This window comes from Acaryochloris thomasi RCC1774, assembly GCF_003231495.1.
Classification (GTDB): domain Bacteria; phylum Cyanobacteriota; class Cyanobacteriia; order Thermosynechococcales; family Thermosynechococcaceae; genus RCC1774.
The window spans coordinates 173,015-215,313 of the sequence record NZ_PQWO01000009.1 but is presented as its reverse complement, the minus strand read 5'-3'; the positions used below and the strand labels follow the sequence as shown (position 1 = coordinate 215,313).

Here is a 42,299-nt window from a genome sequence, read left to right as displayed (position 1 = left end):
TTGTAGAGCCGTTGCATTTGCTGCTCAATATTCACTGTGTAAGGATTCATCTCAAACCAAATAGGGGAGGATGCTCAGACTATCATTCTTCCATTGAGGTTCTGGATATTATTTATTCCTCGATCCTTATGGGGGTTAATAGTGACACCGACAGGAAATAATTGTGAGGTAGCCATCATCAACTGCGTAAACCAGGCGATTTGCTTCATCAATCCGTCGTGCCCAAAAGCCAGAGAGTCTCTCTGAGAGGTTCAGGCTTTCCGATCCCATCGAAGGGTAGGCTTTTGGTTGCCTGAATTAATTTGTTGATGCGCTTCAAGGTCTTCTTATCCTGACTTTGCCAGTGCAGATAGTCTTTCCACGCTTCGTCGGTCCATACTAGCTTTCGGCTATTCATCAAGTAGATCGTGCTCAGCGATCTTCCCTTCCCGATATTGGGCAATGGAATGCTCTAGATGAATGGCGTTGGCTGAAGACTTCAGCAGGTGAACTCTTTCCTGCAGGCTATTGAAGGTGCTAAGGGACATGAGTAATGAGTACTGTATCATCAGCATCACGGCGAGTAATGATGGTGTAGTCTGCATCATTCACCACGCGATCTAAAACGGCTTTCAGCTTGCTGCGAGCTTCGCTGAAGGTGATGATATTTTTGGAACTTGTACTGTTAGCGGTACAAGTATAGCTCGTCATTCAGAGGGAGGCGGTTTGATCGTGCAATCATCTCGGATTAGAACAGGTATCAAAGTTTCTCGATTGTGGTAGCTTGCTCCCTGCCAACACACACTGTAGAGATATGCCGCATCAAGAATTTTAGGGCAAGTGCGATCGCAATCTAGCACAGGATTCATCTGGAGCTTTGTCACCTTAGTTGTCGCTCTATTTTCTGTGTACGCTCCAATGAAAATTTGATCTCGTGAACCTTCAAGCTCCCATGCCTGAATAATGCTTCAATCCCTTCCTCCACAGCCAGCGATTTGCAACCAACCATACTAAACACCAGCCTACCATCACCATAAAACCCTGAATAACATTCACCGATCGCCCAAGCAATAAACTGGCTGGAAAGTAGATTAGGTAGGGAAATGGAGTCCACTGCACGACTGCCTGCACTCCTTCTGGGAACAGATCCAATGGCGCAATCATGCCTGACAAAAATAAATAGAACAGATACCAAAACTGTTCAATAGCCGTGGCTCGCTCAGTCCAGAAGGCGCACATGGCAAAGGTGTACTGCATGATAAAGCGTAGGGCAAATGCGATCGCAACCCCCAATATTGCCAACACAAGCCGCCCTAAGCTCGGTACCCAAAACGCCTGCGGATACAGCAGGAAGAAGAATCCCACCAACGCCAGCGTAAACGGCAGTCTCGCCACCCGCTCAGATAGATGGCCTGCGACGTGATGCCACACCGGATCAATGGGCTGCAGCAAACGCGGTGAAAGCTTACCCTCAACCACCTCGCGCTCAAAATCCCAAATGACCCAAACGATGGTGAACTGGCGGACTAGAAAGACGCTAATAAAGTAGCGGGCAAAGTCCAACGGCCCAAAATCGAATTGCCCTGTTTGCGAGGCCTGAGTCCAAACGCCCATCATGATGATCGGTAGCGAGTTGGCTAACACCCACAGCAGTAGCTCCGCGCGGTACTCCACCATGTAGGCGTAGTAAACCGATAGAAAAGTTCCGACTCGCCTGAGGGTCTGGCTCATGCGACCTGTCCTGCCGAAAAGACGCGCCCGATGATTTCTTCGACGGGCGGATCGGTGATGGTCAAATCTAGAACGGGGAGGTCAGAAAGGATGGTTGCGATTGCATCCGTCAATTTCTCTCGTCGCACCAGCAGTCGCACTTCACGTCCTTGTATAGATTCCACCTCGCCATATATACACAGTTGTTCTGTTGTCCGAGGTTGCTCTAGCTCAATTTTCACCTCACGGAACGGCGCAAAGCGCTCCAGTAGGCCGTCTAGGGCACCGTCGTATATGAGCTGGCCTTCGTGGATTAAGAGGACGCGATCGCACAGCGCTGTGATATCAGCCATGTAGTGGCTGGTGAGCAAAATCGTCGCGCCGTATTCTTGATTGTAGTCCCGCAAAAAATCTCGGACTCCCACTTGGGCATTCACGTCTAATCCCAGCGTCGGCTCGTCTAGGAACAAAACCTGGGGCTGATGCAAGAGCGCCGCCAACAGCTCTGCCTTCATGCGCTCACCCAACGAGAGCTTTCGCACTGGCTGCGTGAGTTTACCCTCTAGAGCCAGCATTTCAGTGAGTTGACCAATCCGTCGTTGAGATTCGCGTTCTGAAAGACCGTAGACCGCCGCATTAATCCTTAGGGAATCTAGGGCCGGTAAATCCCAGAGAAGCTGCTGCTTTTGTCCCATAACTAAGGTGATTTTTTCTAAAAACGGCTTGCGGCGATTGAACGGCGTATGCCCCGCCACTCGCACCTGCCCGCTTGAGGGATGAATGAGACCCGTGAGCATTTTCAGCGTTGTAGTTTTTCCGGCCCCATTCGGTCCTAGAAATCCAACAATCTCTCCTGGTTGAATCTGGAAAGAAACGTCCTGCACGGCCTTGATCAGGCGGTGCTTGCGGCGCAGAAAATGGGAGACCGTTCCCTTTAATCCTGGCTCTTTTATGGCAACGGGATAGTTCTTACCCAGTTGATCAACGGTAATCATAGTCATATCTATAGAGTAGCGAGGTTTAGAAAAACTCAGCATCCCTTTATGAATAGAGTTCTCGTAAACGGCTAGGATACACAACTGTAGTTCAAGTGATGATAGTAGCCAATTAAGAGGAGCTGTAAGTCTCGTTCCAACGATCGCACAGCGGGCCAGCTTCTGTAATTCGCAACTCCCGAATTCTGAGCAGCAAGAGCCAGCAGCTTCAGATTCCTAAGAGAGAATAAAACCTTACTGAAAAATGCGGGCTACGGGGAGCTCAAACTCAGGCAGCAGCGGCGAGGTGAGCGTATCTTCTAGCAGCAATGTAGCGACAAGCTGGAGCCGAGTCTCTTGGCGGCGATAGACCTCTACCGTTTTTTGCTGCCAGCTCACAATCCAGTATTCTCGGACACCACGCAGCGAGTAGAGCTTAAACTTGGCTTTTTTATCGCGTTGCTCATTGCGCTCACCAGCAGATAAAACCTCGATCATTAATTCAGGGGCAACCGTCAAATGTCCTGCGTCATCGACGCCACTGGCAAGACACTCATTGCTCACCCACACTACATCCGGGATAACAGCATCGTGAGGGGTAAAAATAACGCCGGGTGTTTGAATAGGTCTGCCGAGTTGGTTTTGTCTAGACTAAAGGGCCAACTCTACATGAAGGTTACCGCCTGCATCTTAATGGCTAATATGAGAAGCGCGGGTCACAAACAATTCCCCATCAATGATTTCGTAGCGCTTCCAGCCCCAATCATCGGGCATGACCTCTAGGTCTTGAGTGGTCCAGCGAACCGCATTGGCAACCATTGAATATACCGTTGAGCAATGTATTTCTAGTGTAGTCGATGGCGCAAAACCGTTAAAAACCTAGCCACCGTTGGAGAGATGAGATCGCACCTCCATTGCAACCTGCATTTGACTAACTTTGCCTTGAGCATTGCGAGGGATCTGTTCTACCGCAATCCACCGCTTTGGATACTTGAGTTTGCTGAGCGTGTTTTGCAGTGCGGCTTGTATTTCTAGAACTGACCTGCTCGGTGTGATGGGGACGTAAAGTGCGATCGCAACTTCTCCCCATTCAGAATCAGGAGCGCCTGTTACATAAACATCCTTGACTAGTCCCGTGGCTCGAATCGCTGCCTCCACCTCCTCCGGGAAAATATTCTCACCTCCAGAGATAATCTTGCGGCTGTCGCGGCCAACAACATGTAAATGTGGAGTCTTCCCGGAGATGTGAGCGTCCTGCTCTTGCCTACAGGCTGAAGGTTGCTCATCGCAAAGATATCCAAGGTCGTCCGTTACAAAGGTTTCAGGATTTGCAAACCGTTCAGGATAATACCCCAAGCAAAGGGACTGAGATTGGATCGCGATTCTGCCCGTTTGATTCCGAGGAAGGAACCTCTGATCATCATCCTGAGCCAAGACTTGAGCGTGGGGCAAAACTTGTCCACTACTGTAATGACCTGCAAGAAAATCATCCGGCTTTAGCGTCGCGACCTGAGATGCTGTCTCGGTCATGCCATAGGTCGGTGCCAACCGAACTTTATGCTTTCTGGCCGCATTGAGAAGCTCAGGCCATGCAGGGGCACCCCCTAGCAGCACAGTCTGAAAACGAGCTAGCCAAGGAAGGCGTTCTGGTCTTTGCAGCAATCGCTGAAGCTGCGTAGGAACAAGAGATAGAAAGAACGCTTGCACTTCTTGGGATTGACTGTCAAGAAAAGCTGCGAGAGCTGGATTGGAGCTAACGCCGTTCAAAAAATCATCGAAAGGAAGAATCGCCAGCCGACCGCCAGTCGTAAAGGAGCGCAGAAACTGCATCAGCCCACTAACGTGGTGTAAAGGCAGCGTACAGCAAGAGTTGATGGTGGGTGACTCAAAGTATTGTTGGCAGCCTTGCACAGAGGCCATTAGAGTTGACCATGTGTGAATTGCAAATCGAATTTTCCCAGACGAGCCGCCCGTTGGGACCATGATCCAGCTTTTTTGATGGGGGGTAAACGGATTTTCTGTGAACGTTTGCCCTGCTGCATCCCAGATAATGTGGGGCTGAGATAAGGCGATGACTTGTTCCCAGTCTGCTCGACTCCAGCTCGGATTGCCCAGAAAGACAGGAGATTCAGTTATGCACGCAGCCATGAAGGCGGCAAGAAACTCTAATGGGTCCTGCAGGTTCAATAGAATTCTTGGATGAGTGCCAGCTTGCGTCAAGGAAGAAAGCTGATGGAGTCTTGCTTGGGTCCGAACGGTCCAGCCATCAATACCCAATAGCCACTGCTCATGCAGGCGCTTCTGAAAGTAGTCAGTTGCTGATGAATGCTCCACCCAGTCGTTCTCACCGCGACAAGTTCATAAAATATTATGAGCTACGGCGTTACAGACGAAGTTCGGATGCTATCTTAGTATCCACCTCTTGCGGGTGTAGTTCAGTGGTAGAACGTCAGCTTCCCAAGCTGAATGTCGTCGGTTCGAGTCCGATCATCCGCTCTTGTTTGTCTATTCCCTTTGTTTGAGATCAGCGGCGCTGCTATATCAACGATCGGGCGCCCAATGACTAACAGACGCTTTGATTTTGCTCCGCCACGGTTATATAATTCGTGACCTGGGATCGCTTTGTGCTCCAGAGAAAAATTTTAGTGTAAGAATCTATGGTAATTCCGACCCAGTACCCAATTATGGTTATTGGTGGAGCAGAAGATAAGGTCAATGAGTGCAGTATATTAACCGCCTTTTTCGAGAGTGCAGGCGGAAAGCTAGCAACCATCGGCATTATTCCCTGCGCTTCACAAGAACCCAGTGCGGTCGGCGATCGCTATTACCAGATCTTCAAGAGAATGGGGGCGCACCGGGTTGAGGTTCTTGATATTCGGCGACCCCATGAGTGTGATGAGCTGCGCTGGCTCGATATCTTAGATGACTGTACGGGTGTCTTTGTGACAGGTGGCGATCAGGTTCGTCTTTTCCACTTCATCAACGATAGTAAATTTATTGCAGCTATCAGAAAGCGGCTTCATCTGGGCTCGCTTGTCCTTGCTGGAACCAGCGCTGGCGCTGCCATTATGGGCGAAAAAATGATCTCGGGGGGCAGCAGTGGTGAATCTCCCAACCGCTCACTCGTCGATTTGATGGATGGGTTAGGAATTATTCCTGAAGTGTTGGTGGATCAGCACTTCCATAATCGCAATCGGATGGCTCGATTACTCAGTGCGATCGCAACGTATCCTGAGAAGCTAGGGATGGGCATTGACGAAGATACCTGTGCTGCCTTCAGAGGGGATGGGAGCTTTGAAATATTGGGTAAGGGGTCGATCACCGTCATCGATCCAGGGGAATTGGCCTATACGAATCACCCAGAGTCAGACGAAACGTCTCCCCTCAGTTTGCACAATCTAACCGTGCACATTCTAAACCGGGGCGATCTCTACCACTATCAGCATCGGACTGTTTTGCCGTCTTAGCGCAGCTTTTTAAGCGTCCCAGAATTAGAGCGAGATTTGTAATCATGGGAAATTGCTCGATGCGGTTAATCTGATAGTCCTGTACGAATGGCCAAAACCCGCAAAGCCACTTATATAGGATTGAAATAGTCTGATTTATCGGCTATTTCAGCATGTTACGATACCTCAAGCCCTGAATGGATTTGAGTGCTTCAAAGCAGACCTAAGAAAGCCTGAGACTACTAATCTACTACGCACATATGTAGCTAAAACTACAGAACTTGGGGTTAACAAATAATAGCGTTCGTAAACAAATTAATCTTGAGTTGAGTCCTTAACAACGCCTATTTAAACGCTCAAGACTGTCATTAAACTGCTGGAATCGGCTCAAGCACTCTCCATAACCTATGAAAATTCTCCAAACCCAAACGCTTCGAGGCCCTAACTACTGGAGTATTCGTCGGGCAAAGTTGATTCTCATTCGGCTGGACCTGGAGGACTTGGCTAACCGTCCGTCTGATACGATTCCAGGGTTCTACAACGGATTAATCTCGGTTTTACCTAGCCTAGAAGAGCATCACTGCTCGCCAGGGTGTCGGGGTGGGTTTCTCAGCCGGGTCCAGGAAGGCACCATGGTGGGGCATATCCTAGAGCATGTGGCGCTAGAACTCCAGGTTTTAGCGGGCATGGAGGTGGGGTTTGGTCGTACCCGCGAGACGGTAACCCCCGGCGTTTATCAAGTTGCAATTGAATATCAAAATGAAGCCGCCGGTCGCTATGCCACCCGAGCTGCCCACCGTTTATGTAAGAGCTTGGCTGAAACAGGCACCTACCCTGAAGCTGAACTGCAAACGGATTTAGAAGATTTGGTTGAGCTGCGTACTGAAGCCGCCCTAGGGGCGAGCACCGAGGCGCTGATCCGCGAGGCAGAAGCCCTCAATATCCCGTGGATGGAGCTAGAGAATTGCGATCTCCATCAGCTTGGATACGGCAAATACCAAAAGCGACTACAGGCAGCACTCACCTCCCATAGCAACGTTTTGGGGGTCGAATTAGCCTGCGATAAGGAACGGACTAAAGAAATTCTGACGCGTATGGGTGCGCCGGTTCCATTGGGTAAAGTGATTTATGCCTTTAGCGAATTAGATAACGCGATTGAAGACTTGGGTGGCTATCCGATTGTGATAAAGCCCTTAGATGGAAATCACGGTCGCGGGATCACCATTGATATTCAGTCAAAAGAACAGGTAGAAATTGCCTACGACCGAGCCAAGGATATTTCTACAGGCGTGATTGTCGAACATTTCTATCAGGGCCGAGATCATCGCATTCTGGTCGTTAACCACAAAGTTGTCGCGGTTGCAGAGCGCGTCCCGGCTCACGTAGTTGGCAATGGTAAAGACACAATTGCAGCCCTTGTTGAACAAGAGAATCGAGATCATCGTCGGGGCGCGGGGCACGACAACATCCTCACCCATATTCAACTGGACGACGCCACTGATGCCATGCTGAGCCGTCAAGGGTTCACCGTTGACACTGTTTTGCAGCCCAATCAAATTGGTTACCTGCGCGCAACAGCCAACCTCAGTACGGGCGGCATTGCCATTGACCGCACCGATGAGATTCATCCAGAAACTGTTTGGTTAGCGGAACGGGTATCTCGCATTATTGACCTCGATATTGCAGGGATTGATGTGATTACAACTGATATCACTCAACCCCTGAGCCAGGCAGATGGCGTGATTGTTGAGGTTAACGCAGCACCCGGGTTACGGATGCACATTGCACCTAGTGAAGGCCGCGCTCGTAATGTGGCAGCACCCATCATTAAGATGCTGTTTCCGCCGGGGACGCCGACTCGGGTGCCCATTGTGGCGGTGACGGGTACCAATGGCAAAACCACCACCACGCGACTCATTGCCCATATTTGCCGTCAGGTTTATGATGCTGTGGGCTTTACGACCACCGACGGCATCTATATCGGCGATCGCCTCGTCGAGAAGGGAGACACCACAGGCCCCCTGAGTGCACAAATGGTTCTGCAGGATCCGACGGTGGATATTGCGGTTCTTGAAACAGCTCGGGGCGGTATTTTGCGTTCGGGCTTGGCCTTTTCACAGTGTGATGTGGGAGTCGTTCTGAACGTGGCGGCGGACCATTTGGGGCTAGGAGATATTAATACCGTTGATCAGTTGGCCAGGGTCAAAGGAGTGATCGCTGAGACGGTGCATCCCGATGGCTATGCTGTTCTTAATGCTGATGATCCGCGAGTCGCGGCAATGGCGGCGCAGGTGCCCGGAAAAGTGGCCTATTTTTCGATGGATCCTGAAAATGAAGTGTTGCGATCGCACCTCAAGCAGGGTGGAATCGCTGCCGTCTACGACCAAGGCTACCTAACCATTGTGCAGCAGGATCAGGTTCACCGTATTGAGCACGTTAAACAAGTTCCGGTAACGCTGGGTGGAATGGCTCCGTTCATGATTGCTAATGCTCTGGCGGCAAGTCTAGCTGCCTATGTCCAAGGCGTGACCGTCAAGCAGATTCAGGCGGCTCTGCACAGTTTTAAAGCCTCAGAACAGCAGACGCCGGGACGTATGAATCTCTTCAACCTCGGCCAATTTCACGTACTGGTGGACTATGCCCATAACCCAGCCGGATATAAAGCGGTAGGGGGCTTTGTCAAAAACTGGACTGGCCCTGCCATTGGCGTGGTCGGGGGACCGGGTGATCGCCGCGATCAAGATTTAATTGATCTCGGCAAACTCTCGGCGACGTTCTTCGATCAGATTATTGTTAAAGAAGATGATGATGGGCGGGGTCGCGCTCCCGGTAATGCCGCAGAGCTAATTGTTCAGGGCATCTGTCAGGGCGGGGCTGAGTCGGCAGCCTCCCACTCTGTTCGCCTAGACGAAGCAGAGGCCATTATATGGGCACTAGATAATGCCCCTAAAGAGTCGCTTGTCGTTGTTTTTCCTGATAATGTTAGTCGAACAATCTCATTGATTAAGGCTCGAAATCCAATTGTTGAAAAGCCAGAGGAGGCACGATCAGCCGATTTTAAAAATGCAGATATCTGCCTGGATGGAATCAAGACTTAAGAAGCGAAAGTCTATAGGATTGAATAGTACGTTCTAGTTGGTGCAGCAATCAATTTAGACTTTGAGGTGACGGATATTCGTAGATGAAAAAGGTAGGCATGCCTCTATTGCTGCACGGGGAAGTAACCGATCAAGATATGGATGTCTTCGATCATGAGAAGATCTTGGTCGAGAAATATATGATCCCTCTCAATTGTCACAACCCCCGATCACTGCACGGGCGTGAGCAGAATAAAAAATGTCCAACGAGAAGTGTGTTTCAAGCATCCTTTGCACGGTGCTGTTGGGTGCTGGCCCAACACGTTATGTCTCCCAAGTAGCATTTTGTAAGACGATACGGTATCCATCTGGATCTTCAAAGGTTACTCCACTTCTATCCCAATAAGGGTTATAAGACTGTATAGGCTTATATCCACTCACTTTTATTTGATCAACGGCACATTGCCACTCTTGTTGATCTGGAAAGTAAAAAACAATCAGGTTGTCTTGCGTTGGAGCACGACCAACACTGTGTTCTTGCTGCTGTGTAAACTCAAAATGGTAAGGTTCTCCTGGTATTCCAAGCATTACACCATCAAATCCTTCATGATTCTCAAAATGATCGAGAATTTGAAACCCTAGACCTTCTGTGTAGAATTTGACGACTTCCTCTAATTGGTCAGTTGGGCGAGCAACACGCACAATTTTACCTTGAAGCATGAAAACTCCTCTGAAGATCTATGTAGTGCTTACACGTAGCTAGACTGCAAATATTCAACGCACACTATAACCCGACTCTGCTCCACCATAACTAGCTTTCAGACTGTCCTCCCGACGATTAAAGTAGCCTAACGCTTAGCTCAGCGTGCAAGGGTCCGTTGCAGCGACTTTTTAGGCATATATTTTCAACTTCGGCCACGTTTGCAGCCACTTCTTTGAACGGACTCGCTCATAAAATTCTTTTGGCTTTCTGCGCTTATCGTTAATGGTAACGGTACTTGAAAACAGCGATGAAAGTCCGAATGGTGCAACAAGTTCCAGACCGTCCGTAGGGCTTAACCTGACTCCAATTGCAGTTTCCACCTCAACCCAATAACTCATTGCATCTTCCGTCGATGTATATGACGCATCTTTATTTCTTAGATGCATTCGCGCTTGGTTTTTCACAGACCAAGGCTTGTTCAATTTAGTCTTAAGAATGGATTCCAAGTCCTGGTCGGTTTCCAACGAAGATTCTTCACGATTGAAGTAGATTAAATCGATGTCATTGAGCGGTGTTGGGAAATGGCGATCATGGAGTTTATCCCAAACCATGTTTCTTACGAACCCCGCAGCCAGACACCAATCGTTGAGTTTAAGTTCGGAGGCTATCTCTAGAGCATGAATTCTTGAGCTGTCCTCAGAAACCCATTTTTCGATCTGCGTTTCGAAATTCATGGCATATGCCTAACGGCTACCCCATCAGGGGCGCGAGAATTAATTTAAAGCGTTGAGTAATAGGGTATTTCGAGCGTCCCGCTGTATGGTCTAGTTAAACCATAGCTCAGAAAGTATGGATTTTGTGATAATCGAAAAAAACTCTCAAATTAGATCTGTCGGCTCGATAAGCTTACATAAATTATCAACCACTTCTTCAATTATCTCTTCATCTGATTGATTGTTGTCATATAGGTGAGAATATCCAGTTGAAATGATAGTGTCAACAGCAATTCTTAACCCCATCTCTCCATCACCATCTTTGTGTCTATATGAAATATCTCCTGGTATCGGATCTTCATAAAATGTCAGTTGGTGCCCACGTTTATTAAGCTCATCAATGATTTTATTCATCGTCGGCATTAGAACACTATGAATCTCTTGCAATGCAGCTTCCTCAAGTTCATCTGCTAGCTTACGAGAAGAAGTACTGTTAAGACCTCGCCTTTGAAACTCACTAATTGAAAATTTATCAAAATCCATGATGTCAATATCAAAGGTCTGACTATATTTAGTCTGCAGTTCGCGGACTAAAAAGCTTGCTTATTTAGAGTCATTAACTGCTAAAGTCTAAATTTGGCAGCTTTTGTAGAAGAGTAACACCTGAGTCTTCACGAATACATATCTTGTAAGGTTTAAATATAGAAACCAATCCTGAAATCGCTATATGCATCATTCCATAGGAGTTTTAGAAGCTTTTGCCTAGGAAGTGGTAGCGATTTAGACTGCATTCATCTATATAAATTTCCTCCCATAGCTATTATCCAGCTCATATGGAAGAACTCACCAAGCCCAGAAAGCTGCTTGATCAGGTGCGCGATGCACTGCGAGTCAAGCACTATGCCCATCGCACAGAAAAAACTTATGTTTGGTGGATCCGGCGCTTTATTCTGTTTCACCATAAACGGCATCCCCAAGAAATGGGCGAGGCCGAAGTAAAGGCATTCTTCACCCATTTAGCCGTTAACGGAGATGTGGCAGCATCCACCCAAAATCAAGCGCTCAGTGCCTTGCTGGTTCTCTATCGGCAGGTACTGAAACAGCCTTTAGCCGAATCTATTGATGTAGTTCGGGCCAGACAGTCCAAGCATTTACCTACAGTGTTGACGGCCGATGAGTTTCAGCGTTTATTGCAGGCACTAGAGGGGATTCAACAGCTCTTGGCTAAGCTGAGATGCGGGTCAAAGAAGGGCTACGCCTAGCGAGTGAAAGATCTTGATTTTGGTCAGTCTCAAGTGATGGTGCGGAATGCCAAAGGTAATAAAGACCGAATCACCGTTCTTCCACAAAGTCTCATTGAACTCCTACAGGCCCATCTCGTCTACGTTAAGCAACTGCAGCAAGATGAGCTAGCTCAAGGATATAGCACCGTTACCCCACGCCCTTGATCGCAAATATCCCAACGCAGAACAAGAATGGATTTGGCAATATGTTTTTCCGGCTCAACGGCGCAGCACCGATCCTCGCAGTGGTAGAGAACAGCGACATCGTTTAGGCGATGGTTTTCTGCAGCACTCGCTCAAGAAAGCAGCCCACCAAGCTCAAATAGCTAAGAAAGTAAGCTGTCACACGCTTCGCCATAGCTTTGCGACTCATTTGCGGCAAAACGGCTATGACATTCGTACCGTTCAGGAGCTAAGTGGCGAGGCAGAATCAAGTTAAAGATCAGATATTAGCAAATGCTCTACATGGCCCTCACCCCCAGCCCCCCTCTCCCAACATTGGGAGAGGGGGGCTGGGGGTGAGGGCCAATGCAACGATATTGAAATTAATCAGGAATCTTCAAGTCAATTGAGCCTATCTACTTATTAGGGCACAAAGACGTAAAAACCACGATGATTTATACCCATGTTCTCAATCAAGGTACTTTGAGCGTTCGTAGCCCCCTAGATATTTAATCAGCAGACACGGCGTGACTGAGTGCGGGATACCTTTTCAGTTATTAAGATTGATATGAAGCTGGAGGGGCACTCCAGTTCTAAAACACCAATTAAATATCGACCTGTTTGTCGAAGATTGTCTAGGTTTGTATGAAGCAGGTTGTTTGATGACTGTGAATCCGTCTCGTTCTGAACTTACGACTCCGCCTCTCTATGAAGAAAAGACCCAGGCCATTGCGCGGGAGCTGTTGGCGCAGACCGCAGAAAAGCGATCGCTCCTCGCTAAAATACAAGACCAATTCCGGTGGGACGATAAGCTGCTCAATTGGACAATGGACAACCCCAGTTTGCGGGTGCAGCTCTTTCGTCTGATCGATTGTTTGCCGTCTTTGACCACCAAAGCTGAAATGGCCCGTCATCTTCAGGAGTATCTGAGCGTTCCTGATGTAGAACTACCGGAAGCGTTGAAACGGCTGCTTAACTTCACGGCTTCCGATTCAATACCGGGACAAGTTGCGGCGACGACTCTGTCCACCTCAGTTGCAACCCTGGCACAAAAATATATCGCAGGCGAAACGCTGAAGCAGGTTCTCAAGACCATTAATCGTCTCCGTAAACAATCGATGACCTTCGCTATCGATGTTTTAGGCGAGGCAGTGATCACGGAAAAAGAAGCTCAGTCTTATCTCGATCAATATCTAGCGTTAATGGGACAGCTTACAGAGGTTTCTCGGCGGTGGTCTTCGGTACCCCAGATTGACGCTGCTGACGGGGATGATTTAGCTAAGGTCCAGGTGACGTTAAAGTTGACAGCGTTTTACTCTCAGTTTGATCCGTTAGATGTAGAGGGGTCTCAGACAACGGTGTGCGATCGCATCCGCATTCTCCTCCGTCGAGCGCAGGAAGTGGGTGCCGATGTTCATTTTGATATGGAACAGTACCGCTATAAAGATGCCACGCTAGCGACGTTAAAGTCTTTGTTAATGGAGGAAGAGTTTTGCGATCGCAACAACATCGGCATCACACTCCAAGCCTATCTCCGGGATAGCTACGGTGATTTGAAGGATCTGATTGAATGGGCGAAACAGCGGGGCAAACCGATCACGGTGCGGCTGATCAAAGGAGCCTACTGGGATCAAGAGACCATCATTGCTCGCCAGAATCATTGGCCCACGCCCGTCTATAATCACAAGTCTTCCACGGACGCCAATTTTGAGCGCATGACACAGTTGCTCTTAGAAAATCATGAGCATCTGTACGCCGCCATCGGTAGCCACAATGTTCGGTCTCAGGCCCATGCGATCTCAATTGCTCAAACCCTCAATATTCCGCAGCGACACATTGAATTTCAAGTCTTGTACGGTATGGCCGACAACCTAGCAGCAGCGTTAGCAAAACAGGGGCATCGAGTACGAGTCTACTGTCCCTACGGCGCTTTGATTCCAGGGATGGCCTATCTGATTCGACGATTGCTAGAGAACACTGCCAATAGCTCTTTTCTGCGGCAAAGTTTAACCGAGACTCCGATTGAAGAACTGTTAGCAGCGCCTCAGTGGAGAGAGGGCGATCAGGACGGTAGCGAAGTGGAACCGACGCCTATGCCCGTGACGACGACCGCGACTCAGATTGATCCTTCTGCAGATACTAATTTTGCGATCGCAACCCACCGAACCCAAGCCGAATCTGCCCTCACTGCCGTCAAACAACAGTTAGGTCAACAATATTGGCCGCTAATTGATGGAGAACGGGTGCAGACAGAGAAGAAGGTTCAATCCGTTAATCCATCTAATCCGACAGAAATTGTGGGGACTGTCGGGCAGATTAATATTGCTCAGGCAGAGGATGCGATCGCAGCCGCAAAAGCCGCTTTCCAAACTTGGAAACGCACATCAGCGAAAGAGCGGGCCGACATCCTGCGACGGGCCGCAAATCTACTTGAAGCGCGTCGTCATGAACTCAATGCCTGGATGGTGTTTGAAGCAGGCAAGCCTCTCCAGCAAGCCGATGTAGAAGTCTCAGAGGCTGTAGATTTCTGTCGATACTACGCAGCAGAGATGGAGCGTTTGGATCCTAAGATTATCTACGATGTGGCCGGGGAGAGCGATCGCTACTTCTACCGTCCCAAGGGCATTGTGCTGGTGATTTCCCCCTGGAACTTTCCGCTTGCGATCCCTACAGGGATGACGGTTGCGGCCCTAGTCACCGGAAACTGTGTTTTGCTAAAGCCTGCCGCTGTAACCTCTGTGATCGCGGCTAAACTTAGCGAAATTCTTGTGGAAGCCGGGATACCTAAAGGGGTATTTCAATACGTTCCAGGTAGCGGTTCCACCGTAGGCGCTCACCTCGTCAAACATCCCGCAGTCCAGATGATTGTGTTTACGGGTTCTCAAGAAGTGGGGTGCGAAATCTACGCCAACGCTGCTGTTCTGCAGCCCGGTCAAAGGCATTTGAAGCGTGTGGTAGCTGAAATGGGGGGTAAAAACGCCATAATCGTTGATGAAAGTGCTGATTTAGACCAGGCGGTCCAGGGAGTTGTGTATTCCGCCTTTGGCTATAGCGGCCAAAAGTGTTCAGCTTGCTCTCGGGTAGTCGTTCTAGCATCCGTCTACGACGCGTTTGTGGCGCGGCTAGTTGAAGCGACAAAATCGCTGAATGTTGGCATTGCCGCCGATCCGGGGACCAAGGTTGGCCCCGTGATTGATGAAGCAGCCCAGCAGCGAATTCGTGAAACGATTGATAAGGGTAAGACGGAAGCTAATCTGGCTTTGCAATTGCCTGCGCCTGAGACGGGTTACTTTGTGGGGCCAGTGATTTTTACTGAGGTTGATCCGCACAGTTCGCTGGCTCAGGAAGAAATTTTTGGTCCGGTTCTGTCAGTGATTAAGGCGCAGAGTTTTGAAGAGGGAGTTGCGATCGCAAACAACACGAACTTCGCGCTCACGGGTGGACTGTACTCTCGCACCCCATCCCATATTGAACAAGCCAAAACGGAGTTTGAAGTAGGGAATTTATACATCAATCGCAGCATTACAGGTGCGATCGTCGCTCGGCAACCCTTTGGGGGATATAAGCTTTCAGGGGTTGGCTCTAAAGCTGGGGGGCCAGATTATTTACTACAGTTTCTTGATCCCCGTACTGTTACAGAGAATATTCAGCGACAGGGCTTTGCTCCGATTGAGGGCATAGAGTAGATAGCTTCACTGATCTGAAATGAGTTTGGAGCCTTTCCCGGTTTTGTTCGCTTCGTTCAGGGTTAGTCTCATTTGCGATCGCAAACAGCAGCAATCACTCATAAAGATGTCATAAAAACGACATAATTGTTGAGTTTTGTATCCCGGTGAACTTCAGGGTTCAAATCTTTCAGCCTATATTGAAGTCCTGTCGGTTTATCAAAGCCCAGGCTTGAACGGCCTATGTAGCATCATTAGAAACTCATCTATCACTATGAAAATCCTTCAAACTCAGACGCTTCGAGGTCCAAACTATTGGAGCGTTAGCTGCTCAAAGCTCATCGTTGTGCTGCTGGATTTGGAGGATGTTTCCGATGGTCCCTCTAATACTCTTCCAGGCTTTTTGGATGGTCTCACGCAGACTTTACCCAGCCTGAAACAAAAACTTTATGCCCCAGAATATCGAGGAGCATCTCTAGATCAGGAACTACAAGGCTCCATGATGGGGCATATTTTGAAGCACGTCGCTTTAGAACTTCAGGTATTGGCCGATATGCCAGTGGCGTTTGGCTGTACTTGCGAGACAGCTTCTCCTGACGCTTATCAGGTTGCCATTGAGTACCAAAATGAAGACGCCGGACGCTATGCAACCCGAGCTGCGCTGCGTTTATGCCAAAGTATCCTTGATAAGGGCGTTTATCCCAAATCTGAACTACAAATAGATCTAGATGATCTGAGAAATTTACGGAGTGAAGCCGCTCAGGGAGCAAGTACTGAGGCATTGATTCAAGAAGCAGAAAACCGAGGCATTCCCTGGACACACCTAGAGACCTGTGATCTGTTTCAGTTTGGTTCCGGCAAGCATCAGAAGCGGATTCAGGCAGCGCTAACATCTCACAGCAACGTTCTGGGTGTGGAGCTGGCCTGTGATAAGGAAAGAACCAAAGAAATTTTGACGAGCATGGGCGCTCCCGTTCCATTAGGGAAGGTCATTTATGCCTTTCGCGATCTAGAAGAGGCCATTGATGACCTGGGCGGCTATCCCATTGTGGTTAAGCCTCTAGACGGGAACCAAGGTCGCGGGATCACAATTGATATTCGCTCTTGGCGGCAGGCAGAGTTTGCCTATGACCGAGCTAAGGATATCTCTGATGGCGTGATTGTTGAGCATTTCTATCAGGGCCGAGATCATCGAATTTTAGTTGTTAATCACAAGGTTGTCGCGGTAGCCGAGCGGGTCCCTGCCCATATCGTTGGTAATGGCCAAAGCACAATTTTTGACTTGGTTGAACTAGAGAATAAAGATGCTCGTCGGGGCGAAGGCCACGATACGCCGCTCACTAAAATAAAGCTCGATAACGCTACCGATGAAATGCTGAGCCGTCAAGGGTTTACCCTTGATACCGTTTTACAGCCGGACCAAATTTGCTACCTGCGGGCAAATGCCAATCTGAGTACGGGCGGGACTGCAATTGACCGGACTGATGAGATCCATCCAGATACGCTGTGGCTGGCAGAGCGGGCTTCACGGATCATCGATCTCGATATTGTTGGCATAGATGTGATTACGACCGATATTACCCAGCCGTTAAAAGACGTGGATGGCGTGATTGTGGAGGTCAATGCGGCTCCTGGGCTGCGCATGCATATGGCCCCCAGCGAAGGTGTGGCCCGAAATGTTGCAGCTCCAATTCTCGACATGCTGTTCCCAGCCGGCGCGCCGACTCAGATTCCGGTGGTGGCGGTGGCAGAAACGGGGGGCTCAGAAACGCCTACGCCTCTGATCTCGCATATCTTAGGTCAAGTGAAGGACTCTGTGGGCTATACAACGGCAGATGGTGCTTTTATTGGTCAGTATCCTGTCAAAAAGGGCCGTGCGACCGACGCTCAAAGCGCTCAGATAATTTTGCAAGATCCGACGGTGGATATGGCTGTTTTGGAGACTTCCCACAGCAGCATTTTGCGATCGGGGCTAGGCTTCTCGCACTGTGATGTGGGGGTGGTCCTGAATGTGCCATCGGATCAAAGTCCCTGTACGCTTGACCACAGGGCGAGAGCGCTATCTGTGATTTCTGGCGCTGTCCATGCAGATGGCTATGCTGTGCTGAATGCTGATGACGAGCGGGTTGTCACGATGGCGGAGCAGGTTCAGGGCCAGGTTGCCTACTTCTCGATGGATCCTGAGAATTTGGTGTTGCGATCTCATCTCCAGCAGGGTGGAATCGCTGCCGTCTATGAACAGGGCTACCTCTCGATTCTGCAGCAAGACGAAGTAAAGCGGATTGAAAAAGTTGCACATCTGCCGCTGACAGTCCGTGGCTGTTCGCCGGCTGCCATTGCCTCTGCCTTAGCCGCAAGCCTGACTGCTTATGTGCAAGGAGTAACAGTAGAGCAGATCCGGGCAGCGTTGCAGACCTATCGCAGCTTCGATCAGAAACCGTCAGAGCCAGCGGACTTTTTCGATGATGATAGTCAGCCGAATGTGCCTAAGCGATATATAAACTTAAAAGACGTGGTGCTAACGACGTCTAAAGAGCCATTGCCGCTGCTTTGCGATGCGTCGGCAGCGCAACAAGTTAGAGAGCTATGTCAAGAGTATCCAGCGTTCCGGTATGCCCCATCCAATCCACAGCTCCTAGTACAAGTGCAGAAGCCTACACAACTCAACGGCTTCAAATTCTGGGGGACTTTCACGGCCACAGATTCTCTTGCGGTAGAACCGAGGGCATCAGATGCAGAGTCTAGGACTGAAATCGTCTCTGAGAAGGAGCAACAAAGAAAGGAATCTGCCATCGCTCACGAAAATCTAGATCTTGAAAGTGACTTAAGTACAGAAGATTCACAGTTGTCCGATCAAAATGATCCGACGAATCTGTGGGTCCAATTCAAGAATGGTCTTAAGCCACAGACTGTTTTGCAGAACTATATTTCCCAGGCCTCTGCAGTTGTTGCTGCGCCTGAAAGAACGACCGTTGCTCCTGCTCTCGCTGTGTCTGAAGAACTCGATTCTCCAGAAGCGCAAACAAATTTGGAGCAGAAGAAGAGCAGTCTGATCCGCACTCAGATCGAGACAATACAGTCTGAAGTCAGTGCGGCGGAGAAGACGGCTGAACGAGCACGTCAGGAATTGGCTGCGTTGTCTGAGGCTATTAAGCAGCACGATATCAAAGCGTGGGAGGCTCAGCAAGAGGTCAAGATCAGGCGCTGGACTAAAGAAAAAGCACCCGTTGCGAAGCAGGTTGCTGAACAGGTTCTTGATATTGGAGGGACAGTAGTTGCGATCTCATTTGTCTTTACTCGCATCGCAGCCAAGATGACCTTCGAAATGGGCAGAGAATTAGGTGCGATCGCCCGAGAGAAGCCTGAGAAAACCGTGCCATCAGTTGATTCCAACACTCTCGATCCTGCGCTGAAAGATGTGATCAATATACTGGGTAAAAACGGACGATTTGAAGGCGAAGTGTTTATTTTTCAACAGACGAACAGAGGCGTTGATGTTCATCTCAAAAATGGAACACCTGTTTACACTAATAGGAAGCTCAATCCTGACGTGAAAACTCGCTTTGTCCATCGCCTGAGCAAGATTCATAAGCGCGTCGTTCGGGTCAGAGCCGATATTGAGCAGAAACTGACGGTCCAAGACTATCAAAAACGGTTGATTGAGAATTAGGGCTGTGTCGCAAATCATCCGTCTAGGTGGAAGAATCCCCTGACCAGTTTAGGTCCTAAGCCGCCCCTCCGAAGAGTTCATTGAAAAAAGAGAGCTGTCCTATGGCATCTGCTTTCTTCACACCCTTGACTTGTTCTGTATGAATCTGACCTTGTCTCGATAGTCAGCAAGGCCAACCCCATCACCGTTTCCAAATGGCCTTGTAACTGCGCTACTGGCACGGTCGCCCCCTGGGAGTAAGGAGACGAATATTGCCGCCATCTAAGCTGTGTGACCTCTTTCTCCTCAGGCGATGGACCGAAGATTTGTCGATGAACCAAACGTTGCTACGTTTCTGAGCTGACTTTGATACCCGTCAAGACCACAAAATCCGCCGCAGCATGAGTATAAGAGACATTTTCCTCTCAAAAAGGCGACATGCTCCCTCGTGCTACTGTAGCCACTCAATACTCCTCGATGAGTGGCCAATAAATCAAGAGACTAACTAAGAATCATCATTTGTACATCCCACTCATAAATAAATCCTAAGAATTCTTCACCTCAAGCTCAGATTAAATTAATTTTCTAATCTTCTGTATAGATAATGCTGTTATTGCATGTATGAATTGCAGGTACCTCATGCTGGCAACCACAAAGATGCGCTGACTTTCTTTAAGCCATTAGTAGCTGAGAAAGTAAAACTCCATCACGATAACTACACCACTAGTGCAAGATATCGTTTTTCAAAAAATGCAATCCAAAACTCCATAGAGAGAGGAAAATTTAGATATGCTTAAATCATTACTTTTAGCCGGTACAATCCTTGCTTTCTCGCCAACCGTTATTCAAGCGGCTGATGTCTTGGAAGGAGCAAGTTTGATTCAATCCTCCAGTTTCACTGGGGAAAACGATCATACCGTCAGCGGCAAAGTTGAGATTGTCAAACAAGGTGATATCTACTATCTAATATTGGGCGAGGACTTCTCATTTGATGGCGCCCCTGACCCTCGCCTGGGCTTTTCAAACAATGATTCGTTTGCGAGTGCTAGTACGTTCTCAGGACTTAACCTTGACAGCGGCAAGCAAATTTATCGTTTGCCTGCAACTCTAGATGTAGGCAACTACGATGAACTCACAATTTGGTGTGAGAAATTTGGTGTTCCTTTAGCCGAGGCTAAATTTTAGCTCAATACATCGATACTCTGTAATCCTCTTCTTTAGCTCAATATGCTCTAGAGGCATGGTATCTGTGCACAAAATTCAGCTCAATTAGCACTAGTCATCGAAAGGGTACTACTTATGGCACACTTGCAAAATCTCAATGAAACAGGGGTTGCAATTCAAGGATATGACCCTGTTTCTTACTTCGAGAATCAACCCGTTGAGGGAAGCACCGAAATCTCCTCAACGCATAACGGTGCAATTTACTACTTCAGTAGCCAAGCTAATAAGACAACATTTGATGCTGCACCTTCGCAATATGCCCCGCAGTACGGTGGTTTTTGTGCTGTAGCGGTTTCAGAAGGCAAAACCTTTCCCGTTGATCCCAAGAGTTACATTGTCGAAAATGACAAGCTGTACCTTTTTTATAACGGTCGGCTAGGCGACACGAAACCTCAATGGGAGGCGGAGGGGCAAACTCGTAAAGCCAATGCCGATACTCATTGGGAAAATGATGATCTGACAGTGGTTTACCCTACTGTAAATTACTAAGCTAGTTCTGCTGTCACAAGTGGTAACGATTGAAAAAACGGCACATATTCTGAGTAATGGAACTGAAATTCTTTACAGATACGGGCCTGGAAATACCTTCGGTGACGGCGGAGCAAATGATTGAAGTCGACCGTGTGGCAACAGAGGAGACTGGCCCCAATCTATTTCAGATGATGGAAAATGCAGGACGCAATTTAGCGCTGCAGGCGATCTCAACTCTCAACGGCCAGTGGCAGCAGGCCAACATCATTGTCTTGGCTGGAAGCGGTGGCAATGGGGGCGGTGGCATTTGTGCCGCCAGACATTTAGCCAACCGAGGAGCCAACGTAAAGCTGTGTCTATCCTCCGTTGAGCGGCTCAAAGAAGTTCCTGCTTGGCAGCGACGGATTTTTCAAGCCACAAATGGTCAAGAGATTGCCATTGAGGATCTTCTCGCGACTGATGAACCGATCGATCTAATTCTTGATGCCTTGATTGGCTACAGTCTCCGAGCGGCTCCCCGAGGTAATGCTTTAGATTTAATTGAGTGGGCCAATCGTTTAGATGCGTCCATTTTATCGCTTGATATCCCTTCTGGGGTTGATTCTACGACTGGAGACACGCCGGGAGCCTTTATTCATGCCCAGGGGACGATGACGCTGGCCCTACCGAAAACAGGTCTTTTGCCTGAGAGAACAGGAGAACTCACTCTGGCGGATATCGGTATTCCTGCAGGAGCCTATGCCTGGAAAACGCTGCAGCTTGATTATCTGCCTCCTTTCGGAGATCGCTATCGCATTCCCCTGACGGCTCGAGATCACTAAACAATTAGAAAACACGCAATGGATAACCAATACGACATCATCATCATTGGCACGGGCGCAGGCGGCGGCACAATGGCTAGAGCGCTAGCTCCTACCGGAAAAAGTATTTTAATTCTAGAAAAAGGAGGTTTTATCCCTCGTGAGATGGACAACTTTGACCCTCATGTGAACTGGGTGGAAAAGCGATACACTCCCGACGTTACCTGGTATCACGAGGGGGAACCCTTCCGCCCTAGCCACCCCCACTACTACGTGGGCGGCAATACCAAGTTCTACGGATCAGCCCTCTTCCGTCTGCGGGAAAAAGACTTTGAAGAAGTTGAACACCATGACGGCATTTCCCCAGCTTGGCCCATCTCCTACACAGATCTAGAGCCTTACTACGCGATCAGTGAAAAATGGTATTACGTTCACGGTGAAGACGGAGCCGATCCCACTGAACCGAAGCGCAGTTCTCCCTATCCCTATGAACCGCTGCAGCATGAGCCTCGCATTCAGCGACTCAATGATGATTTAGCGAACAAGGGACTGCATCCGTTCCCCATTCCGATGGGAATGCGAATGGGCCATGACGGAGAAGATGGAGCCACCAGTAGCTTAGATTTATGGCCGCAATTTGATGGCTACCCTGATCCCTATGAGATCAAGGCAGACTCTCACATTGTCGGGATTCGCCCTGCGCTGCAGCACGACAACGTGACTCTGAAAACCAATAGCCCTGTGGAGCGTCTTGAAGTCGATGCCTCTGGTCGAAAGGTGGAGACAGTGGTGGTGAAAACTGAGGCGGGGGAAACGATTGAATATAAGGCAGACCTAGTGATTGTGGCGGCGGGAGCTTTGGGGTCGGCACTTTTGTTTTTGCGATCGCAACATCCCAAACACCCCAACGGTCTCGCCAACGCCACGGGCCTAGTGGGGCGCAACTTTATGGGACACAACAACGCGACGTTGATCGCCATTAGCAAAACACCCAATGATGCCACCTTTGAAAAAACGCTAGCCCTGGCCGATTACTACTGGGGGGATGACGAATTTAAATATCCAATGGGCCTGATTCAAATGCTGGGTAACTTTAACGAAGCCCTAATGAAATTAGAGTCTCCAGAACCCCTAAATGGGATGACCCATGCCGAAATGGCGTCCCACTCTTTAGACTTTTGGCTCCAAAGTGAAGATTTGCCCCGAATCGAAAACGGGATCTCTTACGACAGCTCAGGTCAGGTGGTCTTTGACTACCAAGCCAATAATGTAGAACCTGCGACTCAGCTCAAAAAACGACTCACTGACTTCCTGGACTGCATTGGTTGTCACCCCGGCACTCACAATGTTGATTTGTACTTAGGCAGCATGGTGGGCGTCCCACTCGGACACACGATGGGCACGATGAAAATGGGAACAGATGCGAGTCAGTCTGTCTTGGATCCTTACTGTAAACCCCATGAACTAGATAATGTCTTTGTCACAGATGGCAGCTTTTTTGTCTCTGCAGGTGCTGTTAATCCTACACTCACCATCATTGCCCAAACCCTAAGAGTGGCTGAGCACATCAAAAGCCAAAGGCTCTAGCAATTCGTTGATTGCAGAGCATAAGTCTTGTGGGGAAAGTGCTGAATCGTCAACACTCTCCAGTAAATTCGTGAAAGCACGATCAACATCCGATCAAAATCTAGAGGCAATGCATCATGGAAGGCCCCGGTCTTTATTTAGCGATTGGCTTAGCGTTGATGCATGCCTTCATCTCGAAACTGAATGTTGTCAACGTTATCCCTGAACATCGCTGGATGTCCTTTGCCGGCGGCGTTTCCATTGGCTATGTCTTTCTAGAAATCTTTCCAGAACTCAGTCATGCCCAGGAAGAGCTAGAACATTCCGCCTTGCCCTTCGTGGCCTACCTAGAAAATCACGTTTATATCTTGGCCCTCCTTGGACTGCTTGTGTTTTACGGCCTAGATATTCTGGCCCTCACTTCTCGACGGCAAAATCGCTTTGAAAACGATGTTGATACTACCAGCCCCGCTGTATTTTGGATTCATATCTCAGCCTTTGCGGTACTGAACATCATTTTCGGTTACCTGCTCCAAGATATCGCTGACCACACCTTGCTGCAGTGCGCTCTGTATTTCATCGCGGTGGCTCTGCACTTTTTCATCATTGATCACAGCTTGCGGGAGCACCACAAAAAGCCCTATGACAAACTAGGTCGCTGGCTCTTAACAGCTGCAATTATGGTAGGTGCGATCGCAGGTCAAGCCACTCGCTTTGATGAAGCAGCCGTTTCGATTGTCTGGTCCTTTTTGGCCGGGAGCCTCATTCTCAACATATTGGCGCGAGAATTGCCGGACGAAAAGAAGAGCTGCTTCGGATCTTTTATCGGTGGGATTGCGCTCTATACCGGCTTGCTATTGCTAATCTAAATTTTGATTGAGGAGAGAGACTATGCCGGAGATAACAACCCAGTGGTACCGCGTTCTAGGTTTGGACGAATTACCTGAGAGCCGTGTCAAAACTGTAGTGGCGGGCCATAAAAGCCTTGCCTTAACCCATTACAAAGGCCAATATGGTGCCCTCGATAATCGCTGTCCCCACCAAGGCGGTCCCCTCGGTGAGGGCTCCATTGAAAACGGTCTCCTACGCTGCCCTTGGCACGGGTGGGACTACTGCCCGCTAACCGGCAAGTCCCCCGACGCTTTGGACGTTGATGATGCCCTCGCAACCTTTCCAGTAGAGGTGCGTGCGGATGGCATATACGTCGGCTTACCCGTTGAACAACCCCACACCCGCACCGTGAGTGATGTGATGGCGGAAACGATGGTGAACTGGGGTATCACCCATGTCTTCGGCATGGTGGGTCATTCTAATTTAGGCCTCGCAGACGCACTCCGCCGTCAAGAGGTACAAGGTAAGCTCACCTATATCGGCATTCGCCATGAAGGAGCTGCTGCCTTCGCCGCCTCAGCCTACGCAAAGCTGACAGGTAAACCTGCGGCCTGCTTAACTATTGCCGGACCGGGTGCAACAAACCTACTCACGGGCATGTGGGATGCAAAAGTCGATCGCGCTCCGATTTTAGCCTTGACGGGACAGGTCAATTCTCAGGTTTTGGGCACAGGCAATTTTCAAGAGTGTGATTTACAGGCCGCCTTCAGTGGCGTAGCTGCTTGGAGCCAAACGGTGCTCAGCCACAGCCAACACGCTGAGTTAATGACCCTAGCCGTCAAACATGCCCTATTAGAGCGAAATGTCTCTCACCTGATTTTTCCTGATGAAGTTCAGATGCAGCCTGCGGTGGATGTACCTGCTTCTAACCCCGCCGGACGGATGACACCCTTACAGATTGCGCCGCCGCCTGAGTCGTTGCTTGAGGCTATTGATCGCCTCAAGCAATCCCGCCGCCCGGTGATCATTGTTGGGCATGGTGCCCGTTTCCATATGCCTGCTATTACGGAACTTGCAGAACTATTGGGAGCGCCTATTCTCACGACCTTTAAGGGGAAAGGACAGATCTCGGACCGTCACCCCCTCGGCTGCGGAGTCTTGGGACGCAGTGGCACCCCCATTGCCAGTTGGTTCATGAATGAGGCTGATGTGTTGCTGGTGTTAGGAGCCTCGTTTTCTAATCACACCGGAATTTATCCTGGTAAGCCGATTATCCAAGTGGATTTTGACCCGCTGGCGCTAGGGAAATTCCATCCCGTCGAGGTGCCGGTTTGGGGCGAAATCAGCGTTGTGGTGGAGCAGTTGAATACAGCGCTTACAGGGCAGGTGGATACAGAGGATGTGCGATCGCAAATTCAAGACCACTGGACCATTTGGCGAACTGAAAAAGCTCGTCGCGAAGCCGATGATCGAGGCCAAGGGTTAAACTCAGCCTCTATCTTTGCTGCCATGACCCGCCAAGTCTCTGCCGATGCCGTGATTGCCGTAGATGTGGGTAACAACACCTACTCCTTTGGTCGCTACTTTGAATGTCAGGCCCAGTCCGTTTTAATGTCGGGCTACCTTGGCTCCATCGGATTTGCCTTCCCTGCTGCGATGGGAGCTTGGGCCGCCGCAGGCCATGAGCGCCGCATTATCTCAGTCTCAGGAGATGGAGGCTTTGGTCAATATTTGGCTGAATTTACAACAGCCGTAAAATACCAGATGAACATTACCCATATCCTGCTCCATAACGATCAGTTGGGTAAAATCTCTAAAGAGCAGCGGGCAGGCGAATGGGATGTCTGGCAAACCTCATTGCACAATCCTGATTTTTCTAAATATGCTCAGAATTGCGGTGGGTTCGGTATCCGAGTTACACAGCAGAACGAACTTGATGACGCAATCGCTCAAGCGCTAACGCACCAAGGGCCTGCCTTAGTAGAAATCATGTCTGATCCAGAGCTGATTTAGATTGTGCTCTGAGCCTTAGCAGACACAGTATTGAACTCGTGGGCTTTTGTCAGAAATGGCCCAAAAGATGTAACACTCGCACGACAGTCAGGCCATCCCTAGAAATGCTTTAGGGATGACAAGGCAGCTATGGGTGATTCAAAATATAGTCTCAAGTTTGTAAGCTTGCTAATACGTTTAACCTAAGGTGCAGTGTGCTTCTCCCCCCATCTCAATCCAGCCGCAAATCAGGCCCGACGTTGACTGAGCTGCAGCACAACGCCCCGCAGTATCAATAACAATCACTCCACCCTCTCCCTGCACGCGCCTGACTAGATAATCAACCCCGGCCTTCGCTGCCGCCTCAGCATCCATGCCCTTAAATTCAACAAACACAGAAATTGTTTTCGCTAACACCGTGCGCAAGAACTCCTCTCCATAGCCAGTTGCCGAGACTGCACAGCTTTGGTTGTCGGCATATACGCCCGCCCCAACGACTGGCGTATCCCCGACTCGGCCCCAGTGATTGTTCACCAATCCCCCCGTAGAAGTTGCCGCTGCAAGATCACCTTGCAGATCGCGGGCAACAGCTCCCACTGTTCCTAGTTTTTCGGAGTGTGGCTTGACGCGCTCATGGTCTAACGTAATTCGCCCTGCAGCCTGTGCCTCTGCTAACTGCTGAATCCGGTTTTCAGTAATGAAATAATCCTCAGGGCAGGTTTCGAGCTGGCACAATTTTGCAAATTCTAATGCTCCATACCCCATCAGCAGGACATGCTCTCCTTTCTCCAGCACGCGACGCGCCACAGCGATCGGGTTTTTAACCTGCTCAACGCAGGCTACTGCCCCTGCCCCTAGATCTCTCCCGCTCATGATCGCGGCATCCATTTCTACTTTTCCCTTGGCATTGAGAACAGATCCTCGCCCTGCGTTATAAAGTCGATCATTCTCTAAAAGCGTTACGCAGTACTCCACCACATCTAGGGCGCTATCTCCTTGTTCTAGGCGATGACGGCCCTTCTCTAGAATTGTGTTGATGCTCTCCCTGAACTCGGCTTCGCCTGCCTCGTATTTCAGATCCTCCAAAGAACCTGAACCACCATGAATCATCAAGGAATAAGAATTTGACATTGCTTATTTAGTAAAGAACTAAGTGAGTAAGTAGATAGGCTTAATTGACTTGAAGATTCCTGATTAAATTCAATATCGTTGCATTGGCCCTCACCCCCCCCAGCCGCCCTCTCCCAATACTGGGCGAAGGGGGAGAAAGGCAGATAGCGAGGGGATCTTTCTCCCCTCTCCCAACATTGGGAGAGGGGCTGGGGGTGAGGGCCATGTAGAGCATTTGCTAATATCTGATCTTTAACTTGATTCTGCCTCGCTACTTACAGAGTGTTTGGATGCTTTGGCCCCAAAAGGTTGTAGGGTCAACCTCCCGTCTGCTACATCTTGCCCCAAAACCTTCCCTTCTAGGGGAGTTGAAGATCTATTCTTTCGACAGTAAATTTTGCCCAAGTGTATTGTGCCAGCAGCAGCATTTTTCATAGAAAGCAATCTAGATTTCTGTCCTCTCTGATTGACTTTTCAACGACTCTCAACTCCCGAGTCTGTGCCAACAGGCTGAGGAATTAGCTCATCTAAAATCCTAAAGCGAATATGATTGATGGCTAAGTCTCCCATGGAAAGACCTTCTGGCTTGTTGTCAGCCTTCATTTTTGCAAAGGGGATACCTTTGCCCAGTTCAGTGTGATACCAGGATAGGCCCATGAAGAAACGCTCAGGGTACGGGCCGCGATCGATGACGTCATCGACATTGGATTCCATCGGTAGCCAGCCAATCCCAGGAACATAAAACTCTAGCCACACATGGTTAAAGTCTGGCTCTAAGGGCAGATGGCGATATTCAGGATGTTGAGGACATTTGTAGCGGCCAATGGTGCGACAGGCAATTCCGTTCAGGCGAGCTAGGGCGAGCAAGACCCCGACGTATTCGCCGCAGGAGCCAATGCCCCGCTCCAAGGCCACATCAGGCGTATCAATTTTGGGCCGGATGCCGTAGGAAAGACGATCGTAGACGTAGTTGCGGATTTTGAGCATCTTCCGTAGCACGTTTGTTTCTGTGCCTGCGGCCTCTTTCGCAGCGGCCTGAATAGTGAACGTATCCATTGCCAGATCATCGTCATCGACCAAATATTGCGCTTGCAGCTCGGGAGCAAGTGTCAGATTCGAGTCGATATCGTCGGGGGTTAGAGAATACTTGAGGCTATACATTTCAACAGTGGCTTTCCAGCCCAAAAGACCGCCTTGATCGGGCTTGATCTGGTCGAATTTGAAAACGGCCACCTTTTGCCCATTCTGTTCTTCGATTGTGAACGGATGGCCGATTGGCTCGATATGGCGGATGCGCTGACGCTGTGTCTCAGAAGGTAGGGCAATGCGCCACTCAACGTTATTGAGGGTTACGTCTTCGATGGAGAGCAGTTCTTCGACGTAGGACAGCTCTACCAAGTAACCATTGGAGAGTGTGTAATGTTCTGTTGGGTTGTGGTGGAGACACAGGGGATGGATAAAGGTGCGATCGCGAAAGGTCAGCTGATAGGGCGATTCGGCATTGGGATCATCCCGTATATAGGGTTCTTCATCGGTGTACACCACATAGCAAATGGGCACTTGATTCTTCGGTGTATAAAATGCGATTCCTGTAGGGGAGCTGAAGGGGGTTAGAGCGCTGTACTGAATGGCTCCAGTGGCGGGATCGAGGCAATAAACCGTTTGCTCATCGCGATCGCAAACCCACAGCCGTTCATCCGCCACCGTCAATGTTTCAGAACCCACACCGGGCTGAGGAAATTTATCTAACGGTTTGCCGGTGGCGGGGTCAAAAACATGGATATAGCCAGACTTTTGACAGCTCACATAGATCGCTGACGGCCCCACGGCCACCCCGGCGACAGGATACGGTAGGTGAGCAAAATGCCTTTGTTCTAGGGGCGCGCGATGGTCTCCGAGCAGCCCTTGGCTATCGCAACAAAACACCTCCTGATCCTTCGCAAACCAGAACGTATCCTGGTGCAGGGTTAATCCCGTGACATCGAGCCAGTCTGAAACCTGATGAGGGTTCAGGATAATGGTGTTATTCGTGAGTGGATCAATAGAGAGCAGGTAGCCCCGAACGGTATCAACGGCCAAGATGCGATCGCCATCCGTCGTCAGTCCTGTGAGGGCATATACACCGATGGGACGAACGGTAGAATGCTGCAGTGAAGCATCGGGAGACATGCATTCAGGCTTCGACATAAATTAACTAGACTCAGGATCACTCAATACTATAGCCTCCGCTGTCAATACAAATCTGTCCCCGCAGGGGTTGAAGGATCCTGCTGGAAGCAAACGCGAGAGACTTCCTTTATGTGATGGATGATGCAGTTGATTGATCCGGTCTATCCGTATGATTTATGCTCATTGTTTGTAATTGGGGTTATCAAACATGGGCTGTTTCCAGAGCTTCGACTCTGCCCCGTTCATGTTGGCGAACAGTGCGTTATCAAGATGAAGGACATCATATTGCATGAAAGTTGTTTACGACCCAGACAAAGATATTTTACAAATTGCCTTTATTACAACCGTCATTGAGGAAACGACGCAAATCGCACCAGGCTTGGTCTTAGACTATGACGAAGACGGTACCGTTGTGGGCGTAGAGATCAGAAAAGCTTCGACAAAGGTTGATAATCCATACTCCATTGCCTATCTGGTGGGCGAAGCGAACGTTAACAAACCTCAGCCCAGTGCAAAAAGTTAGGCAACAACACTTGTCCTATCCCTCAACTTAGATCGTCATCCCTTCTAAAGTCATAGACTTTTGACTTTAGAAGGGAAAATTCAGCGATTCGACGTATTCGAGCAGAGCACGAATCGCTACTATTAATGAGGCCTTTTATGAAGGGAAGCGCTCCGTTGCTTTCAGTCTAGAAAAATTTTTCAATGAGTGAACCATGACCGATTCAGTACGAATTTTGATGTGTGCCCCGCATCATTATGATGTCGATTACGTGATCAACCCTTGGATGGAGGGCAATATCCATCGTTCGTCGCGGGACCGTGCTGAACTGCAGTGGGATGAGCTGCATCGGGTCTTGAAAACCTACGCGACGGTTGATCTAGTGGAGCCTCAACCGGGGTGGCCAGATATGGTTTTTACCGCTAATGCAGGGCTGGTTCTAGACAACACCGTCGTGCTCAGTCGTTTTTTCCATCCTGAACGGCAGGGTGAAGAACCCTATTTCCAACAGTGGTTTACAGATCAGGGCTACACCGTGCATACGTTGCCCAAAAGCCTGCCCTTTGAAGGAGCCGGAGATGCGCTGCTCGATCGGGCCGGAGGCTGGCTATGGGCGGGCTACGGGTTTCGCTCTGAACTGGACTCCCACCCTTATTTGGCCCAGTGGTTAGATGTAGAAGTGCTGTCCCTGCGGTTAGTCGACCGGCGCTTCTACCACCTAGATACCTGCTTTTGTCCGCTTACGGACGGGTATCTGCTCTACTATCCGCCAGCTTTTGACACCTACTCCAATCACTTGATTGAGCGGCGTGTCCCGGCTGAGAAGCGAATTGCGGTTGAGGAGGTAGATGCCGTTACCTTTGCCTGTAACGCCGTAAATATTGATCGCGTGGTGGTGATGAACCACGTTAGCGATCGCCTCAAGCAAAGCCTCGGCGATTGTGGCTTTACCGTGGTTGAAACGCCCCTCACAGAATTTCTGAAGGCGGGTGGGGCTGCCAAATGTCTGACTCTAAGGACCACAGAGCCGCGCCACGCTTCGCCCCAGGCTTCCACGATTCAAAGTCGTATTGTTCATCTTGAAGGCCATTTACTCGATACGGGTCTAGTCAATCGAGCGCTGGATACGATTGTGGCGGGGGGCGGCAGTTTCCAGGTTCTAAATTTTGATCTGGGCGAACAGCGTCAGGATATTTCGACTGCAGAAGTCAAGGTTTCAGCCCCGGATACGGACGTCATTGCCGACATTATGGGGCAGTTAGTGGACCTCGGTGCGGTGAGCGTCACGGAAGAAGCGGTTGATGCTGAGCTAGAGGCCGTTGTTCAGGCGGGCGTTGCGCCGGATGATTTCTATGTGACGGCGATCTATCCCACCGAAGTCTTGATCGAGGGGCAATGGATCAGGGTTCAAGGTCAGCGGATGGATGGTGCGATCGCAATCACTCAAACTAACAGTGGTATCGCTGCCCGCTGCAAGCTACTGAGAGATTTACAGGTCGGCGAATCAGTTGTGGTCGGCAGTGAGGGCATTCGCACCAAGCGCACAGCGACAACGCTCAAAAAAGGCGCATCGGAAGAATTTGGCTTCATGGGCGCTGGCGTTTCCAGTGAGCGTCGCGTGGAATTAGTCGTCGAACAAATTGCCTGGGACTTGCGCCGGATTCGAGATCAGGGCGGCAAAGTCGTGGTGACGGCGGGGCCGGTGGTCATCCATACCGGCGGTAGTGAGCATCTCAACAGGCTGATTCGAGAGGGGTATGTTCATGCGCTTCTGGGGGGAAATGCGATCGCCGTTCACGACATCGAGCAATCCATGATGGGCACCTCCCTGGGGATGGATATGAAGCGGGGCGTCTCCGTTCATGGCGGGCACCGTCATCACCTCAAGGCGATTAACGCCATTCGTCGCTGCGGCAGTATTGCTAACGCGGTGGAGCAGGGCACCTTACGCAGCGGCGTGATGTACGAATGCGTCAAGCACAACGTTCCCTTCTCTCTGGCTGGGTCGATCCGAGATGATGGCCCCCTGCCGGATACCAAGATGGACTTACTGGAGGCTCAGGCCGACTATGCGCGCCTGATTGAAGGCGCAGACCTGATTTTGATGCTGTCAACGATGCTGCATTCTATTGGTGTGGGCAACATGACGCCTGCGGGCGTGAAGATGGTCTGTGTGGATATTAATCCAGCGGTGGTAACAAAGCTCAGCGATCGCGGTTCCATTGAGTCGATCGGCGTTGTCACCGATGTTGGCCTATTCCTCAGTCTTTTGGTACAGCAGCTGACTAAGCTGACCGGAGAGTACGCCCAAGTCTGAGGCTGTTGAGTCGGGCTGTTGAGTCGGGCTGTTTCATCGTTGGCTCTCTCTCACAATTCGCAAAAGTAAAAACCTCCGCGAAGTCAGGCATGAGGCGTTTCTCTGTCTCTGTTCAGATGAAACCGCAATCAACTACAGTAAGATGCGTGGGTTTCTGAACGGCTTGCTGCCTGAGCAGGAGCGACATCAACGACATTCGCAACGTTCTGCTGTATGGATTGGCTTATTGCTCCACTTCAGTTTTATCTTCAGCTCGCACTGGCGGGGGCCTGGGTTGTAGGTGTTTTTGGACTTGCAGAATACCTGAAGCATCAGGGTAAAACGGACCCAGAAGTGAATCGTAAAGTTGTCCACATTGGCGTCGGCAACGTTGTTTTACTGGCTTGGTGGTTCCAGTTTCCGACCTGGATTGGGCTAACAGCTTCTGTCTTTTTCAGCCTTGTGATGCTGCTATCTTACCGATATCCAATTTTGTCTAGCACCAGCGGTACGGGACGTAAGAGCCTGGGTACATTTTTCTATGCCGTTAGTATCGGGTTATTGGTGGGCTGGTTTTGGCCCCTGGCCTTGCCCCAATATGCGGCCATCGGCATCTTAATCATGACTTGGGGAGATGGCCTTGCGGCCATTGTGGGTCAGCGATGGGGAAGGCATCCGTATCAGCTTTGGGGCATGAATAAGAGCTGGGAAGGTTCGTTGACGATGGCGGGCGTGAGTGGTGCCATTGTGGTCTTGATTTTGCTTTTTACCCAGGGTAATAGCTGGCAGATATGGGTTAGTGCACTTCTGGTCGCAGTTGCCGCTACCGCCCTAGAATCAATTTCGAAATTTGGTGTCGATAACCTGAGTGTTCCCCTGGGCAGTGCAGCGCTCTGCTTTCTGTGCAATGAGCTGTGGTTGTAAGCGTGATCACTCGTAAACTAAAGAATCATGAGAACAGCGAATTAATAAAAGCCTTGTAATGCTGTCAAAGGTTCGTTGAGGTTGTAGTCCTCTGGGGGGGGGGAATAGAGAAGATTTTTGCTCAGGGCTATTTGATTTGACCGGCAAAGTCCAAAATAAAATGGAATTACTGAGTAGGAGTATTTCCATTTTTATGTCCTTTACTTGGCTATATTTGAATCTCTTGCAACATCCAGTTCAATCTAGAAATATCAATTTGAATCTCAAGAAATATGGATAAAACAACTGAACTGATCCTAAACAAAACAAGAAGAATTTATAAAAGAATTAATTTATTTAGTCCTTCGCGGGAAAATGAGTGGGATTTTTTTGTCCCTAAGGATGGCACTCCACTAACGATTAATTCTCAAGATCAAGAAGCAGGCAGTTTAATAAAAGACCAGCTTACTAATAGTTCTCCTTGCATGATTTCTCGCTTAGGTCGAACTGAGCTAAGAGCGATCTTGATTTATAGAAATATGCAAGAAAATCCGAATATATACTCAAAAACAATAAAATATATTAGGGGTGACATAGGATATTTTTGGTGGAATGATTTCATTAAAGATAAGATGCAGGTTAACTCAGGCTTTTTCCCATCAAATGAGGTGATGTTAGACAAATTCTGTAAGAGAATGCTGTCGGATATCCAAGATATCAATATCCTTGGGTCATGGTTAGATGGAGAATCTTGCTTGACGTCATTTTTGAAACAGGCTAAGGCTGTTCCTTTAATTGATTTAGAACCTTATCATCATAACAATCCTTGGTCTATGGCATTAGAGAATAAGAAAGTATTGGTCATACATCCCTTTGATAAGAGTATTCAACAGCAATATCTCAAGCGTGAGTTGCTGTTTGAAGATCCACGGGTACTTCCTGACTTTGAACTCCTAACATTGAAGGCTATTCAGTCAGTCAATGGTCATCACGAAGACTTTGAAAGTTGGTTTGAAGCATTAGACTGGATGTGTGAAAAAATTTCTAACATAGATTTTGATATTGCAATTATTGGCGCTGGTGCTTACGGACTGCCCTTAGCATCATTTGTTAAAAACATTGGCAAGAAAGCTATACATCTTGGAGGAGCCGTTCAGATTTTATTTGGCATTCGAGGCACACGATGGGACAAGTGGCCACGTTATCAAAATCTCTATAATAGTGACTGGGTGAGACCTCTATCAACGGAAACACCAGGAAATCTTTCTCGCGTATGCGATCGTGGAGCTTATTGGTAGAAAGATAACCCTAACTCACGAAAGGGGGATTGTGAGTTAGAGTTTGCAGATGGTGGGCCGCATAAAAAAGTTGAAGAAACTTTGCCCCGAGTGAGCTAAGCTAAGTGCGATCGCAACCCCGACTCAACGACTCGATAAGATGAGAGAACTTAACCATCTCAAACTCTCAAAATCCTTGCTATCAGAGAATCTTACCCCCTGCTGTGAAGAATCATGAGTAGAGCCAATTCTGCCTGGGCCTTGAAGTGGTTCAGCTTCTTCTTCGCTGGCACTTTAGCCATTTATATCCTCCGTGGGTTTGCGGTTCTATCTATGTTGCCGGGTTACGTACTCTGGATCCTGCTGCTTTTGACGCTTGTATCAGGTTTACTAACGGCTCTCCAGCTTTTGCGCTAGGTCTAGCAAACCCAGAAAAACATGCCCTACTTCATCCACAGGTTCTATCGATATTGATGAGCGGTGACGGCTGATACGCTCAGCAAGGGTTTAAAGAACACTCAGATTCGACTCATGAATAGAGATTGATATCAATGTATATTCAATCTTGATCTAGTCTCTACCTTCGCTTTCTCTTTAGGAACTTGAGCTGTACCGTGGCCGACAACTCGCAGAGCTGTGTGATTAAGTTAAAAATCTTAGCTGACTCCAGCCGATTATCGATTATCAGGCTCCTGATGGATGGTCCTCAGCATGTTTATGAGATCAATCGGGTCTTAGGTCTAGAGCAGAGCCTGCTTTCTCATCATCTCAAAGTGTTGAGAGAGGCTGGGTTTGTGCAGTCGGTGCGAGACGGCAAAGCAATGTTGTACTCGCTGGTGCCTGAAATCCTCAGCACTAGGCAGCAAGGGCTAGATCTGGGCTGCTGTGAATTGTCCTTTACTACATCTTCGACTTAACGCTATGAACAGAGGAACCTTTCTACGGCTAATGCCGCTGGGATTTGCTCTGGCATTGGGTCTTCAAGCTTGTAACTCAACAAGTGCGTCCAATGCTTCCAGCAAGCTCGTGCTGACGGGATCGAGTACGGTGGCACCACTGACGGCAGAAATCGCCAAGCGCTACGAACAAGAAAATCCGAGTGCCCGAGTCGACGTGCAGTCGGGCGGTTCTTCGCGGGGAATTGCGGATGTCCGGCAAAAGGTGGCTGATATTGGCATGGTGTCGCGCTCACTCAATGATCAAGAGACCGACCTGAAGGCCTTCCCCATTGCTAAAGACGGGATTGCCATAATTGTGCATAAGGATAATCCTATCGGTCAGCTGACTGAAGAGCAGGTCATCGGTATCTACACCGACAAGATCAATAACTGGAGTCAGATTGGCGGCCAAGACGCTCCGATTACGGTGGTCAACAAAGCAGAAGGACGTTCTACTCTAGAGTTGTTCCTCAAGCACTTTAAGCTGGAATCGCCGAACATCAAGGCTGATGTCGTGATTGGCGACAACGAGCAGGGGATCAAAACGGTGGCGGGAAACCCCAATTCTGTGGGTTACGTCTCTGTGGGGACGGCTGCTTCTCAAGTGCAAACCGGCGGAACAATTAAGCTGCTGCCTCTAAATGGCGTTGTTGCTTCATTGGAAACGGTGGAAGACGGAACGTTCCCGTTGTCGAGATCGCTGACTCTGATCACGAGCGGATCCCCAACCCCAGCTCAGCAGAAGTTTCTAGACTTTGCTCAATCTCAACAGGTTCACGATATTGTCCAGGAGCAATATTTTGTCCCTTTATCGTAGCGATCGCAACCTCCTTGTCATCCTCCGGATTTTGTCAGCGCTCTCTGGTGCGGTTTTGATTCTAATTGTGGGCTTTCTGCTATTGGAAGCGCTCCCTATTCTTAATCAGATTGGTTGGTGGCGGTTTTTTAGCGATCCTGGCTGGTATCCGACCTCGCAGCAGTTCAACTTGACGCCAATGGTGGTTGGAACCTTGCTAGTGACCTTGGGGGCCGTGGTTTTAGCGACGCCCCTGGGTGTTCTGTCCGCTATTTTTTGTCAGTACTACGCGCCTAAAGCTGTCGCAACGGTCTACCGTCGCTTGATTGAGCTGCTGGCTGGTATTCCCTCTGTGGTCTATGGATTTTGGGGGCTAGTTGTTCTGGTGCCTATGATTGGGCGGCTGCATCCTCCGGGGCCGAGCCTACTGGCTGGCATGTTGATTCTCGCCGTCATGATTTTGCCGACGGTGATGTTGGTGACCGATTCTAGTCTGGCCGCAATTCCACCCCACTATTGGAAAGGATCACAGGCTCTAGGCTTAGGAACCTGGGCGACGGTGCAGGGCGTCTGTTTACCTGCGGCTCGCTCGGGACTGATTACCGGTGTGATGCTGGCGACAGCCCGCGCTCTGGGCGAAACCCTGGCGGTTTTGATGGTGTGCGGCAACATTGTGCAGGTGCCCCAGCAGGTCTTTGATCCGGTGCGGACCTTGACCGCCAATATTGCTTTAGAGATGGCCTATGCTCTGGAACAGCATCGAGCAGCTCTCTTTGTGAGCGGCTTAGTGCTGATGATCGGCGTCACAGTTTTGGTGCTGGTCAGTGAACTCCTGCAGCCGCAGTCATGACGATCCGCCGCCGTCATGCCTCAGAGTCACTGATGGCCGCTGTCGTTTGGAGTACGGCCGTCTTTGTCACGCTGATTTTGCTGTGGTTGATCGGTGATTTGGTATGGCAGGGGGGTGGGCAGGTCAACTGGGCCTTTTTGACGACGACGCCAGAGAAAGCTGGCGTTGAGGGAGGCATTTTTCCCATTCTGGTTTCTACAGGGTTGATCCTGATGGTCTGTATGGCTGTTGCGACGCCTTTGGGGTTAGGAACCGCAATTCTGCTGACTGAGTTTAGTGGGCAAGCAGGGCCGCTGGGTCGAGCCGTCCGCCTCAGCCTTGATATTCTTGCGGGTGTGCCCTCCATTGTGTTTGGTCTCTTCGGTAATGCCCTCTTTTCCAAGCGGCTGGGGCTAGGTTTTTCCATCCTGTCAGGGGGACTCACCCTCGCCTGCATGGTTCTGCCGATTTTGATTCGCTCGGTTCAAGAAGGGCTGCAGGCCGTTCCGCAGGACTATCGACGCTCGGCTGCGGCCTTAGGTCTATCGCGGACGGCGACACTGGGAACATTGATTGTGCCTGCCGCGATGCCGGGAATCGTGGTCGGCCTGCTGTTGGGGACTGGACGTGCGATCGCAGAAACAGCGGCTCTCATTTTCACCAGCGGCTACGTGGACCGAATGCCCAGCTCTCTTTTAGACTCAGGTCGTTCGCTTTCTATACATATATACGACCTTGCCACCAATATTGCCGGGGGCGAACCCCACGCCTATGCCACCGCCCTTGTCTTGATGGGGACTCTGATTTTGATCAACGCCGGGGTCTCGTGGCTTGCCTATCGTTTTCGTCAGTCTAGACTTCAGGTGACTTAATGCTGCTCCAGTCTCGCCAATCTCGGCCCCACAAACCTCAGGTAAAATCTCGTCAATTTCAGTTGACGTCTGATTGTGACTCACCGCCGAGCCTGGACGTGAAGCAGTTAGCCCTGCGCTACAGGGAAACGCGCGTGCTCGAAGATGTCAATCTCTCAATACCAGCGGGAAAAATTACGGCTCTGATCGGTCCCTCTGGCTGCGGAAAGACGAGCTTTTTAAACTGCTTAAATCGACTGATTGATTTGACACCCCAGACTCGAATGTCAGGGCAGATTCAGTTAGAGGGACGTGATATTCAGCAGTTCCCGGTGATTGAGCTGCGGCGTCAGGTGGGGATGCTGTTTCAAAAGCCCAATCCCTTTCCGCTCTCGATTTATCGCAATATTGAGTTTCCGCTGCGGGAACATGGGGTTTGCGATCGCAACGAGATCGACACCATCATTGAAACGGCCTTGAAAGATGTGGGGCTATGGCACGAAGTTAAAGATCGCCTTAAGTCACCTGCACTCGCCCTCTCCGGGGGGCAGCAGCAGCGGCTTTGTTTAGCAAGAGCCTTAGCGCTGAAGCCCTGCGTAATTCTAATGGATGAACCCTGTAGTGCCCTGGACCCGATCTCCAGCGAAATTGTTGAAGACCTCATCTGTCAGCTTAAAGGTGACTATACGGTGGTTGTCGTGACCCATAACCTAGCTCAGGCCCGGCGCGTCGCCGATCAGGTTGCGCTTTTTTGGGTGAATGAAGGCGTCGGACAGGTGATTGAATCTGGCCCCACCCAACAGGTTTTTTCTGAACCCCAGCATTCTCTAACGAAGGCCTATGTCAGCGGTCGTCGGGGATAAGCCATCAGTACAAGAGAGTCTCACCCGCAAGCGTTAAAGAAAAGAGGATTCTTCTTGGCAATGATCAATATGGGTAAACAAGAGACTGATCTGATCAGCAGGCATTGGCCTACCGGTGTAATTCCCCTGCACTACATCGACACCACAATCTCTGACAAGCTGAAGCTGAGATAGATTCTCGACGCCCTCAGCTACCACCGAAAACCCGAGGTCATGGCAGAGTCGCACGCTGGATTCTAGTAAAACCTGCCCTCGCACACTTTCCTTTTTAGGGGGGACCACCAGCTTGCGATCTAGCTTGATTTCGTCTGCCTCTAAGGACACTAGATTCGTTAATGAAGAGTAGCCTGCGCCAAAATCATCAATAGAAATCCGGTGTCCTGCAGCCCTCAATTGGCGCACAACAGAAGCTAAAGCTGCGACCTCTACCGTGTAAGTATGTTCTGTGATTTCAAGATAAAAATAAATATCATATTCTTTCGCCAGGGCAATAAATGTACGGACCGCTAGCTGATCCAATAAAAAGTCCTTATCGAAATTAATGCTAATCGGAGGAATGGATAAGCCCTCGGCTCGCCATTGCTGGACCTGCTCAAAGATGAGATCGACCACCTTTTGGTCAATAACTTTAGAGATCCCTTGCTGATAGAGCACAGGCAAAAAATTTGGCGGCAGCGTTCTTCCCATCGCATCCCGAGAGCGGATTAATGCTTCTATGCCCATGAGTTGCCCCGATCGGGCTTCGACCTTGGGTTGAAAATAGAGCAGCAATTGACGACCTTTCAACTGCTTTAGAACCCGGCGCGCTGATGTCATGCTCTTGAGCTTACCCATCTGTTTGCTGACGAATAGGCGCTCCTCGCGCAGATCGATCTCTTCATTGATAAACCCATAGGCATCATCTTCAAAGAGGTTAGAGAGATATAGGGGGGTTTTAAATTGATGTTCTGCCAGTACAAGAAAAGGGTAGTAAATACAGCCATCTAAGAGCAAGCAGACAAAATTTGTGAAGACGGCCCATTTTGACCCATTAGTGGCGATGTAAGCGCTGTAAAGGGGAGGAGACATCCAAGAAATTTCGATAGGGTCAATGGTGAAGGCTCCACTGGTCATAGCGACTAAGGCCACCACCATGTTCACAAATGGGGCTAAGAAAAATGGAATGAGAAAAAATGGATTCAGAATAATCGGCAGTCCAAACAGCAAAATTTCATTAACGTTGAACAGCGAGAACGGCAAACTAAGCTGGGCAATGGATTTGAACTGGGTGGGCTTCTGAGTGAGCAAAATTAAAAAAGGAACCACGAAGGTGCATCCCGACCCACCAATGTTCATAAACACATCATGGAAGGTTTTCAGGCCCAGACCGCTGGCATCACCGGCTGGCGTATTTTTTAAGAGACGAAAGAGTCCATCAGCACTGTGCTCACCGTGGAGGCCAATGAACCACGTCAGCAATGAAACTGTTTTGTACAGGACGAGTTCCTGAACTTGGCTGATTTGCTGAAATTTTGGTAGAGATTGAGCGATGAGTGTGATCAATCCAGTCTCTGCTATCAGCTGCAGGCATTGCCCCAATAGCTCAAAACAAAGGACCGTCAGCAAGCCAGGAATGAGGAGGTTGAGCGTTTTTTTGAGTTGAGGATTAAGGTCAGTTTGCTGCTTGACGAGCTTGAGGTAAGGCAGGCGGGTAAAGAAGGCGAGAATTCCTGCGGCCAAAAAGGTGGCTGGAATACTGGTCAAAATTGAGCTGTTGTAGGAAGTGATTTGAGCCGATGAATTGATAGATAGAAAGCCAGATAGCCGAAAGAAGCAGACCATGGCAATCAGCATTGTGCCGATTGGATCAAGGCTTTTTGTCTTTGCCAACAGCATGCTGAGGGCTAAGTTTAGAAATAAAGGAATAAGGAAGTAATAAAGCCGACTCACTTCTGCGCCGTTGAGTGCGGAGGCCCTAATTATTCCCCAAGATTCTAAGATGCCGGTCAAGCCCGAAAGCAAGACCACAATATTCATGATTAAGACAATGGGTAAAAGAGACGTAAATGCTTCTCTGAGAAGTAGCAAAGTCTTGGAGCAGGTAAGCTGACGCAGCATAGAAGAGAGGCAAGAATGATTCTAATTTCAGCCGAGAACACTGCTAGATCCCATGATCTCCCCCCTATCATGTGTGGCTGTTTTGCAGATCTAACCTCATCGCGCAAAGCTGAGGGAACCTTTGTTGTAATCAGTTACACAGGTTCTTCATTATTATGGAGCTTATCCCCGCAATTGCCTACTATGACGCAGCTTTTCGCTATTTTCTTGGCTTTAATGTTGGTGGTGGCTCTGCCTGCCCAGGCAGAAAGCTGTCGGTCTGTGGACGGCCATCATCTCTGTATCGTGCGTCTGCAGCGTAGTGCAAAGCATTACTGGGAGTATTGGGCTGTTGTCAGCGTGGATGGTCTTCGACCTGCGAAGGTGGTGTTTAACTGTCGAGATCGCATCCAGATTCAAGCCGATGGGACGACGGTCCCGTTTCGGCCAGACGGTCTCGGTGACTCTGTTTGCCGACTCTATCGGCGCTAGCTTGTTTATACGCCGATGGCTAGAAGATCGGCAGTGTCTGCTGTACGGAATGCCCTGGAAAAACCTGAGCAAGCTGGGTACTGTTGAGGCCCATATGCTGGGTGAGAATGGATGCGATCGCATCCCGAAAATCCGTCGTCACGGCTAAATCTCGTCCTTGATAGAGCTGCGTCTCAGCCAATCCTGGCCAGTTCCCGTAGACTTGCTGACCGTTCACCTGGCCTCCCAAAATCCACATCACATTGCCGTGACCATGATCGGTGCCTTGATTCCCGTTTTCACCCACGGTGCGACCAAACTCTGACATCACCACGATAGTGGTGTCGTTAAACGTTGAACCCAGCGCCTGGGTTAGCTGTTGAATTCCCTCGCCCAGGCTACGCAGCCGATTTGCTAACGGTCCCTGACTGCTCCCCTGATTAACGTGGGTGTCCCAGTTCCCAAAAGAAATCGAGGCCACTTGGGTCTGAGTCTTGCCCGTCATGAGCTTTGCAAGCCGGTTTAAATCACTGGCGGCGTTCACAGGAGAGGGCGCTCCTTTTGAGGCCTGCATCATCTCAGTATTAAACTCCGCCAAGAGGGCTGTGCGGGCCTGACGGCCCCGCTGATAGGCCTTTGCCAGAGCGTTATCACCTTGATATAGGCGGTCAAACGCTTCTTGAACTGGAATATTATCGATGGACTGACGACGAACCGCCTTTTTGCCCAGGGGAAGCGTTGTCACCTGTTGGCTACCTGACAAAATCAGCGGCGTTTGTGCCCCTATATTGACTGCCTGTGTGATCGGACCTGCAGGTAGATTTGCCAACAATCGATTCAGCCATCCGTCCTTAATGCGTTTGTTTCCAGGTATACCCGTCTCCATGTAGTCTTGAGCATCAAAATGAGAACGCGTGGCATCGGGAGACCCACAGGCATGGACAAAGGCCAACTGACCGGCTTTCCAAAGCGG

General features: G+C 49.5%; 34 protein-coding genes, 1 tRNA gene and 5 pseudogenes (1 of these 40 cut by a window edge). 26 read left to right on the top strand and 14 right to left on the bottom strand.

The window, feature by feature from the left end; all coding sequences use genetic code 11:
- Positions 1–135 precede the first annotated feature (135 nt).
- From C1752_RS15445 to C1752_RS15420, 6 genes and pseudogenes are all read right to left on the bottom strand, one after another.
- Positions 136–397 (bottom strand): annotated as a pseudogene (locus C1752_RS15445) (Txe/YoeB family addiction module toxin).
- Positions 390–690 (bottom strand): annotated as a pseudogene (locus C1752_RS30315) (type II toxin-antitoxin system Phd/YefM family antitoxin). Before C1752_RS30315 ends, C1752_RS15445 begins: the two co-directional pseudogenes overlap by 8 nt.
- 231 nt (positions 691–921) lie before the next feature.
- Positions 922–1,710 carry an ABC transporter permease gene (locus C1752_RS15435; protein ID WP_110986967.1) on the bottom strand — a complete coding sequence of 263 codons (789 nt, stop codon included), beginning with the start codon at positions 1,708–1,710 and terminating at the stop codon, positions 922–924.
- The gene (locus C1752_RS15430) at positions 1,707–2,690 is read right to left on the bottom strand and encodes an ABC transporter ATP-binding protein (RefSeq protein ID WP_110986966.1); all 984 of its coding nucleotides are present in this window, start codon (positions 2,688–2,690) and stop codon (positions 1,707–1,709) included. Before C1752_RS15430 ends, C1752_RS15435 begins: the two co-directional genes overlap by 4 nt.
- Before the next feature lie 228 nt (positions 2,691–2,918).
- Positions 2,919–3,482 (bottom strand): annotated as a pseudogene (locus C1752_RS15425) (Uma2 family endonuclease).
- Positions 3,483–3,542: 60 nt separating this feature from the next.
- Positions 3,543–4,997, bottom strand: a complete 1,455-nt coding sequence (locus C1752_RS15420; RefSeq protein ID WP_110986965.1) for a 2-succinylbenzoate--CoA ligase — start codon at positions 4,995–4,997, stop codon at positions 3,543–3,545.
- 90 nt (positions 4,998–5,087) lie between these two features.
- Here C1752_RS15420 and C1752_RS15415 point away from each other — a divergent pair.
- From C1752_RS15415 to cphA, 3 genes are all read left to right on the top strand, one after another.
- Positions 5,088–5,159, top strand: a tRNA-Gly gene (locus C1752_RS15415).
- Between the two features lie 161 nt (positions 5,160–5,320).
- Positions 5,321–6,130 carry a cyanophycinase gene (locus C1752_RS15410; RefSeq protein ID WP_110986964.1) on the top strand — a complete coding sequence of 270 codons (810 nt, stop codon included), beginning with the start codon at positions 5,321–5,323 and terminating at the stop codon, positions 6,128–6,130.
- Positions 6,131–6,516: 386 nt separating this feature from the next.
- The gene (gene cphA, locus C1752_RS15405) at positions 6,517–9,207 is read left to right on the top strand and encodes a cyanophycin synthetase (RefSeq protein ID WP_110986963.1); all 2,691 of its coding nucleotides are present in this window, start codon (positions 6,517–6,519) and stop codon (positions 9,205–9,207) included.
- Positions 9,208–9,510: 303 nt separating this feature from the next.
- On the opposite strand, the gene C1752_RS15395 is transcribed toward cphA, so the two are convergent.
- From C1752_RS15395 to C1752_RS15385, 3 genes are all read right to left on the bottom strand, one after another.
- Complete coding sequence (locus C1752_RS15395) at positions 9,511–9,906, bottom strand: VOC family protein (RefSeq protein ID WP_110986961.1); 396 nt, start codon at positions 9,904–9,906, stop codon at positions 9,511–9,513.
- A gap of 171 nt (positions 9,907–10,077) precedes the next feature.
- Positions 10,078–10,623: a nucleotidyltransferase family protein gene (locus C1752_RS15390; RefSeq protein ID WP_110986960.1), complete on the bottom strand. Its 546-nt coding sequence runs from the start codon at positions 10,621–10,623 to the stop codon at positions 10,078–10,080.
- A gap of 144 nt (positions 10,624–10,767) precedes the next feature.
- Positions 10,768–11,145: a hypothetical protein gene (locus C1752_RS15385; protein ID WP_110986959.1), complete on the bottom strand. Its 378-nt coding sequence runs from the start codon at positions 11,143–11,145 to the stop codon at positions 10,768–10,770.
- Positions 11,146–11,435: 290 nt separating this feature from the next.
- Between C1752_RS15385 and C1752_RS28980 the strand changes: the two genes are divergently transcribed.
- The 6 genes and pseudogenes from C1752_RS28980 (at position 11,436) to C1752_RS15355 (ending at position 19,382) form a co-directional block, all read left to right on the top strand.
- The gene (locus C1752_RS28980; RefSeq protein ID WP_110986958.1) at positions 11,436–11,864 is read left to right on the top strand and encodes a phage integrase N-terminal SAM-like domain-containing protein; all 429 of its coding nucleotides are present in this window, start codon (positions 11,436–11,438) and stop codon (positions 11,862–11,864) included.
- Positions 11,865–11,867: 3 nt separating this feature from the next.
- A complete protein-coding gene (locus C1752_RS28975) occupies positions 11,868–12,050 on the top strand; it encodes a site-specific integrase (RefSeq protein WP_110986957.1) in 183 nt (60 codons plus the stop codon).
- On the top strand, positions 12,025–12,324 hold the full coding sequence (locus C1752_RS30305) for a tyrosine-type recombinase/integrase (protein ID WP_199464415.1): 300 nt from the start codon (positions 12,025–12,027) through the stop codon (positions 12,322–12,324). The genes C1752_RS28975 and C1752_RS30305 overlap by 26 nt, the downstream gene beginning before the upstream one ends.
- Positions 12,325–12,467: 143 nt before the next feature.
- Positions 12,468–12,560 (top strand): annotated as a pseudogene (locus tag C1752_RS30535) (tyrosine-type recombinase/integrase); the annotation flags it as partial.
- A gap of 149 nt (positions 12,561–12,709) precedes the next feature.
- Entirely contained in the window at positions 12,710–15,733 is a 3,024-nt protein-coding gene (gene pruA, locus C1752_RS15360) for an L-glutamate gamma-semialdehyde dehydrogenase (protein ID WP_110986956.1), read from the top strand.
- A gap of 253 nt (positions 15,734–15,986) precedes the next feature.
- Positions 15,987–19,382 (top strand): cyanophycin synthetase family protein, encoded by a 3,396-nt coding sequence (locus C1752_RS15355; protein ID WP_110986955.1) that lies wholly within the window; start codon positions 15,987–15,989, stop codon positions 19,380–19,382.
- 153 nt (positions 19,383–19,535) lie between these two features.
- Here the strand turns inward: C1752_RS15355 and C1752_RS29335 are convergent.
- Positions 19,536–19,780: pseudogene (locus C1752_RS29335) on the bottom strand (ISKra4 family transposase); the annotation flags it as partial.
- Positions 19,781–20,150: 370 nt separating this feature from the next.
- Here C1752_RS29335 and C1752_RS15350 point away from each other — a divergent pair.
- The 6 genes from C1752_RS15350 (at position 20,151) to C1752_RS15325 (ending at position 26,266) form a co-directional block, all read left to right on the top strand.
- Complete coding sequence (locus C1752_RS15350; protein ID WP_110986954.1) at positions 20,151–20,546, top strand: DM13 domain-containing protein; 396 nt, start codon at positions 20,151–20,153, stop codon at positions 20,544–20,546.
- Positions 20,547–20,660: 114 nt separating this feature from the next.
- The gene (locus C1752_RS15345) at positions 20,661–21,074 is read left to right on the top strand and encodes a YHS domain-containing (seleno)protein (protein ID WP_110986953.1); all 414 of its coding nucleotides are present in this window, start codon (positions 20,661–20,663) and stop codon (positions 21,072–21,074) included.
- Positions 21,075–21,130: 56 nt separating this feature from the next.
- The gene (locus C1752_RS15340; protein ID WP_110986952.1) at positions 21,131–21,877 is read left to right on the top strand and encodes an NAD(P)H-hydrate epimerase; all 747 of its coding nucleotides are present in this window, start codon (positions 21,131–21,133) and stop codon (positions 21,875–21,877) included.
- Between the two features lie 18 nt (positions 21,878–21,895).
- Positions 21,896–23,443 carry a GMC oxidoreductase gene (locus C1752_RS15335; protein ID WP_110986951.1) on the top strand — a complete coding sequence of 516 codons (1,548 nt, stop codon included), beginning with the start codon at positions 21,896–21,898 and terminating at the stop codon, positions 23,441–23,443.
- Positions 23,444–23,559: 116 nt separating this feature from the next.
- On the top strand, positions 23,560–24,291 hold the full coding sequence (locus tag C1752_RS15330; RefSeq protein ID WP_110986950.1) for a hypothetical protein: 732 nt from the start codon (positions 23,560–23,562) through the stop codon (positions 24,289–24,291).
- A gap of 22 nt (positions 24,292–24,313) precedes the next feature.
- Complete coding sequence (locus tag C1752_RS15325; RefSeq protein ID WP_110986949.1) at positions 24,314–26,266, top strand: thiamine pyrophosphate-binding protein; 1,953 nt, start codon at positions 24,314–24,316, stop codon at positions 26,264–26,266.
- A 177-nt stretch (positions 26,267–26,443) separates the two neighbouring features.
- On the opposite strand, the gene C1752_RS15320 is transcribed toward C1752_RS15325, so the two are convergent.
- Together C1752_RS15320 and C1752_RS15315 are read right to left on the bottom strand one after the other, a co-directional pair.
- Entirely contained in the window at positions 26,444–27,376 is a 933-nt protein-coding gene (locus tag C1752_RS15320) for an isoaspartyl peptidase/L-asparaginase family protein (RefSeq protein ID WP_110986948.1), read from the bottom strand.
- A 453-nt stretch (positions 27,377–27,829) separates the two neighbouring features.
- Positions 27,830–29,542 carry a transglutaminase domain-containing protein gene (locus C1752_RS15315; RefSeq protein ID WP_110986947.1) on the bottom strand — a complete coding sequence of 571 codons (1,713 nt, stop codon included), beginning with the start codon at positions 29,540–29,542 and terminating at the stop codon, positions 27,830–27,832.
- A gap of 271 nt (positions 29,543–29,813) precedes the next feature.
- Between C1752_RS15315 and C1752_RS15310 the strand changes: the two genes are divergently transcribed.
- The 10 genes from C1752_RS15310 (at position 29,814) to C1752_RS15265 (ending at position 38,779) form a co-directional block, all read left to right on the top strand.
- Complete coding sequence (locus C1752_RS15310; RefSeq protein WP_110986946.1) at positions 29,814–30,047, top strand: DUF2283 domain-containing protein; 234 nt, start codon at positions 29,814–29,816, stop codon at positions 30,045–30,047.
- A gap of 193 nt (positions 30,048–30,240) precedes the next feature.
- On the top strand, positions 30,241–32,343 hold the full coding sequence (argZ, locus tag C1752_RS15305; protein ID WP_110986945.1) for a bifunctional arginine dihydrolase/ornithine cyclodeaminase: 2,103 nt from the start codon (positions 30,241–30,243) through the stop codon (positions 32,341–32,343).
- Positions 32,344–32,556: 213 nt separating this feature from the next.
- Complete coding sequence (locus C1752_RS15300; RefSeq protein WP_110986944.1) at positions 32,557–33,246, top strand: diacylglycerol/polyprenol kinase family protein; 690 nt, start codon at positions 32,557–32,559, stop codon at positions 33,244–33,246.
- A gap of 272 nt (positions 33,247–33,518) precedes the next feature.
- Positions 33,519–34,523, top strand: coding sequence for a hypothetical protein (locus C1752_RS15295; RefSeq protein ID WP_110986943.1), 1,005 nt, complete (start codon positions 33,519–33,521; stop codon positions 34,521–34,523).
- A 213-nt stretch (positions 34,524–34,736) separates the two neighbouring features.
- Positions 34,737–34,919 carry a hypothetical protein gene (locus C1752_RS15290; RefSeq protein WP_110986942.1) on the top strand — a complete coding sequence of 61 codons (183 nt, stop codon included), beginning with the start codon at positions 34,737–34,739 and terminating at the stop codon, positions 34,917–34,919.
- Between the two features lie 197 nt (positions 34,920–35,116).
- A complete protein-coding gene (locus tag C1752_RS15285; RefSeq protein WP_110986941.1) occupies positions 35,117–35,419 on the top strand; it encodes an ArsR/SmtB family transcription factor in 303 nt (100 codons plus the stop codon).
- A 4-nt stretch (positions 35,420–35,423) separates the two neighbouring features.
- Positions 35,424–36,257: a phosphate ABC transporter substrate-binding protein gene (locus tag C1752_RS15280; protein ID WP_233501621.1), complete on the top strand. Its 834-nt coding sequence runs from the start codon at positions 35,424–35,426 to the stop codon at positions 36,255–36,257.
- Positions 36,241–37,086: a phosphate ABC transporter permease subunit PstC gene (gene pstC / locus C1752_RS15275; protein ID WP_110986939.1), complete on the top strand. Its 846-nt coding sequence runs from the start codon at positions 36,241–36,243 to the stop codon at positions 37,084–37,086. The genes C1752_RS15280 and pstC overlap by 17 nt, the downstream gene beginning before the upstream one ends.
- Entirely contained in the window at positions 37,083–37,937 is an 855-nt protein-coding gene (pstA, locus tag C1752_RS15270) for a phosphate ABC transporter permease PstA (RefSeq protein ID WP_110986938.1), read from the top strand. The genes pstC and pstA overlap by 4 nt, the downstream gene beginning before the upstream one ends.
- Positions 37,937–38,779, top strand: coding sequence for a phosphate ABC transporter ATP-binding protein (locus C1752_RS15265; protein ID WP_110986937.1), 843 nt, complete (start codon positions 37,937–37,939; stop codon positions 38,777–38,779). The genes pstA and C1752_RS15265 overlap by 1 nt, the downstream gene beginning before the upstream one ends.
- A gap of 33 nt (positions 38,780–38,812) precedes the next feature.
- Here C1752_RS15265 and C1752_RS15260 read toward each other — a convergent pair whose 3' ends face one another.
- Positions 38,813–40,876, bottom strand: a complete 2,064-nt coding sequence (locus C1752_RS15260) for an EAL domain-containing protein (RefSeq protein WP_110986936.1) — start codon at positions 40,874–40,876, stop codon at positions 38,813–38,815.
- A gap of 183 nt (positions 40,877–41,059) precedes the next feature.
- Here C1752_RS15260 and C1752_RS15255 point away from each other — a divergent pair, with 183 nt between their 5' ends.
- Positions 41,060–41,347 carry a hypothetical protein gene (locus C1752_RS15255; RefSeq protein ID WP_110986935.1) on the top strand — a complete coding sequence of 96 codons (288 nt, stop codon included), beginning with the start codon at positions 41,060–41,062 and terminating at the stop codon, positions 41,345–41,347.
- A 19-nt stretch (positions 41,348–41,366) separates the two neighbouring features.
- Here the strand turns inward: C1752_RS15255 and C1752_RS15250 are convergent, their stop codons facing one another.
- Positions 41,367–42,299, bottom strand: partial view of a DUF1501 domain-containing protein gene (locus C1752_RS15250; RefSeq protein WP_110986979.1) — the 3' portion only. The gene runs 300 nt beyond the window's last position; the window shows 933 of its 1,233 coding nt (coding positions 301–1,233); its start codon lies off the right edge, out of view; the stop codon is at positions 41,367–41,369.

Bases quoted from the DNA above. Each gene is read 5' to 3' on its own strand.
- C1752_RS15300 (WP_110986944.1), top strand. From the start codon at position 32,557: ATGGATTGGCTTATTGCTCCACTTCAGTTTTATCTTCAGCTCGCACTG.
- C1752_RS15385 (WP_110986959.1), bottom strand. From the start codon at position 11,145: ATGGATTTTGATAAATTTTCAATTAGTGAGTTTCAAAGGCGAGGTCTT.
- C1752_RS15310 (WP_110986946.1), top strand. From the start codon at position 29,814: ATGAAAGTTGTTTACGACCCAGACAAAGATATTTTACAAATTGCCTTT.
- C1752_RS15260 (WP_110986936.1), bottom strand. From the start codon at position 40,876: ATGCTGCGTCAGCTTACCTGCTCCAAGACTTTGCTACTTCTCAGAGAA.
- C1752_RS15390 (WP_110986960.1), bottom strand. From the start codon at position 10,623: ATGAATTTCGAAACGCAGATCGAAAAATGGGTTTCTGAGGACAGCTCA.
- C1752_RS15340 (WP_110986952.1), top strand. From the start codon at position 21,131: ATGGAACTGAAATTCTTTACAGATACGGGCCTGGAAATACCTTCGGTG.
- C1752_RS15325 (WP_110986949.1), top strand. From the start codon at position 24,314: ATGCCGGAGATAACAACCCAGTGGTACCGCGTTCTAGGTTTGGACGAA.
- C1752_RS15350 (WP_110986954.1), top strand. From the start codon at position 20,151: ATGCTTAAATCATTACTTTTAGCCGGTACAATCCTTGCTTTCTCGCCA.
- C1752_RS15335 (WP_110986951.1), top strand. From the start codon at position 21,896: ATGGATAACCAATACGACATCATCATCATTGGCACGGGCGCAGGCGGC.
- C1752_RS15290 (WP_110986942.1), top strand. From the start codon at position 34,737: ATGAGTAGAGCCAATTCTGCCTGGGCCTTGAAGTGGTTCAGCTTCTTC.
- C1752_RS15295 (WP_110986943.1), top strand. From the start codon at position 33,519: ATGGATAAAACAACTGAACTGATCCTAAACAAAACAAGAAGAATTTAT.
- C1752_RS15410 (WP_110986964.1), top strand. From the start codon at position 5,321: ATGGTAATTCCGACCCAGTACCCAATTATGGTTATTGGTGGAGCAGAA.
- C1752_RS15265 (WP_110986937.1), top strand. From the start codon at position 37,937: ATGCTGCTCCAGTCTCGCCAATCTCGGCCCCACAAACCTCAGGTAAAA.
- C1752_RS15435 (WP_110986967.1), bottom strand. From the start codon at position 1,710: ATGAGCCAGACCCTCAGGCGAGTCGGAACTTTTCTATCGGTTTACTAC.
- pstA (WP_110986938.1), top strand. From the start codon at position 37,083: ATGACGATCCGCCGCCGTCATGCCTCAGAGTCACTGATGGCCGCTGTC.
- C1752_RS15320 (WP_110986948.1), bottom strand. From the start codon at position 27,376: ATGTCAAATTCTTATTCCTTGATGATTCATGGTGGTTCAGGTTCTTTG.
- pruA (WP_110986956.1), top strand. From the start codon at position 12,710: ATGACTGTGAATCCGTCTCGTTCTGAACTTACGACTCCGCCTCTCTAT.
- C1752_RS15395 (WP_110986961.1), bottom strand. From the start codon at position 9,906: ATGCTTCAAGGTAAAATTGTGCGTGTTGCTCGCCCAACTGACCAATTA.
- C1752_RS15255 (WP_110986935.1), top strand. From the start codon at position 41,060: ATGACGCAGCTTTTCGCTATTTTCTTGGCTTTAATGTTGGTGGTGGCT.
- C1752_RS15430 (WP_110986966.1), bottom strand. From the start codon at position 2,690: ATGACTATGATTACCGTTGATCAACTGGGTAAGAACTATCCCGTTGCC.
- C1752_RS15345 (WP_110986953.1), top strand. From the start codon at position 20,661: ATGGCACACTTGCAAAATCTCAATGAAACAGGGGTTGCAATTCAAGGA.
- C1752_RS15280 (WP_233501621.1), top strand. From the start codon at position 35,424: ATGAACAGAGGAACCTTTCTACGGCTAATGCCGCTGGGATTTGCTCTG.
- cphA (WP_110986963.1), top strand. From the start codon at position 6,517: ATGAAAATTCTCCAAACCCAAACGCTTCGAGGCCCTAACTACTGGAGT.
- C1752_RS15315 (WP_110986947.1), bottom strand. From the start codon at position 29,542: ATGTCGAAGCCTGAATGCATGTCTCCCGATGCTTCACTGCAGCATTCT.
- argZ (WP_110986945.1), top strand. From the start codon at position 30,241: ATGACCGATTCAGTACGAATTTTGATGTGTGCCCCGCATCATTATGAT.
- C1752_RS15330 (WP_110986950.1), top strand. From the start codon at position 23,560: ATGGAAGGCCCCGGTCTTTATTTAGCGATTGGCTTAGCGTTGATGCAT.
- C1752_RS15355 (WP_110986955.1), top strand. From the start codon at position 15,987: ATGAAAATCCTTCAAACTCAGACGCTTCGAGGTCCAAACTATTGGAGC.
- C1752_RS28980 (WP_110986958.1), top strand. From the start codon at position 11,436: ATGGAAGAACTCACCAAGCCCAGAAAGCTGCTTGATCAGGTGCGCGAT.